The following is a 57,671-nucleotide window of genomic DNA, read 5'->3' on the forward strand; positions in this document are numbered from 1 at the left end:
CGCTGAAAAACAAACGAGGGAAGGTTCAAACATGGGTCAATTCTAAATGGAAATATCACCCCAAACCGGGTCACTTCTCAGCGGCAATCAACAGGACGCGGTACGAAAGGCAGGCGGACCCGCTGCCCTTGAAGCCATAAGGCGAGGACTGAAGGGCTACGCGAATGGCGGCGCGGTAGGAGTTCCGAGCGTTGCATCAATTAGCGCGCCCCGGATCCCCTCATTGTCAGGTATGTCGCAGACCAACAACAACACGACGAACAATGCGCCAAGCATCCATGTCAGCGTGACCGGCGCGAACGGTAACGCTGAGATTGCGGCCATGGTGCAGGAAGGCGTTGCCCGTGGCATTGAGGCTTGGCAAGGCACATCGCAATTCACGCTCGCGGTTGGTCGAGGAGCGCAGATGGCACAGCGTAAAGGTATGGTGAGAAGGCCATGACTAAGCGTATCAAATTCTCTCCAGAGGGCGTCTATGTGTCTCGACCTGGGCATGACGTGGAAACGGCCAGTTTGGAACACATGTGTATGTACCCCGGCATGGGCGTCATGGCGCAGGTGTTGGAAGGGACGGTCACGCTAGCTGGTGAAAGTAGGCAGGATTTTCCTTTCCCGAACCCATCCGCGAAAATCCCTTATGTGATCCTGAACTCGACTTCGGGTGAACACCCTGAGCGGAACACCTTCTGCGCGGAAGTGGAGCCTCCATACAACTTTGTTCGTATCCGGAACGAGAAATTTCAGCCAACGCGGACTATCCGATTTGTGGTCCTAATCGATAATACGTGAGGATGACCATGAACCGCGTCAACGAAATCCATATCGAAGGTGTCGGATCAGTCCGGCACCTCAATGGAGTGCTACTACGTCAAATTAGGCGGTAGGTCATTCGCGGATTTGCTCTCTCCGGCTTGTTTTAGCCTTCTCTACCCGTATGCTGAGCTGCATCAGAAGTGTTCCGCAGGCACCAGTATATTGCAGACGTGGTGGAAATTTCGCCCCGTCATTGACAACGTGCTGGTAGAGATTTTGACACTTGTCGCTCAGACCAGGATTATCAAGCTTAATCCCATATTGATGCGCAAATTCATTTCTGATACCGCGAACCCAGTTCAGAGATTTTGCTTCCGCGTCATTGATAAGACCAAGCAAATATGCTGCGCTAATCCGCGATGAAAAACTGCTCAAAGGGCCGTTATTCTGCAAAAAATCCTTTGTTTTTTTGGGATCATCAACCAAGAATGCCTCGATTGCTCTTCTCAGCATCTCGTCCAGCATCGAAGCCCACACGAGAACGCATCCCCGATCTGTACCCACTTCATTTTCTTTGTTTGCATCATCGAAGAATTGTTGAAGGTCAGATAAATGTTCGGGCAGAGCAACCACCAGTGAATTTTCTGAGACAATCTCTTCTGACGGCGGGGTATAAGACCCAATCGCACCGTACTTTCCGTTCACTGCGTTCCAGTATATTTCCCGTCCATGAGGCTCGGGGTCTTTGGGGGAAGCCGTAAATGGCAACTCTTCGGGATGGTGGTCAAATTTTACAACGCAATTAATAGATGTCCGGTCAGCATGCGCCCAAGTAGGCTTTTTCACACTAGAATATTTTACCCAGTTCGAAGCCATGAAACTATCCATTCCTATCCTGCAACATTAAACAACCAGCCACTTGAGGGGGCGGGTATCGCAGACCTGCACTTCTTTCAAAAACGGACCCGCCCGACAAGACAGCGCACATAAAGCGTAAGAATTTCAGTTTTTGTCGGAATAGCTAAGGCGTTTTGCATTGGCGTCATGGAACCATTCCTTTGGTGTCCGAACGCGCTTTTGGCTCATACGCAGGTATGGTTCAAATATGTTGGGCATATCATTACGGAACCTCATCACAGCATCGAGCGCAGAATTGTTTTTTGCTCTTATCTTCTCAGCTTGCGGCTGATCGTAAATTGTCATCGCAGCGTCGATATCCTCATAACTTGTGACGGCATTGTAGAAAGCGTTAATCTCGGCAAACGCTTCAGGACCAAACAGAAACTTTGACCTTAAAAATGCGCTCGTCAATTTTGGTATGACTGCCGTAGTCCCGCGATTAACTTGGAATTCTAAAGCTACCTCTTCCAAGTCAGCGTAAATATTCAAACGTCTATCAAAGAGATCGAGAACGACTTTCTGATGGGCCGTTCGCCATTGCATGAATGCCACGCCTACGGCAATCAGGGCAATAATCGGTGTAAGCAGGCCCTGAAGAACAACAATCCATGCTGGCATCTGAAACGCTCCCGGCCTCATCAATAAGCTTGTCTCATATACCGTCTGCAAATATCGAAGCCAGCACAATTCGCGACGGAGTGGCTTTATAGTCGGCAGGCCAGTACCGCAGGATTGGTCGTTCTCTCATGCGGCGCTGCTATCCTATTCATCCGCACAGCTTCAGCGTGGCCGTCGATGATGTGTCCCAGGCGATAGAAGCCTTTGCGTCTATCGGGCTTGATATAGCCTTCTGAGACCAGTTCTTTGAAAGCGATATCGCTTATGTGCAGAGCCCGCGCACCATCGTATCGGTTGATGAGCATGGAGCGGATAGGCTTGTTGAGCTTCGACATGTGCAATCCACAACTGTTCAATGAATGCGATCTATTATAGCGCATTGTTCATCAAATGTGATACATTCTGCGTAATTTCCAGTTCAGCAAACAGGCCGTTTCACCATGACGACAGCACATGAACTTTGCGCGGAATTCGATATCGAGATTATTCCAGGCACCAGCTACCCGTTACCGGGCCAGACACGCGCCGTTGCCACCATCAATCGTCTGATCGAGAAGTACGGTGAAGGCCACGCCCGTATCGTCCTGTCCACCTTGGCAGAAGCAGCGGGAAAGCAGGGACTGATCGACAAGTACAGCCTTTGGGCCGTGAGTGATCTTGTCCGCGCCTGCTCTGACTGGATCGAGACCGATCTATCAAGCTGGTATGAGGCATGGGATCAGATGCCTATGGGCTTCGCAATGTGGGAATGTAACCAGCTATCGGGCATTGTGCGTCAGCGTTCAGGGCTTGCCGGTATGCTGTACCTGATGCTTTCCATGCAAAAAAGCGCAAAGCGGGCCAACAAAGCGCCTAACTATAAAGCGCTTATGAAGGCCTACGACGAAGAGAAAGCCCTTCACCGGGCAACCTCGAAGGAAATAGAGGGGGTGGCGGCTTAGGCTACGAAAAGACCGAGATCGATGATTGCCAATTCGTCGTGAAATTTAATGCTGATAGCATTTGGAAGCTGTTGCAACAGTTGACGCTTAGGTCGTTGCAAACATCAGGTATACGACGATTAGCTCGCTGCTTGCTCGGTTTTGAAGCTTCTACGGTAACCACACAGCGTTGTGATGGCTGTGCCAGCGCATACGCAATTAAGAAGGGGTCGCGACCAATCTGAATTATCTCAGCGTCGTTTAGATCAGTTGCATATTTATTTAGTACAGACTGCACCAAAGCCGGGTCAACTTCTTCATCCAGGCGAAGACATTCATAATTATCGCCTTCGCGAAGCCATTCATCCAACGCTGAGCCGTCTGCTATCTCTTCCAGAATTTCTACAGGCATCTTCACCAGCCCAGATTGCCCCATGTGTATGAGCCAGCTCCAGAATTCTGGGAAACGGTCAAGAGAATAATATGAACTATGAGCAGTAATCAGCACGTTCGCGTCGATGAGATGCACGGCTTCTCCTTACGCAGCACTGTCAGTAAGAACATAAACGCTGCTCGGTTTAACGCCGAGGATCGCAGCAGCCTTCGATGGCGACAAAGCACCTTCCGCCAACATGCGCTTGGAAAGCTCAACTAGCCGATTTCCTAGTTTATGCCTCCGCACCGTGTAATAGTTCGGGCCTCCAGGTTTTTCTTTGGAGCGCTCCCTCTGTGAGGCACGGTTCTTTAGCCATTGAGCTCGGAAGAATGCGGTCACAGAAGACCAGGCATCGTAATCAATGATACCATGTCTATAGAGCTTATAGGCAACCATCGAATGGCTCACTTGCCTTGCTTCCGCGATAGTGGCTATGCGGCTCAAAATCTGACTTTGAGGAGCGTTCAAGAGCGAAGGCTCCTGCGCAATTTCTGCATTTGGCAAAAGGATGCGCCCGGCAACATCGTTGCAGAATATTTCTGTCTCACTGGACGAACGGCCGCCGCTCACGCCCGTTTGACCAAGCCATATGTGCGCCAGTTCGTGCAAAAGCGTGAAAGACCATGCCTGTTCGCTGTCCTGATCGTTGATCACGACGAAAGGCGCAATAGGGTCAGCAAGCGCGAACCCTCGGAATAGTTCGACGTTCAAAGCACTATGATGACTGCCAAGATTGCCGATGAGCAGGACAAAGATACCTGCAGCTTCGGCCCGACTGCGGAGATAGGCAAATCCCCTAGTGCCGTTCCCATACCTGAACGTACTCAAATCGAAATTGAGATCGGCCTGTATTCGATCAGCTAGTTTTTCCGGGCCTTGCTTTTGGTCGAATGAGCCGACAAAGCCCAATTGAACAGCCTCATCCTCGGTCTCGAGGACGGACCTGACCATTTCTTGACGGGCGCGTACCTCTCGGAGAAGGGCATCGACTAGCGCCATATCCCGTTTTGCATATTCTGCAGGGAGCGTACGGAAATCCTGACCCCGCGCCGCTACAGAAGGCGGTTCTGCGAGATAAAACGTCAACAGAGGGCGACGATACTGTGTAGCCATCTTAACCAGCTGGGGCCTAGAGGGCTCTATGTCTCCACTTTCGATCATAGCCAACCTATCTTCGCCCGCGATACCGCGAGCGGTGCCGATGCCAAGCTTGGCAGCAGCATCCTCGAGATTGAGCCCAGCGGTTTCGCGGGCCCATCGCAGGATTGATGGGTTGACCTTGGTCACGTTATTTCTCGCCCCTTCAGCGGTGTATTCATGCACATATAATCGTTACGAAACCATATAGGTAAAAATTAACGAAATCTGTACATGCAGCAAATTATCGCAACTTGGATTTATTGCGATAACCATCGGCTTCCCGCGCAGACTAAGCGGGTTCTTTCCGAATGCGGCCTTCCAAAAGCTCAAGGGTACGTTCTTGGGCTTTTCTCATTCCGTGCACGTGCTCGACAATAAGGCCGAGGCACACAATCAGCATCCCAGAAATGAATAGACCGACGCCATATGGCAATAGCAGAAAGCCGCTCGATCCGGTCAGCGTGAAGCCGAGCGCAGCAGCGACCACACCGGCGAACATTCCGAGCGTTCCGATAATCTGTGCGAAAATTCCCATACCGTCGAACCATCAAAACAATTGAAATTAATGTTTATACTTCAAATTCATATAAAACATTTGGAAAATAACTTTGGTCAAGCGCAAAACGGACACCTCGATAGGTGTCATTTGGGCCGGATAAAGGGGAATTCCTGAGCAGCATCAGTATTTCCTGTGATACTCGTATTCCCTTTAAAGCCGCCTTAGCTTCCTCAACGCCATCCATAATTCCATTGATAAAATCCAAGTTTTGTTCGTCGGTCATGGCACCAGCGGCGTCTTGCCTCACCGTACCATTACGTTGACCGAGTTCAATTCCGAGAATTCGGCCTTCCTCGTAGAAATTTGACATGTTTCCCCCTGAAATAAATGAACTCTTCGGCAACCTGTCAGAGCCTCAACTTGTCGTCAAGACACGGCTGTCTGTAGAAAGGGTCAGAGCTCGCGTTCGATCTTCTTCCAGGCGGCCATGCCTGCTTCCGTCAAAGCGTAATGAGATATCTGGTTTGTGAAAGTTGGATGATTTCGCGTTTCGATAAATTTGCGGGCGATAAGCCGCTCCTCAGTATCCGAGCCACATCCTTTGATCTCGATACACGCAACAAATACACCAACGCCGTGTAAACTAAGGACTTCGAGCGCATGTTGTTCTCGTTTGCCAATCGGCTTGCTAGGAAGGGAGGCTCGCCACTTATCTTCGGCTTTCTTATTAAAGCGCTGTGTACTCTTCGCCACCCATCGTCTTGGGATCAAAACCCAGCTTACGATAGTGTTCTGCAACAATATAATCGGGGTTATCCAAACGGGATCGAGCTGTTCTATCATCCGGTGAGGAAGCTTCGGCCCGGTCCCGATCCTTTTTCCATTTCTCAAGAGGCGAAAGCGTTTCTTCCTCCCAAACAAACGGAATGTGACTTTCGCCTTCTTTCGTCGGCCAGTTCAGCATCGCGTTTTCGACTTCGGAAACGACCCATATCTTTCGGCTGTGCCACTGTTTCGGTGGAGGCAGGAAACCTTCGGCCACCATGTTGTCGATAGTGACAACGCTGACGCCGATGGACTGTGAAAGCTCAACTCGGTTCATACCGAGGCGCGGGATATGGCGAGACGGTTTCATAGGATAGGCATATCGTCATCATAAACGACTTGTGACGACCTGAGCTTCTCTTTGAGATTATCGCCTGGCAACAGACGTATTAAAATATCGCCTATTTCAATTTCCGCGATGAAGTTAGCTTTTTGGGCACCCTTACAGATAGCGGTGATTTGGCTGGAAGTGATGAAATGAGCTTTTGACATTTTTTACGACCGATCTGCTCTGGTTTGTCGTCTTAAGCGCAAAGTGTCTGCGAGCGCCATCCTCTCACCGGGCAGTGCAGCTGCACCCTCTTCGGATTTAACCGAGACAGCATTGCGTCGTTCGTATTCCTCAACAGCAGCGGGTGTAATGCGAAGCAATTTCCCGACGCGGAACGCTTCAAGTTGGCCGGAATTAATCATGTTCCGTATCTGGCGGGATGAGCATCCCCAGAGTTTCGCCACGTCTTCGGGACGATAAGCGTATTGATGTGTCATGGCTTTAGACCTCCCTGGCAAGAGGAGGCTGGCAGCTACGTGATGGGCGGTCAAGCGGTAAGAACAATCTGCGAACAGGCTGCTACCATTTTGCTACCCAACTCGGTAGCACGATCAAATATAGACGCATACAGATGAGGAAAGAGCCTGCCACTATAGCCGACAATTCGGGATTTTTGAGGATGATTGAATATAGCGGCAGACAAGGGCGTTAGAATTTGAAGTCCGGACGCCCCACCAGGGACGCGTCTCTTCCAAATTTTAGCCGGTACTTGCGGCGTGTTCACTCTGCGTGAAATCGCCGAACAAGTCCAGCTTGCGCCGGTTTAGCCGACGCAAATCTCCGCGTCGGATCGTGACGCTGTTTCGATCAAAAAATTCAAGAATCTGGATGGCCACCTTGCGGCCACTGTCCACACGATCACGAAAGCGCGCTGCGATAAACCAGCCGCTGTCGAACTCCGCATCCATCACCGACAGTATCGCGATCATCTCGGCAATCGTGCTTCGCTGAAAAAAGTGATCCTGCGCAACTTCATGCACACGTCCCATGCGACCGCCGAGCTTGAGAATGCGACGGATTTCGGCCTCCTTTTCATCAAGCAAACCGGCAATATCGCGCACGCGCGGCGGGCGAAAGCGCGCTTCGCCGCCAAGCATCGGCGCGATCCGCTCCCACAGCGCTGTGTCGGCGTCGCTCATGGTCACCTCATGATCGCTGAGACGAAGCCATGCGCCATCAAGTTTCACCAGTTGCGCATCCATTAGCGCGGCTATTGCCGCCCGGAAGGCGCTCGCAGGCAGACGTGGCTTCAAAAGCAGGCGCAGCCTTTCCACCCCCATACCAATCAGGTCTGGGTTCTCGTCATGAAAATTGCCAAGCCGCTCCAGAATGTCACTGCGCAACGCATTCCAGCGCTCCGGCAGCAGCAGCAATTGCGACTGGCCCTGCGGCAGAACCATTGCATTGAGCGCGTGCACCAGAGAATGTGGCTCATCGGCCAAAGCCCGGTCGCGCAGGAAAGCGGTTGCATCCAGATAAAACGGGTCGACGGACAGCAGCGCCCGTGCCGCTTCTACCGGATCATCAATGGCATGAGCGTCGAGTTGTGCCATCCGCTCGGGGCTGCGGCGCTTGCGCTGCGGCGGGCGTAGATCAAGAAAGCGACCGCCTCCGATTGTTCGCTGTGCGGAAACATCGCGAATGACAAAACGATCACCTGACGCAGCTGCAATCGGGCGATCCAGCACCAGTTGCACGCGTGCTTGAGTGCCCGGCGCGAGATCATTGTCCTGCAACAGCACGATGCGCGCACCCACTTCAGCAGACGCATGGTGCAGCCGTACCGGAAACCACTGGTCTATCGACTTGCGTTCCGACGGCAGGATTGAAAGCGAGGCGTCCACGCGGTCTGTCGGCATGTGCAACTCGGGCGACAAGACCATGTCGCCACGGCTGACCGCTTCCTTGGAAATGCCTTCGCCTGCCAGATTGAGTGCACAACGGTCGCCTGCCTGTGCGGTTTCGCTTGGCCGGTTCTGCGCATGGATCGTACGCACGCGCACCTGCTTGCCCGAAGGGCTGATAGTCAGCTGATCGCCAATCCTGACAGTACCGGACAGGACGGTTCCCGTCACGACAGTTCCCGCACCCTGAATGGTGAAGGAGCGGTCCACGGCGAGCCGAAAGCGTCCATCAGCGCGGCGGTGCGGGAAGTTGTGTGTCTCACTTTCGAGGGCCACTTTAAGCCGGTCCAGCCCCTCACCCGTGATGGTGGACACCGGCAATATCGCCACATCGGCAAGCGCGGTTGAGGCCAGTACATTGCGGATATCCGTTTCCACCTCGGTCAGACGAGCAGCGTCAACGAGATCGCTTTTCGTGATCACAACGATGCCGCGATTGATCCCGAGCAGACTGACGATAGCCAGATGTTCGCGTGTTTGCGGCATGATGCCATCGTCTGCCGCGACCACCAGCAAAACGAAGTCGATGCTGGCCGCACCTGCCAGCATGGTATGCACAAACTTTTCGTGCCCCGGCACATCGACGAAGCCGAGGATTTCCTGTTCGTTGCTTGTCAGGGGCAGATAGGCAAAGCCAAGATCGATGGAAATGCCGCGTGCTTTTTCTTCCTTGAGCCGGTCGGTGTCGACTTTCGTCAGCGCACGCACGAGGGACGTCTTGCCGTGATCAATATGTCCCGCCGTGCCGATAATCATGGGCGGTGTTCCCCGGCAGCTCTTGCCTCGGCCGTCCGGCGTTCGTCATCATCCAGCTGATCGCGAGCTGCTTGCAGGAAGGAATCCGCAAGGGCGCTGCCTTCAGACCGGGCGCGCAACAAATGTTCGTAAGCCGCCAAAGCATCGCGCTGCACACCCATGCCGAGATGCAACGCTGCACCGAGCATTGCCTCGCCATCGGCATCGCCAGCGCCTGCCGCCTTCCGCCACCAGAACACGGCCTGTGCTGGATCGCGCGGCACACCGACCGCGTTATGATAGATCATACCAAGCCGCGTCATGGCGGCGGCAATGCCGCCCTCGGCTGCTTTCTGCGCCCATTCGCGTGCTTCCACCGGGTCGGCGGTAACGGCGTCGCCTTCCAGCAGCATCCAGCTCAACATGTCTTGCGCTTGCGGGTCGCCTTGTTCGGCAGCCAGACGATAAAGCCTAGCCGCTTCCGGATAATCGGGGTCAATGTCCTCGCCCTTGAAGAGAAGTGAGGCGAGATTGCGCTGGCCGGAGGCGTCGCCAGCTTTAGCTGACAAGGCCAGCCATTGATGCGCGAGATCTATGTTTCTGTCGACCCCCATGCCGCCTGCAAAACAGGCGCCGATGTTGTTCTGGGCGCGCGCATTGCCCTTGCGCGCCAGCGGTTCCCATATTGACAGAGCGGTGGCGTAGTCCCCCGATTTTGCCGCGACAAGCGCCTGTTCCAGTGATTGCGCGTCACTGTCCTGTTTGGGCTTGCGGGAGAAAAGATCAGTGAGCCGCATAGGAAGCCAGATTCCTGACGAAGCGGCTTTCATCATCGAGGCAACGCAGATCGAGAATGAAAGCACCTTTTTCAATGCGGCCGATCACCGGCAGCGGCAATTGTCGCAGCGCGGTGGCCAAAGCAGTAAGCGCGGAGCCGCTGCCGTCTTTCGGGACGACGGACAATCCGGCGCTTGGAACGGTCGATAGTGGCAAGGCACCGGAGCCGATCTGGCTGGCGCATTCGATTGCGGTCACATCAAAGGCAGCACCGAGCACTGTTTGTAACTCAGGCTGCAATCGGATGGCTTGATTGGCGATGTCGCTTTTCGATCGCGCCAGGTAGCGGAGTGTTGGCAGCTTTTCGGCCAGCCTTTCGGGGTTGCGATAGAGCTTCAGCGTTGCCTCCAGCGCTGCGAGCCGGATTTTGTCCACGCGAAGAGCGCGCTTCATCGGGTTCTTGTTGATGCGGGCGATCAGATCGCGCCGCCCGACGATGAACCCGGCTTGCGGGCCGCCCAACAGTTTGTCGCCTGAGAAGGTGATGACATCGGCCCCTTCGGCAACGGCTTCACGCACGGTCGGTTCATGCGCAAGACCCAAAGCCGTCAGGTCGGCGAGTGTGCCGGACCCAAGGTCGTTGACCAGCGGCACGCTGCGCGCCTTGGCGATTGCGCCAAGCTCCGTCGCCGATACCTCGCGGGTAAACCCTTCAATGCGATAATTGGAAGTATGGACCTTCAATATCAGCCCGGTATCCGGCCCTATGGCGCTTTCATAGTCACGCGGATGGGTGCGGTTGGTGGTGCCAATCTCCACCAGTCTGGTGCCTGCGCGGGTCATGATATCGGGCATACGGAACGCACCGCCGATTTCGATCAACTCGCCGCGTGAAACCACTGACTCCTTGCCTGCCGCAAGGCTATTCAGCACCAGCAGCACGGCAGCGGCATTGTTGTTGACGACGGTTGCGTCTTCCGCACCAGTCAGTTCGCAGACGAGTGCGCGCAGATGATCATCGCGCTCACCGCGCGCGCCGGTTGAAAGATCGAACTCCAGCGAAACGGCTTCACGCATGGCTGCCGTCGCAGCCTCGATTGCCGCTTCGGCCAGAATGGCGCGACCGAGATTGGTGTGCAGAACTGTTCCCGTCAGATTGAACAACGGGCGCAGGCTTGATTGACCAGAGGCTTCAAGCAGATCGATGGCTCGTGTGGCAATCTCGACGCTGCTGGACGGTGCAGCGCCGGATTTCACGGCTTCGCGCACGTCGGTGAGGATGGTGCGGATGGCTTCAGTCAGTGCCGGGCGACCGAAGCGTTCAAGCGTGGAGCCAAGTTCGGGCATTTGCAGAAGCGCATCGACGGAAGGCAGTTGCCGCAGGTGAGATCGGGTCTGATCCATGGCACCTCACAATCCTGCAAGCAAGGCTGCAAAGCCGCCGCGCCGATAGGGCGTTTCGCGCATCAGCATATCGAGGCCGAGGCTTGCCACATCGTCGGTCATCGGGTCTGCATCAGTGGATTGCTGCTGGTAAATGATCTTGGTCCAGCTTCCGCATTCGTCACAGGTTTCCGCCTTGATGACGCCGCCGCCGTCTTCGACCTCCTTATAACCGACCCCTTTGGTAGAGCCGCAGCAGGTGCATTTGATGCGGACATAGTGCCAAAGCGTGTTGCACACCGAGCAGGAACAAAAGCGCGCGCCATGCGCACCTTTCCAGCCAACGACGACTGAACTCGACGGCATGCTGCCGCAAGCGGGGCAGACCCCGTCTGCAACAGGCTTCACGGCTTTTGGATTAAGCGCGGATGCCAGCCGCGTGAAATGCAACTGGAGACCGGCCCAGATATAGATATGTTCGGCAATCGCATCCGGCGGCAGCATGCCGGTGAAAACCGCATTGATCATGCGGCGCCGCTCCGCAGCGCTGGCGGCGATCACACGCTCCAAAGCGTCGGCGGCATCCTGCGGTTTGGCGATATCGCGCGCGCGATCAAACAGCTTGTCGAAGATTGAATTCAGGCTGCCGTCCGATGCCGCCGCATCGCGGTCAATGCAGGGCATTTCCGGCAGCTGAGAGGTGTCCGATTGTGTCGCTGGACCTAGCTCGTTCTGAACGGCTGCTTGCGCATCGCTCAGATCGGCGACAAATTCGAGATAGGGTTTGAGCGGGCTTACCGACCCCAGCAGCCGCAGGCGCGCGGCTCTCCGGGAAAACAGGTCGTCAGGATCGGGCAATCGCACAAAGGGTGGAGACGATACCTCGCCAATCGCCGTTGGATCCGGCGCCAGATCTGTCTTGCCTGCCATTCTACTCCCTCACGAACCCGCCGGGCCACGTGGACCACTGCAATCATATTTATTCTTGGTCGCTCGCCAGATTTTTCAACCCGGCGAGCGCAAAATTATGCAGCCGGTTTACCGCTTGTCGGCTTGGCCTTTCGCTTGGCGTTCAGCTCGCGCAGCCATTTGCGATGGTGACGCCATGCCCAGCCGCCGGTCACCGTGCCGCGTGTCATGGCGCTGAATGTGCCTCTGATCCATATCGCGGCGTAGACATGCACGATCCAGACGCAGATGGCGACGACAGCGGCCATCGAGTGGACAAGCAGCGCCCAGCGCTGCTGGTTGATGCTGACGATGGAGCCGAAATATTCGTTCCAGATGGCGAGGCCCGAGACGATCAGGATGATGATCAGCAGTGACATCGACCAGAAAACCAGCTTCTGCCCGGCATTATATTTGCCGACTTCGGGCAGTTTTTCCTCATCGCCCGCGATCACGTCATTAACCTGGCCGAGCCAGCGTGTGTCTTCGCGCTTCCAAAGATTGGCGCTCCAGAAACGCACGAATAGACCAAAGAAGCTGAAGAATAGCACAACACCAATCCATGGATGGATGGTGCGTGTCCATTGCCCGCCGCCGAACAGACCGGACAGGAAAAACAGCCAGGGGTGGAACATGGCAAGCCCGGACAGCGCCAGCAGCACAAGGCTGATAGCGGTAATCCAGTGATTGATGCGTGCGCTGCCGGAATAGCGGTGCACCCGTACCGGCTTGCCCGGTTCTATGTCGTCGCTGGCGGAAACATCGTCAAAGTCGGTCTTGCTCATGAGTTTTTTTCTCCCGTGAGCTTTTCGGCTTCTTCCTCATCATGCTCGGTCACGACGTTCGGACCTTTGATAATATAGTGCAGGAAGCCAGCGGCTGCGGCCAGTCCCATGACCGCCATGCCTGCATATTTGGAGACGCCTTTCCAGACCTCGACAACCGGGCTGATGCGCGGATTGTTCGGCAGGTTGGCGTAAATTTCCGGTTTGTCGGCGTGGTGCAGCACATACATGACGTGTGTGCCGCCGACTCCCGGCGGATCGTAAAGCCCGGCGTTTTCAAAGCCGCGGGATTTCAGATCCTTAATGCGTCCATCAGCCCATTCCTTCATCTCGTCCTTGGTTCCATAGACGATGGCCTGAGTCGGGCATGCTTTTGCACAGGCCGGGCCTTGTCCAACCGCAATGCGGTCGGAGCACAGCGTGCATTTATAGGCCTTATGGGTCACTTCCGAGACACGCGGGATGTTGAACGGACAGCCCTTAATGCAATAGCCGCAACCAATGCAGTTATCGTGGATGAAATCGACGATGCCGTTGGAATATTGCACGATGGCGCCCGGCGCGGGACAGGCCTTGAGACAGCCGGGATCTTCGCAATGCATACAGCCATCCTTGCGGATCAGCCATTCCAGATTGCCGGTGTCGGGATTATCCCATTCGGTATAGCGCATCAGCGTAAAGGTGTTCGGCGTCAGATCATGTGGGTTGTCATAGACCCCCACATTGATGCCGACCTCCTCATGCGTATCGTTCCATTCGGCACAGGCCGACTGGCACGCCTTGCAGCCAATGCATTTCGACACGTCGATCAACTTGGCCACTTCGGTCTGGCGTTCGGCTGGCGGCGTCACGGATGACGCCGACCGCCGCATCAGATCATTGTCACCAAAGCGCGGAGCTTGTGGCTGGACGCTAGGATTGGGAACGGGTGGAAACATTCTTCAATCCCTTCTAAGCAACAGGCGCGCTGCTGCGCTCGATATTGACCAGAAACGCCTTGAATTCCGGCGTCTCGATATTTGCGTCGCCGACGAACGGGGTCAGCGAATTCGGACCGAAGCCCTTGCGGGCAGCGCCCATGAAGCCCCAATGCAGCGGAATGCCCACCACATGCACCGTCTTGCCGTCGCAGATCAGCGGCTTGATACGTTTGGTCACCACTGCCTTGGCCTTGACCGAGCCGCGCTTCGACCAGACGCGCACCCAGTCGCCCTTGGCGATGCCCTTTTCCTTCGCCAACTCTTCCGAAATCTCCACGAAGAATTCCGGCTGCAGCACGGCATTCACATGCACATGCTTGGTCCAGTAGTGGAAGTGTTCGGTCAGGCGATAGGAGGTCGCCGCATAAGGGAACTCCTCGGATGCGGTATCGGCGAACTGCTTGAAGTCGTTGTTGAAGACACGGGCCACCGGATTGCCCCGAATATTCGGCGCAATCACATTGGCCAGCGGTGACTCAAACGGCTCATAATGGGCCGGGAACGGACCGTCACGCATCATGCCGCGGCAGAACAGGCGTGATGTGCCTTCCGCATTCATGATGAAGGGGCCGACTTCATGCGGCTTGGCGGTCGGCGCAATGTCCGGCACGTCATAGCCTGTCCACTTCGTCCCATCCCATTCGATGAGCTTGCGGTTCGGATCCCACGCCTTGCCGTCAAGATCGGCGGAAGCGCGGTTATAGAGAATGCGCCGGTTGGCGGGCCATGCCCACGACCAGTTGAGATAGGCGCCAGTCTCGTCGGGGTCGTGATTGTCGCGACGGGCCATGTTGTTGCCCGCCTCGGTGAAGCAACCGGAATAGACCCAGCAGCCCGACGATGTGGAGCCGTCATCGCGCAGCGCGGCAAAACCGGGCAGCAGTTTCCCTGCCTCCAGAACCACCTTGCTCGGGTCTGTCGGATCCATCAGTGTGGTCAGTGCACGACCATTCAGCTCCTGCGCCAGTTCTTCGGCGGTCGGTTCTTCCGGGTCCTTGTAATCCCAGACCAGATTGAGAATTGGATCAGGGAAGGGGCCGCCTTCCTTGCTGTAAAGCGCCTTCAGCCGCATATAAATCTGCGCCATGATCCAGTTATCGGTCTTCGCTTCACCGGGCGGTGTTGCTCCCGGCCAGTGCCATTGCAGCCAGCGGCCGGAATTGGTCAGCGAGCCTTCATCCTCTGCAAAGCAGGTGGATGGCAGCTGGAACACTTCCGTCTGGATCGACGCCGTATCGACGTCGTTATATTCGCCGTGATTTTCCCAGAAGCGCGATGTTTCCGTTTCAAGCGGGTCCATCGTGACGAGGAATTTCAGCTTCGACAGGGCCGCGGTCAGCTTGTTGCGGTTCGGCACCGCCATCAGCGGATTGAAGCCCTGACAGACATAGCCGTTGACCTTGCCATTGTTCATCATGTCGAAAATGCGCAACACGTCATAATTCGGCACGTCGAGCTTTGGTAGCCAGTCATAGGCGAAGTCGTTTTCCACGGTGGCAGCATTGCCCCACATGGACTTCTGGAAGCTTACGAAGAATTTCTTGTAGTTCTGCCAGTAACTCGTCTGGTTCGGACGCAGAGGCTTGAAGCTGCGCGTCGACATATAGGTGTCGAGGTCGATCTCCTTCTCCACCGGGATGTTCATATAGCCCGGCAGAAGATTGGACATCAGGCCGATATCGGTCAGCCCCTGAATATTGGAGTGGCCGCGCAGTGCATTCATGCCGCCGCCCCGCACCCCGATATTACCGAGGATCAGCTGAAGCATCGCCATGCCGCGAATGTTTTGCGCACCCTTGGAATGTTGCGTCCAGCCAAGCGCATACATGGATGTCATGGTCTTGGTGGGCGACGAGCATTCCCCGATCATCTCGGCCACTTTCAGGAATTTCTCCTTCGGTGTGCCGCAGATGCGCTCGACCATTTCCGGCGTGTAGATGGAGGCATGCTGTTTCAGCAGGTTCCACACGCAACGCGGATGCTGCAACGTATCGTCCACGACGGCATAGCCATCGTCGCCGATCACATATTCCCAGCTCGATCGATCATAATCGCGCTTTTCCTCGTCATAGCCGGTAAACAGCCCGTCCTTATATTCAAAGCCGTCCTTGACGATGTAGCTGGCATTGGTGAAGTGCTTCACATATTCCCACTGCACGTGATCGTTCTGGATGCAATAGTTGATGATGCCGAGCAGGAAGGCGATATCCGACCCTTGACGGATCGGCGAATAATAATCCGCAACCGATGCCGTGCGCGTGAAACGCGGATCGACGACGATCAACCGGGCGCCACGGTTGGCCTTGGCCTCCGTCACCCATTTGAAGCCGCATGGATGCGCTTCCGCCGCATTGCCGCCCATGACGACGATGAGGTCAGTGTTCTTGATGTCTGTCCAGGCGTTGGTCATTGCGCCACGGCCAAATGATGGGGCGAGACTCGCCACCGTCGGGCCGTGTCAGACGCGAGCCTGATTATCGAATGCGACTATGCCTGCACTGCGCACCACCTTGTAGGTGAGAAACGCTGTTTCGTTGGTTGTTGCGGAAGCGGCGAGGAACCCCGTCGACGTCCAGCGGTTGACGGTAACGCCCGCCTCATTCTTCGCGATGAAGTTCGCATCGCGGTCATCCTTGAGATGACGCGCAATCCGATCCAGCGCATCGTCCCAGGATATGCGCTTGAACGCACCGGAGCCGGGTTCACGCACCATCGGGTATTGCAGGCGGGTATTGGCCTTGACGAAATCCTTGAGCGCCGCACCCTTCGGGCACAGCGTGCCACGATTGGTCGGGTGGTCCGTGTCGCCTTCGACATGGATCAGGTCGGCCTTCTCGCCCTTGCGCACATCGCCCTTGGAATAAAGGATGATGCCACAGGCCACCGAGCAATAGGGGCAGGTATTCCGGGTTTCGGTCGTATTGGCCAGCTTGAAGGGGCGAATCGACTCAGCATAGGCGGTTTCCACCGCACCAAAACCGAAAGAACCGAGCGCCGAAGCTGCTACCACCGCTCCCGTTCCGCCCAGAAACTGGCGGCGTGAGAGCTCCACATTCATAGCGCGATACCTCCCTGATGATCAGAACCGACGTGCCGGGATATAGTCGCAGGCACGTTGTCGGGCAGGCTTGACTTTCAAGTCATTAGTTCAACGCAATAAGTTGCAGTTGTCAACCGAAGTGAAGGTCGAAAAATGTAACAACAAAGTGCATTTATAAATAACATGACTGTCACAGTCAGGTATTAATACATGAATGTAATCTTCACGAACACTTGTCTTGTTTGTTCGTTGATTGACGGACTTCTGCAAACACGGCAGACTGCCCGTGTGACTTCTTTCGCTGCTCCCGAGTTTCGGGGCCTTAATCCTGGATCATTCCTGGCCTGCGCTGACCCTTCTGGTCATGCGCAACAGCAGCGCTTTATCCGCACAACCGCACGAAACAAAGCTCATGGCTCCAGAAGGAGCTATTTAAGGGGATCGTCATGAATCGTCGGGAACTCCTGAAATCCGGTGCAGCCTGCGTCGCCCTAAGTGCCATGCCGGGCATAACCTTGACGTCTGCCTTCGCTGCTGACGCCACCTTCGCGCCGCAGCCGTCAAACTGGCGCAGCTTCGAAATCAAGACCGTCGTCAATCCAGCCGCGTCCAAGGATGTCATCCGGGCATGGGTGCCGCTGGCCGGGTTTCAGGCGGATGACTGGAATCGGCCGGAGGGCAATCGCTGGACGACCAACGCCAAGGTCGCCCAACTCGATCGCGATCCGCACAGCGGGGTAGGGCTTCTCTATCTCGAATGGGCGCCGGGTGAGGAGGCGCCGTCTGCGGAAATCACCAGCCTCATCTCGACCCGGGACCGCGCAAGCAAGCTTGACGCATCGGCAGCTGTAGCACCGCTGACGCAGACAGAACGCGCCAGGTATCTGGCTGGAACACGGCTGGCACCGGTGGATGGCATTGTTCGGGAAACCGCCGGCAAGATTGTCGGTGATGCCGCGAGCGATCAGGACAAGGCGCGCCGCATCTATGATTGGGTTGTCGCCAACACCTATCGGCGTGCCTCCACGCGCGGCTGCGGCGATGGTGATATCGTGGCCATGTTGAAGAGCGGCGATCTTGGCGGCAAATGCGCCGATCTCAATCCGCTTTTCGTGGCGCTGGTTCGCTCTGCCGGCATTCCCGCACGCGATCTCTACGGGGTGCGGGTGGCGCCGTCAGCCTTTGGTTACAAGAGCCTTGGCGCGAAGAACGAGGTCATCACCAAGTCACAGCATTGCCGTGCTGAAATCTATCTCGACGGCGTTGGCTGGGTGGCGACCGATCCCGCCGATGTTCGGAAGGTCATGCTTGAAGAGGAGAAAGACGGACTGACCGCAGACGATCCACGTGTTGTTGCTGTTCGTCAGAAGCTTTTCGGCGCGTGGGAAGGCAACTGGATCGCCTTCAATGATGGTAGCGATGTCGATCTGCCGTCGGCGCAGGGCGGGGAGCTTGGCTTCCTGATGTATCCGCAAGCCGAAATTGCCAGCACCCGTCTTGATTGTCTCGACGCGGATGCTTTCCGTTATAGCATGACGGCACGCGAAATCTCGATCTGATACGAAATAACATGCCGGGGCGGTTTCCGTTTGCACTCGCAAAGGACCTGCCTTCGGCTCAGGAGGTATTATGGATATTGCATCGCCCATCCGTCTCAGCACTCTGGCGCATGGCGGCGGCTGTGGCTGCAAGCTGGCGCCAGCCGTGTTGCAAAGTCTGCTTGCCGATCAGCCCGCCATTCAGCCTTTCAAGCAACTGCTTGTCGGCACCGAGACCGGCGACGATGCAGCGGTCTGGCAGCTGGATGACGAAACTTGCGTGATCGCCACGACAGATTTCTTCATGCCGATGGTGGATGATCCTGTCGATTTCGGGCGCATTGCGGCTACCAATGCCATCTCCGATGTTTATGCCATGGGTGGAACGCCGATCATGGCGCTGGCGATCCTCGGTATGCCGGTGAACCAGATGCCTGCGGAAATGATCCGCGATATTCTGAAAGGCGGTTCCAGCATTTGCGCCGAAGCCGGTATTCCAGTGGCGGGCGGACATTCCATCGATGCGCCGGAGCCGATTTACGGGCTGGCGGTTATCGGTACATGCAAGCTCTCCAATCTGCGCAAGAACAGTGGAGCCAGACCGGGCGATGTGCTCATTTTGACCAAGGGGCTTGGCGTCGGCATTTATTCCGCCGCTTTCAAAAAGCAAGTGCTCGACAGCGCCGGTTACGATGAGATGATGGCCTCCGTCACTCTGCTGAACCGGGTCGGTGCTGAACTTGGAAAGGACGATGCCGTCCATGCCGTCACCGATGTAACCGGGTTTGGTATCCTTGGTCATGCGCTTGAAATGGCGCGTGGATCGAAAGTCGGTATCACACTTCGATACAGTGAACTTCCGCTTTTGGGCCAGGCTGCACGCCTTGCAGAGGAGGGCTTTGTCACCGGCGCTTCGATCCGCAACTGGGCGAGCTATGGCGACGAAGTGCATCTTGCAGATGACACGCCGCTCTGGAAGCAGCAATTGCTGACTGACCCGCAAACCTCCGGTGGTCTGCTTGTTTCCTGTGCGCCAGATGCGGCAGAGCGCATTCTCGCGACAATCCGCTCTGCCGGTTATCCGGTGGCGCGTATCATCGGAACGGTTGGCGAAACACCGGCAGTGGTAACGGTGGTCGACTAAAGCCCTGATTGATTTGCCAGCAAAATTCGAGCATTTCTTGAGCGTCGCCCAAGCCTAAGGCATAGTGTTTTCAATTATGACAGAGTCGCAACCCGCGATAGGGCGCCGCGATAAGGATTGAGCATGTATTGGGCGGATATTATTGGCATTCTGGCGGTCCTTCTTCTGGTGGCCGCCAACGGCTTCTTCGTTGCCGCTGAATTCTCACTGGTGGCTGTCCGCAAAAGCCGGGTGGCCGAACTCGTCGCCGCCAAGCGGACCAATGCTACAGCTCTTCAGCGCGCCGTGGATCATCTCGATGCCAATCTTGCGGCCACGCAGCTCGGTATCACCATTTCCTCGCTCGCGCTCGGCTGGATCGGTGAACCCGCCCTTGCGCATCTCATCGAACCGGCTTTGAGCGCGCTGCCGACGGAATGGGTGAGCTTCGGTTCGCATGCCATCGCAGTTGCGATTGCATTTATCATCATCACGGCACTGCATATCGTACTGGGCGAGCTTGCGCCCAAAAGCCTCGCCTTGCAGCGTAGCGAAGGCACCGCCCTGTTTGTGGTCCGTGCGCTCGGTGCTTTCACCTTTATCTTCTGGCCCGCCATTTCCACACTCAACGCACTGGGAAATCTGGTGCTGCGGGTGTGCGGTTTGCAACCGGGCAACGGCGAGGGATCGACCCATTCTCCAGAAGAGATCAAGCTGCTCGTCGCGGCCAGCCAGCAGGCTGGGCTGATTGAAATGACGCAGCGCGAGGTGGTGGCGCGTGCGCTGACCATCGGTGACCGCCGCGTGGGCGATATCATGACGCCACGGCGCGAGATCGACTGGGTGGACGCCGACGACACACAGGAGCAGATGCTCAAGACCGTCCGCGAATGTCGCCATGAGCAATTGCTAGTCGCGCATCAGAGCATCGACGAACCAATCGGCATGGTTCTCAAGAAAGATCTGCTCGATCAGGTGCTCGACGGTCATGCGGTTAATCCGCTGAAGGCGATCCGGGAACTCGTTGTGGTGCATGAGGCGACGCCGATTTTCCGCGTGCTTGAAATCTTCAAGAAAAGCCCGGTGCGGCTGGTCGTCGTCGTGGATGAGTATGGCATCCTCGAAGGCATCGTCACCCAGTCGGACCTGCTTGAAGCCATTGCGGGCGACATACCGGATATTGACGACGAAGAGCCGGATATCGTGACGCGCACGGATGGGTCGCTTCTGATCGACGGCTTGATGTCGGCCCATGAGGCCTTCCATCGTCTGGGTTTCACCGAAGTCCCGGAAGATCGCGGCTATCATACGATTGCCGGGTTTGCGCTGCTGCAACTGGGCGACCTGCCTTCCGTCGGCGACAGTTTCGAATATGACAATTGGCGTTTCGAAATCGTCGATATGGACGGTCGGCGCATCGACAAGATTCTCGCGCAGAAATTATAGGTATCGGTGGGGTGTCGCTCCGTCGAAAGGCGTAGCGGCTCCACCTTATACGGCGATATGCTCAACAACTCTGTTTGTGCATTCTGCATGCATGAACATAGAACCCGAACAGCAACGCCAATTCTGGAACGACTGGAACGCGCAGACCCGCGAAAAGGAGCTGCACGAAATCTCGCGTCGGCAGGCGGAGATGGTTCTCGACAGTCTGGCGCGCACGGGCAGAAGCGGGTTGAAAATCCTCGAAGTTGGCTGCGGTGCGGGGTGGCTCTGTCCAGAGCTTGCCCGGTTTGGCGACGTGGTAGGAACCGACCTTTCCGACGAAGTTTTGCAGCGGGCGCAGGCGCGCTGGCCGGAAATCAAATTCGTGTCGGGTGATTTCTTTTCCCTTTCCTTCGAACCACAATCCTTCGACGTGATTGTCAGTCTGGAAGTGCTGTCACATGTCGAGAACCAGCCCCATTTCATGGAGCGGCTGGCCGAGTTGCTGGTGCCAGGCGGCATGTTGCTGCTCGCGACGCAAAACCGTCCCGTGCTGCAAAGACATTGCAGCGTCGCTCCGCCCGGTCCGGGACAGGTTCGCCGTTGGGTCGACCGGACAGAGCTGACCGGGCTGGCGTCTCCATACTTCAAGATTGAACAGTTGCGTTCGATCACGCCCGTGGCGCAACGGGGTTACCGGCGTTTTTTGACATCGCAAAAACTCAACAATGCACTGGCGCCGGTGATGGGGCATCGCCTTCGCGACCTGCTTGAAGCCAATGACTGGGGCTGGACGCTGATGCTGAGAGCCACCAGACATCTGGCGGTGTAAGAAACGGCATCTTTTGCAATTCAGTTTGAAAGAGCTAGTGGACAGCTTTTAAGTATTGGAATCAAATATAGACCCGTAGGAAAAATATGTTCCTGCGGGTCTCTTTTTTGGCAGGAATGCGCACGACAGTATCCATTCATCGAATTATTTATATAGAAATTATAGAATAATTCGTGATGGAACACAGCCGTGAGTACAAAAAAGCAATTCATTCTCAACGGGTTCGGCATGAATGTCGTCGGCCATGTCTCGGCTGGCCTGTGGCGGCATCCGCAGGACAAGGCGCATAATTACACCAGCATCGATTACTGGGTGAACCTTGCCAAAACGCTGGACGAAGGTGGTTTCGATGCCTTGTTTCTGGCAGACGCACTTGGGCATCTCGATGTCTTCAACGGCACACCGGATTCATCGTTGCGCACAGCCGCCCAGTCGCCGGTAAATGATCCGCTTCTGCTTGTTTCGGCGATGGCGGCGGCCACCCGGCATCTGGGCTTCGGCATCACGGTTTCGACAACCTATGAACAGCCCTATCTGCTGGCACGCAAATTCACCACGCTCGACCATCTGACCAAAGGGCGCATTGCGTGGAACGTTGTAACGTCGGTTCTGGAATCTGCGGCCAAAAACCTTGGGCTTGAGCGCCAGATCGATCATGACGAGCGCTATGATCGTGCGCAGGAATTTCTCGACGTGACCTACCGTCTCTGGGAAGGTTCGTGGGAGGACGGTGCCGTGGTGCGTGATCGGGAAAAGGGGATCTATACCGACCCGTCGAAGGTCCATCCGATCAATTTCCACGGTCGCTATTTCAATGTGCCGGGCGCTCATCTTTCTCAGCCAAGCCCGCAACGGACGCCCTTGCTGTTTCAGGCAGGCACTTCGCCGCGCGGGCGCGAATTTGCGGCAAGCAATGCGGAAGTGGTGTTCCTTGGTGGTACCAATACGGCGGCCATCCGCCGCTCGACAGACGCCATCCGTGCGCAGGCTGTCGCGCTTGGCCGTTCGCCCGACGCCATCAAGTTCATCACGGCTGTGACGGTCATCACTGCCCCAACGGATGAAGAAGCGCAGGCAAAGTACAAGGATTATCTGTCCTACACCAATGTGGAAGCGGCGCTGGCGCTGTTTTCTGCCTGGACCGGTGTGGATTGGAGCCAGTATCCACTCGACCATCCGCTTGAATATATCGAAACCAACGCCGGGCGTTCGGCGCTTGCGGGCCTTACCAGCATTGATGCCGACCGTCGCTGGACGGTGGAAGGCATTGCCGAATATATCGGTGTCGGCGGTATCCATCCCAAGCTGGTCGGCTCGCCGCAGACCATTGCAGACGAGCTGGAACGTATTGCCGATGAGGGCGGTATTGATGGTTTCAATCTGGCCTATGTGATCAGCCCCGGTACGTTTGAAGATTTTGTCGAACATGTCGTGCCGGAATTGCGCAAGCGCGGGCGTATCCGCGCTCGCAGTGAAGAGCCGGTGACGATCCGTGAGCGCTTTCAGGGCGAGGGGCACCGTCTGCTGCGTGATGACCATCCGGGTGCGGTTGCGCGCGATCGCTCGCAATGGGCGTCTCCGGTTACGGAGGCGGCGCAATGAGCGGTATTCATGTGCACTGGTATCTGCCGACCAATGGCGACAGCCGGGAGATCGTTGGCTCCGGTGACGACTCGCATCTTGGCAATGGCCCGTCAGGTCTGAGCTGGCGCAAGCCAACCATTGATTATCTGGAACAGATCGCCAGAACGGCGGAGCTTCTCGGCTTCGAAGCCGTGCTGACGCCTACCGGCACATGGTGCGAAGATGCCTGGATAACCACGGCGGCACTGTCGCGTGTGACCAGCCGGTTGAAGTTTCTGGTAGCCTTTCGTCCAGGCTTTATTTCGCCAACGCTTGCCGCTCATCAAGCGGCGACATTCCAGCGCATTTCCAGCGGACGGTTATTGCTCAATGTGGTGACGGGTGGCGATCCGGTCGAGCAGAAGCGCTTTGGCGACTATCTCGATCACGATGCCCGCTATGAGAGAACAGGTGAGTTTCTGGAAATTCTGCGCGGTGTTGCCTTGCCGGCAGGTGGTGACAAGCGCTTCGATTTCGAAGGCAAGCATTATCGCATTGAGGGCGCGCAGATCGACTTCGGCGGATATGGCCTGCCGAAGATCTTTTTCGGCGGTGCAAGCGAGGCAGCGCGCGATGTCGCGGCGCAGCATGTGGATACCTATCTGGTCTGGGGCGAGAATCCGGAATTCGAGGCAGAGCGTATCCGCACTCTCAAAGCACAGGCGGCGGCGCTTGGGCGCAAATTGTCCTTCGGTATCCGGCTGCATGTGATCAGTCGTGATACGGAGTCGCAAGCCTGGGCGGAAGCCGATACCTTGCTGGCGAAGCTTTCACCAGAACGTATTCAGCGCGCACAGGCCATTCTTGCCCGCACGCAATCGGTCGGCCAGACGCGAATGAACGCGCTGCACAAGGACAAAAGCGAGCAGGCTTTCGCGCTGCGTAGCGCGCGTGATCTCGAAATTTATCCGCACCTTTGGGCGGGTTATGGGCTGGTTCGTGGCGGGGCGGGAACGGCCATTGTCGGCAGCCACGAGCAGGTAGCAGAGCTGATCGCGCAATATCACGAAGTCGGGTTTGACCACTTCATCCTCTCCGGCCAGCCGCATATCGAGGAAGCTTATTATTTCGCCGAAGGCGCATTGTCAGTGCTTCGCTCCCGACAATTGCTTGCGGCGGCGTAAGGAAATCCGCAGCAAAGCGAGACCTGAACGGGATATTCCCCGGTCGCTATTTTAAGGCCACACCGCCCATTCGACTTTTGCAGTGTGCCGCGAATACTTTATTGCCCACAACAAATGATCGGGCTAGCATGGTCCCCATTACAACAACGGCAGGACAAACCTGTCGAAACAAATGGGGAAATAAGATTATGAAAATGGCACGCCTTGCCTTCGCCGGTGCACTTCTCGCAACTGTCACCGGTTTTCATGTTGCGCCTGCTGCGGCGCGCGATCTGACAGTTGTCTCCTGGGGCGGTAACTATCAGGATGCGCAACGCGAAATCTATTTCAAACCGTTTTCGGAAAAGACCGGAAAGCCGCTGCTTGATGAATCCTGGGACGGCGGCTACGGCGTCATTCAGGCCAAGGTGAAGGCTGGCAAACCCAATTGGGACGTGGTGCAGGTGGAAGCCGAAGAACTGGCGCTTGGCTGTGCGGACGGTCTCTATGAAAAGATCGACTGGGCCAAGCTTGGCGGCAAGGACAAGTTTCTCGACAGCGCGGTCAATGATTGCGGCGTCGGCGCCATCGTCTGGTCCACGGCCATCGCCTATAATGGCGACAAGTTTAAGGACGGTCCCAAGTCCTGGGCGGATTTCTGGGATGTGAAGAAGTTCCCCGGCAAACGCTCGTTGCGCAAGGGTGCAAAATACACGCTTGAATTCGCGCTGCTCGCAGACGGCGTCAAGAAGGACGAAGTCTATGACGTGCTGGGCACGCCGGAAGGCGTTGACCGCGCATTCAAGAAGCTCGATGAGCTGAAGCCGAATATCGTTTGGTGGGAAGCTGGTGCGCAGCCGCTTCAACTGCTGGCATCCGACGAAGTTGTGATGGCCTCGGCCTATAATGGGCGTATCACCGGCATCAATCGCGCTGAGGGCAAGAATTTCAAGGTGGTTTGGCCGGGCAGCATCTATGCCGTCGATAGCTGGGTTGTCCTGAAGGACGCCGAGAACAAGGACGCGGGCATGGATTTTATCGCTTTCACAAGCGAGCCTGAAAACCAGGTCAAGCTACCGAAATTTGTTGCCTACGGTCTTCCGAACAAGGAAGCCGCCAGCAAAGTTCCGGCGGAATTTGCAAGCGATCTGCCAACAGCGGAAGCCAACATGACGGATGCCATTCCGCTCAATGTCGATTTCTGGATCGACAATTCGGAAGAGCTGACGAAGCGTTTCAACGCCTGGCTGGCGCAGTAAGAGGGTAGCCTGAAAAACGCCTATCGCCGTCCCGTCTGCCGTTAAAACAACTAGCTGGAGCGTTTCGTTAAAACCGGAACCGCTCTGGCGGGTGGACGGGATATTCCGATTGCCGGCAAATGGAGTGATTCATTGACGGACTATCGAATTCGATTTGAGAATATCAGTAAATCCTACGCCGATTTCAAAGTCATAGACGGGCTTAACCTCGATATCGCACGCGGTGAGTTTGTCAGTCTGCTGGGGCCGTCGGGCTCGGGCAAGACCACGCTTCTCATGATGCTCGCAGGCTTTGAAAGTCCGAGCGGTGGCAAGCTCATTGTCGATGGCAAGCCCATCAATGATGTGCCGTCCTATAAGCGCAATATGGGGGTGGTCTTCCAGAACTATGCGCTGTTTCCGCATATGAGTGTCGGCGAGAATGTGGCGTTTCCACTACAGATGCGCGGGCTTGGCAAAGCGGAAATTTCCGACAAGGTCGGAAAAGTGCTGGATATGGTGCAGCTTTCCACCATGCGCGAGCGCAAGCCATCGCAGCTCTCCGGCGGGCAGCAGCAGCGTGTGGCTCTGGCCCGTGCGCTGGTTTTCGAACCGGGCGTGGTGCTGATGGACGAACCGCTCGGTGCGCTCGACAAGCAGTTGCGCGAACAGATGCAGCTCGATATCCGCGCTCTGCATAGCCGCCTCGGTTTGACGATCGTTTTCGTGACGCATGACCAGAGCGAAGCTCTTACCATGTCGGACCGCATCGCTGTGTTCAACAAAGGTCAGATTGAACAGATCGGCTCGCCGCGCGAAATCTATGACGAACCAAAGACCCGTTTCGTGGCCGAATTTATCGGCGAAACCAATCTCGCCGAAGGCAAGGTGGAGCGCATCGACGGAACCAATACGTTGATACGCCTCAACAACGGCGCCGAGCTGAATGCCTCTTCATCCGGCGCGCTGACGCCGGGACAGAACGTGTTGCTTTCAATCCGCCCGGAGCGGATAGAACTGGGCGGCGAGGGCAAAGCGGACAACAGTCTCAGCACGCGTGTTACCGACAGTGTCTATCAGGGCGACCATTTGCGCATCAAGCTGGATGACAAGGCGCATAATTTCATTGTCCGTCTTGATCGCAAGGCGCGCGAATGGAAGCCGGGGGTCGATGTGGTGGCGCATTTCAATGCCGCTGATTGCTGGACCATTGTCGCATGACGGTACTTTCCGCCAAGAGCACGCGCTCCGTTTTGCTCATCGCCCCGCTTTTGATCTTCATTGCGCTGTTCTTCCTGTGGCCGCTCGGCGTGATGATGAAACAGGCAATTTCTGACACGGCGGTGTTGCGTGTTTTGCCGCAAACGGCAGAAGCGGTCGGCGCATGGGACGGTCAATCCGGCCCGACATCGGAGATGAAACAGGCGCTGGTTGCCGATCTCAAGACCTCTACCGATCAGCAGGCGGTTGGCGATATGGTGCGGCGCTTGAACAGCGCCCAGTCGGGCTTTCGCACGCTGATGAGCAAGACGATCTCGGCCATTGAGAAGGGCGATCCCGCGCTTGATCTGGAGGCGGTAGATAAACGCTGGAGCCAGCCTCAATATTGGCGCGCAATTGCCAATGCCCTGTCCCCCACCACGGATCGCAATCTATTGGCCGCTGTGGATATGGAACGCGACAGTTCCGGCGAGATTGTTTCCATGGCGCCGGGCACATCGGCCAATCGCGCCATCATGCTGCGCACCTTCTGGATCGCCGCGCTGGTCACATTAGCCTGCGCCGCTATCGGCTATCCTTATGCGGTGTTGCTGGCTTCCGCCACGGGCTGGGTGAAAAGCGCCTTGTTTGCAGCCGTGCTGCTTCCGCTCTGGACATCGCTTCTGGTGCGCACGGCGGCTTGGTTCATTCTGTTGCAGGATAAGGGGTTGATCAACGACACGTTGACCTGGCTCGGGCTTACGAACGGGCCGTTGCCGCTGATCTTCAACCGGACCGGCGTGATCATCGCCATGACGCATGTGCTTTTGCCGTTCATGGTTCTGCCGATTTACAGCGTGCTGGTGTCCATCCCGAATAATCTGATGCCTGCCGCCGCTTCGCTGGGCGCGCCGCCATGGCGCGCATTCCTGCGGGTTCTGCTGCCGCTCAGTATGCGTGGAATTCTGTCCGGCATGTTGCTCGTCTTCATGAGTGCGATTGGTTATTACATCACACCGGCGCTGATCGGCGGTCCGAGCGACCAGATGATCAGCTCGATCATCGCCTATTATGCAACCGGCTCGGCCAATTGGGGCATGGCGGGCGCATTGGGCATGGTGCTGCTGGTCGTGTGTCTGGTGCTTTACGCGGTCTATGGTCGCCTGACCAACGAAAAGCCGGGGAGGGCATGACCATGGGGCGCTCTGTCAAAATCATCTTCGGCGTTGCCGCGGTCATTTTTCTTGTCGCGCCGTTGTTTGCCATCCTGCCGCTGGCATTCACCTCAAGCGTGTTTCTCACCTATCCCGTGCCCAGCTGGTCGATGCGCTGGTTCGAAGAGCTGGCAACGGCTGATGCCTGGCGACGCGCCATCGTCAACAGCCTGATCATCGGCACGGGCACGATGGCGCTGGCGACGGTGCTCGGAACCATGGCGGCGCTTGGCCTGCGCAATCGGGCGCTGTTTCTGTCGGGTCCGATCCGCACGCTGTTTCTGCTGCCGATGGTCGTGCCTGCGGTGGTGATGGGCGTCGGCATGCAGTTGCTGTTTGTGCGGCTGGGGATTGCGAATTCCTATTTCGGGGTCATCGTCGCGCATACGGTGGTGTCGATCCCCTTTGTGATGGTGAGCGTCACCGGCGCGCTGGCAGGCATTGACCGGCGGGTGGAGCTGGCGGCGGAAAGCCTTGGCGCATCGCCGCTGACGGTGTTTCGCCGGGTGACCTTGCCGCTTGCCATGCCGGGCGTGGTTTCAGGTGCGGTGCTGGCTTTCGCCACGTCGCTGGACGAGGTGGTGCTGACGCTGTTCGTCGCCGGGCCAAACCAGCGAACGCTGGCGCGACAGATGTTTTCCACGATCCGCGAAAACATCAGCCCGGCAATTGCCGCCGCAGCCTTTCTGTTTATCGCGGGAACCCTGATCCTCGGTCTGGCGGCCGTGCTGTTCAAAAGGAAAACACCGCGCACGGCTTGAACGAAATTTTCCAGCCGTGCTTTTGTGGAATGCATGAAATAGGGAACCTTTCATTGTGTGAGGGGTTTGAAATTCATGCACTCTTCCAAAGCAGCTTCAGAAAGCCCCTCGCTTGCGGCGCTATCGACGGATAGTGCCGGATATGCGCTTTTCTTCGATATCGACGGAACCTTGCTGGATCTGGCGCCGACGCCTGACAGTGTCGTGGTCGATCCAGCGCTTGTTGATGCTCTGGAAAAACTGCGCAAGCATTTGTACGGAGCCGTGGCGCTCGTGACTGGACGCCCGTTGGAATTTGTGGCGGAGCGCTTCCCTTCTTATTCCGGCGCTGTCGCGGCATTGCACGGAACCGAATTCCGCCTTCCATCGGGGCATGTCGAGATGCTCGAACCGGGCGCGCAATTCGAGCGCGCCAAGGACTTCATTCGCCAGACGCAGGCGGGCATTGCCGGTCTTCTGGTCGAGGATAAGGGCAATGCTATTGCCGTCCATTTCAGGGCAGCACCCGAGAAGGAAGATATCGCTCGTGAGTTGATCGACGCGGCGGAAAAACTGGCCGGTCCCGACTGGCGTGTGCAGGCGGGTAAATTCGTTTTCGAATTGCGATCACGCCACGGCGATAAGGGCGCCGCCTTGCGCCGTCTGATGCGGAGCGGGGCCTTTGCCGGTCGTCGTCCGATCGCTTTCGGCGACGATCTGACGGATGTGCCGATGCTGCGCGCTGCGATGGATATGGGCGGGTTGGGCGTTGCGGTCGGCGACGCGATCCGCGACCTGCCCGGGGAGACAATATCCTCTCCGGCGGCTGTTCGGGCATGGATCATCGCCATTGCAGGAAATAGCTAGAGCGGTTCCGGTGAAAACGGAATCGTGGAGCCGCTCTAGCTATTTGTTATTACGCATTATCCTACGCAAAACCGCTACGCACTTTTGCTGGAAATGCTCTAACTTTGAGAGGAGAGTGGAGTGGGACGCCTTGTCGTGGTTTCCAACCGGGTGCCCTTGCCGGACAAGCAGGGGAAAGCACCGGCGGGAGGATTGGCCGTCGCCTTGCAGGCGGCTTTGAATGTGCGCGGCGGGGTCTGGTTTGGCTGGTCGGGTGAAACACTATCCGGCAGGCAGACACACCAGCTCGAAACAAAGCAGGTCGGGCCAATCAGCTATGCGCTGTTGAGCCTGCAAAAGAAAGATATCGACGAATATTACGCTGGCTTCGCCAACCGAATGTTGTGGCCGCTTTGTCATTACCGGCTGGACCTGATCGATTATACCCGCAAGGACATGGCGGGATATTTCCGCGTCAACCGGCTGTTCGCGCAGCAATTGCTGCCGCTGCTTGAGCCGGATGACATCATCTGGGTGCATGATTATCACCTGATCCCGCTGGCCGAAGAGTTGCGGCGCTGCGGTGTGGAAAATCGCATTGGCTTTTTCATGCATATCCCTTGGCCGCCGGCTGATCTGCTTTTGACCTTGCCGGTGCATGAGGCGATCATTCGCGGCTTGACGGCCTATGATCTTGTCGGGTTCCAGACGGAAAACGACGTCGAGAATTTCATCGGCGGGTTGCGGCGCGAAAGGATCGGCAAGCAGATCGAACCCCGCCACTTCGAAGCATTCGGGCGCAGTTTCAGCGTGGACAGTTTCGGCATCGGTATCGAAACGGAGATGTTTGCCGAGATCGCCAGCAAGACCCAGAACAGCCCATCCGTAAAACGCATGCGCGCCAGCATGAGCGGGCGCGATCTGATCATCGGCGTCGACAGGCTGGACTATTCCAAGGGGATTACCAATCGGCTCGAAGCTTTCGAGCATTTCATGAAAATAGATCCGGTCAATCGCGGCAATGTCACCTTTTTGCAGGTAACGCCGAAGTCGCGCACCGAGGTACCGGAATATAAGGCGATGCAGCGGGAGGTAGCGGAAATGGCCGGGCGCATCAATGGCTCCAATGCGACCTTCGACTGGACGCCGATCCGCTATATCAACCGGTCTCTCAACCGCGATGTTCTGGCCGGGCTTTATCGCCTGTCAAAGGTGGGGCTGGTCACGCCGCTGCGTGATGGCATGAACCTCGTGGCGAAGGAATATGTCGCGGCGCAAGACCCGGATGATCCGGGTGTGCTTGTGCTCTCACGCTTTGCAGGTGCTGCGCAGGAACTGGACGGCGCGGTGCTGGTCAATCCCTATGACACGGAAGCGGTGGCCTATGCGATAGCGCGTGCGCTCTCTATGCCGCTGGAGGAGCGGCAGGAGCGCTTTAACGGCATGATGGATTTTCTGAAAACCCACGACGTCACACGATGGTGCGACGATTTTCTGGCGCGGCTTGCGCCCGAAACAGGCGCAAGCTGTCCTTGAAATTTAGGCTACAGCCTTGCCGTAAGTACGCACAACATTGCGGACGGCTTCCACCATCAGGGCGTGTGGTGTCGGTTCAACGTCACCGGAGGCAATCGCCGGATAAAGCGTGCCCAGATACTGGCTAATCAGCGTTTCCGGTATCTTGCGGCCTTCCAGACGCTTCAAAAGTGCGTCCACGGCAGCGGTTGCCACCGGGTGCGGCCAGTAATAGCGGATGCGGTCGCTATAGGAGAAATGGCGTTGCAAACGCAGTTCTTCCGCATCGCCATGGTAGTATTTTTCCCAGTTCTTCGGCTCGGCCAGAAGCAGTGCTTCCATCTTGCCGCGCAGGGTTTCTTCTTCCGGCAGCTTGTCGAGGAAAGCCGCAATCTGGTCGAGACCGTAAAGCGCCTCGCGCAGGGCAAAAGTCAGGCCGGGGCCGACTTTCAGAATGGCGAAGCCGTCGTGAACGAGATCGGAAAGCGCTTCCACCGGCTGATAATCGGTCGAGTGCGCTTCAAAGACGAATTGCGGCATTTCGCTGAGAACACCGCTCAGCGCCGTCGCCTTTTCGCTGTTGTAGAAGACCACATTCTCGTTGCCGAATTCGACGCCCGGCTGCACCACAACGCCGATGGCGCGGGCAAAGGCGTCTTCCAGTCCGAGTGCCGCGAAAGCCTTGCGGTGAATGGCGACGGTTTCAACCGCCGCGCCCGGCTTGGTCAGTTCCAGCTCTTCGATTTCTTCCATCGCACCGCCGGGAATCGGTACTTCGGTGCCGATAATATAGACCGGCAGGTCGTATCCGGCTTCACGGGCCGCTGCTTCGGAAACCTTGGCCAGACGCGCGGCGCGCTCGGCGGTCACGGCATCAGGCAGTGCAACCGGTTCGCCAGCGCAACCCATCGACGTGTCGAGATGGATCTTGGTGAAGCCTGCGCGCACGAAGGCATCGATCATGACATCCGATTTCAGCAGGGCTTCTTCGGCAGGCAGATGCTTCCACGGGTTCGGACCGAGATGGTCGCCACCCAGAATGAGCCGCTTGGTGTCGAAGCCGACGCGAGCCGCGATGTCTTCCACAAAGCGGCGGAAGTCGGCAGGCGTCATGCCCGTATAGCCGCCGTCCTGATTGACCTGATTGCAGGTGGCCTCGATCAGCACGTCCGTGCTGGTCGCGATGCCTTCAAGAAGGGCGGCCTCAATCACCAGCGGATGCGCAGAGCAGATCGACGTGATGCCGCCGCGAGTTCCGCTGGCGTAACGGGCGGGAAGTGCGCTCAGAACGTTCGTGCTGCTCATGCTGAAACTCCGTTTTTCTGAAGGAAGGCTTCAATTTCGGCCATGGTCGAGGTGCCCTCCATCGGACCTTTGACACCAACGGCCCGTGCGCCGGTGGCATTGGCGATGACAAGAGCTTCCTTCGGGGCCATGTCGCGCAGCCAGCAGGTGACGAATGCCGCGCCAAAACTGTCGCCTGCTCCGGTCGGGTCGATTTCATCGACCTTGAAAGCAGGTGCGAAAACTTCGCCGGACTGGTCGAAATAGCTGGCGCCGTCAGCGCCGCGCTTGACCACTACGGCCTTGATACCGCGTGCTAGCAGTTCTTCCACAGCAGCCTTTTCCTCGGTCGCCTTGGTGAAGAGGAAGATTTCCGGGCCGCTTGGCATGAAAAGGTCGGTGTTTTCCAGCGCATGGGCCAGTGCCTGACGCATACCCGGCAACTCCAGCATTTCCTTGCGGATATTCGGGTCGAAGGACACTGTGCCGCCCTTCGCCTTGATGCGAATTGTTGCCTCGTGGATTGCCGAAACAATACCATCGGAGAACAGGGCCGAACCCATGATATGCAGGTGATCGGCGGTCTCGATCAGCTTTTCGGCTTCTGGTGTCAGGCCGATGGCGCTGCATGCGCTGTGCTTGATATTGAAGATGAAATCGCGATTGCCATCCGGGCGATAACGCACGAAGGCGCTGCCGGTGGCGGCTGTCGGATGTACGCCAATGGCCGAAACATCCACGCCGTCTTTTTGCAGGCGCTCGACATTGAGTGCGCCGAAATCGTCATTGCCGACTGCACTGACCATGCCGCAAGGCTGACCCATTTTGGCCGCCTGATCGATGAAGATCGCAGGCGCGCCGGAAGCGAACGGGCCGATCAACGGGATGGCAGACTTGAAACCGTTGCCGGTTTCCACGGCCATGATCTCGACGACGATTTCGCCGATGGTGATGATCTTTTTCATAAGCTGCACCGCGATTACGTACGAACGGATTTCGAGCGCACATCGAGCCAGACCGCGACCAGAATGACCACGCCCTTGACGATGAGCTGATAGAAGTAAGGCACCGACAGCATGTTCATGCCGTTATTGATGACACCGATGATAAGCGCGCCGAGAATGGTGCCGACCATGGTGCCGACGCCGCCAGCAAGCGAGGTGCCGCCCAGCACGACCGCCGCAATGGCGTCGAGTTCGTAGCCCATGCCCGCATTGGTCTGTGCCGAGGACAGACGCGACGACAGGAGAATGCCGCTGATCGCAGCCATGACGCCTGAAAGCATGAAGACGATGATCTTGATGCGGTCGACACGGATGCCCGAATAGATCGCCGCTTCCTTATTGCCGCCCGACAGATAGATGCGGCGGCCAAAAACGGTCTTCGACAGCAGGATATAGTTGAAGATGAACAGGACACCGACAATCCAGATGATGATGGGCAGTCCGAGCCAGTTTTCCGAACCAATGGCGAGCCATGTGTCGTTTTCGATGATTTCAGGTGCGCCATTGGTCGGCAGGCTGACCATGCCGCGATAGATGCCCATCGTTGCAACGGTCACGATGAAGGATGGCAGCATCAGCTTTGCCGAAAGCACACCATTCAGCCCACCCATGATGGCGCCCGCCGCGAGCGTAAAAACGACAGTCGGCACGAAGCCGAAGCCCATGGCAAAGGCTTGCGCCGCCACCATGCCGGAAACCGCAATGATCGAACCGATAGACAGGTCGATTTCGCCGAGCAGGATCACATAGGTCATGCCATAGGCGGCAACGGCAATCACCGCCACCTGCTGCATGATGTTCATGAAGTTGTTGAAGGCGAGAAAGCGCGGGTTCAACACCGCGAAGACCACGCAGAGCACGGCCAGCGAGATGATGATGCCGCCATATTGGCGGATCAGCGGGGAGCTGAAAAGCGAACGGCGGACTTCCGCGTCCACGGCTTTCTTCTGGAGATTTTGTACGTTGCTCATATGTGCATTCCTGCTGCGTAGCTCATGACGGTTTCGGGCGTGAGGCCATCGGCATCGACAATGGCGACGACATGCTTGTTATGCATGACGGCCACACGGTCGCTGAGACCCAGCACTTCCGGCAATTCGGAGGAAACCATCAGGATCGCCGCGCCATTGGCGGCAAGTTCACGGATGATGCGATAGATTTCAAATTTCGCGCCAACGTCGACGCCGCGCGTCGGCTCGTCGAGAATGAGAATGCGCGGCTTTGTTTGCAGCCACTTTGCCAGCACGATCTTCTGCTGGTTGCCGCCGCTGAGCGATCCGGCAACCGTGTCAATGGATGCTGTCTTGATGGCAAGGCGCAGCACTTCCGCCCTGGCGGCGGAGCGCTCCGCGCTGGAACGCATCAGGCCGAAAGGCCCGGCCAGCTGTCCAAGCCCAACCATGTTGATGTTGCGCTCAACGCTATGCGGAAGAACAAGACCTTCTTCCTTGCGGTTCTCGGTCACGAAAGCAATGCCGTTGCGAATGGCATCGGTCGGTGAGGAAAGGGTGATGACCTCGCCATCGAGCCGGATTTCGCCCGTTGGACGCAGCATCCCGAACAGCGCCTTCATCACATCCGAACGGCCAGAACCGACCAACCCGAACAGCCCGAGAACTTCGCCCGGCTTCACATCGATGGTGACGTCATGGAATTTGCCCGGCACGGAGAGGTTCTTCGTCGCCAGAATCGGCGGAACATTTTCCGAGGGACGCGGCGCTTCACGTGGCGGGTAGATATCGTTCATCTCGCGACCGACCATCAGCGCGATCAGACGGTCGATGCTGGTTTCCCTCTTTTCGGCGGTCGTGACATATTCGCCATCGCGGACAACCGTAATGTCGTCGGAAAGCCGCATGATTTCTTCCATGCGGTGCGAAATATAGATGACGGCAGTGCCCTTCGCTTTCAGCCGCTCGATGATCGAAAACAGGATTTCCGCTTCGCTGTCGGACAGCGACGAGGTCGGCTCATCCAGAATGACGACGTCAGCAGGCTGGCTCAATCCCTTGGCGATTTCGACGAGCTGGCGCTGGGCAATCGAAAGATCGCCGACCTTGGCGCGCGGATCGACCGGAAGTCCGAGATCGGCAACAAGTCTGGTCGCTTCCGCGTTCAGCTCGCGCTCGCGGATGAAGCCGAAGCGGCTTGGCTCGTGGTTCGCAAAAATATTCTCGGCAACAGTCAGGTTGCGGGAGAGGCTCAATTCCTGAAAAACGATGGCGATGCCGCTGGCGCGCGCGTCGCGCGGGTTCTTCGGCGCATAGGTCGCGCCCTTGAGCAGAATGGTGCCGGAGGTTGGCTTGAACACGCCGGCCAGAATCTTCATCAGCGTGGACTTGCCGGCTCCGTTTTCGCCGAGCAGCGTATGCACGCGACCACGACGCACGGTCAGGTTCATGCGCTTCAGCGCGATGACCGGGCCGAAAGACTTCGCGACATCGCGAATTTCCAGAACCGTATCTGCTGCCGTCTTCTGTTCGGATTTGGTGGCTGTCACAGGATCTGTCACTTTTGAGGCCTCCACGCTCCGTTTGCTACAGTCCGTCACGAACCGGATGTTACCGGGTTCGCACAGTGCTGCTGTCTAAAGGGATGCGGTGGCGGCTCGGAAAGGGGAGGCTTTCCTGGCCGCCACACGCTGAAAGGAAACAGCGACTGGGAGGAGTGTCGCTGCTTCACGCGGTCTTACTTGGTTTCGCCGTCCTTGGTGACGACGCCCGGAACGATCGGCTGCTTGGCCGGAACGCTCTCGCCCTTGATGACCTTGGCGGCGGTTTCAACCGCAACCTTGCCCATCTGGTCCGGATACTGCGCGATAACGCCGACCATGATCGGGTCGTTCTTCACGGCATTACGGGCTTCTTCCATGCCGTCGAAGCCGATCACCTTGACCTGATTTTCGAGCTTGGCGGCCTTCACAGCCGATGCGGCAGCAAGTGCAGCATCGTCGCCGAAGCCGAAGATGCCGACGATATCCGGATTGGCCTGCAGGATGTTCTGCGCGGTGGCCAGAGCTTCCGGACGGGTGATGCCCGGCTGGATCGCCACGATCTTGATGTCCGGGTACTTGGCGATGCCCTTCTTGAAGCCTTCAATGCGGTCAACGACCGACTGAACCGTCGGGTAGTCGATGACGGCGACATTGCCCTTTTCGCCGATGGTCTTTGCCATCAGCTCGGCAGCGCGTTCGCCACCGGCAAAGTTGTCGGTGCCGACGAAGGACGTCACATCCACATTGATTGCAGGTACGTCGACGGTAATGACCTTGATGCCAGCCTTTTCAGCCTTGTTGATGGCCGAGCGGACGCCCTTGCTGTCAACCGGCGAAATGATGATGACATCGACGCCCTTGGTGATGAAATCTTCCACATCGGCGAGCTGCTTGCTCAGATCCTGATTGGCGATGGAGATTTCGAGCGGCACGTTTTCTGCCTGCGCTTCCTTCTTCATCGCATCAGCGAGCGAGATGTAGAACGGATGCTGCTGGGTGAGAAGCGATGCGCCAACACCTTCGGCAGAGGCAGCGCCTGCCATCATGGCCAGGGCGACGCCGGAAAAGAGAATGCGGCCGAGAGAATTGCGAAACATGATTTCCTCCGAATGAACCGGCGTCTGCCGGGCTGTCCTTCTAACAGGGACATGAATGATGACTTACCTGCTGGTTCATCGGACCGTTGCATTTTGCGTCAGTCTTCAAACCTCCCGGAAGGGCAGGTGCCTTCAGCTCATTATCGAGCTTCTCTAGACATGATGGAGCTTGTTCAACGTGTCAATATATAATTTTCCACGTGTAAAATTTATAACGATTTAAATTCGCCTATAGAGTATCAAATTCCGGTCGACCAGCGGGGCCTATCAGATTTTGTCGACAGATTGGGCGTCTCTGTCGATGAAATTCAAGTTGCTTCTGTGAAGAAAAAAATTTACGCATGAAAAAATATTGAGGCGTGGAGTGAGCGTCTCGGCACCCGATCGGGAATAGCCCGAGGAAAGCGGAGCATGGCTGAAAACAAGATCAGGACGATGGAGGAGTTCGCTGTGGCGAGCGGTTTGTCACGTCCTACGGTCTCGAAATATTTCGATAATCCAGAAAGCGTAAAGCCTTCGACGCGGGCGCGTATCGAGAAGGCGCTGAAGGATCATAACTATCAGCCCAATATTTTTGCCGTCAGTCTCAACCGGAAGAAGCCGAAAAATATCGGCGTCATCGTTCCGCATATTTCAGATCCGTTCTATGCTGAAATTATTCGCCAGATCGAATTGCGATGCCTCGCCGAAGGCTACTGGACTATCGTTCTGTCGTCGCATGGCGAGCGCAAGCTTGAAGCACGCGCCATGCGCTCGCTGATGTCGCTCAAGATCGCCGGTGTCCTGATGGCGCCGCTCGGTTTCGAAACCGACACCAAGCTTCTGACCAGCCTTTCCGATTCGATGCCCGTGGTTTTTCTGGACAGCCGTATCGGCGAGGACCAGCCCTTTGTCGGCACCGACAACCGGGTCAGCATTGGCAACATCACGGAATATCTGTGCCGGACCGGCGAGCATCCCTGTTTTCTGGAAATGCCTGCCGTCAACCAGAACGCGCTTGAGCGCCGCGCGGCCTATATCGCCACGATGGAACGGCTCGGTATCGAGCCCATCATTTTGCCGATGACGCCAAAAAACTGGAGTTTTGAAGAGCTTGGCTATCAGGAGGCTGGCCGTATCCTCGACCGCGGCGGTTTCCCGACGCGGACGGTTCTCTGCGCCAATGATCGTCTGGCCTTCGGTGTGATTTCAGCCGCCTTTGAGCGCAGGCGTCATGTCGGGCGGGAAGAAGGCAGCGATCTGCGGGTCGCCGGACACGATGATCATCCGCTCAGCCGCTTCACCTGCCCGCCCTTGACGACGGTTGCCCAGGATTACCGCCAGATCGCGCAGCTTGGGCTGGATATGCTGTTTTCGCGCATCAATGAACAGGACAGCAGCGCTGCAACCGGCGAAGATATCCGTTATCTCGACAGCCATCTGATCATGCGTAGTTCTGCCTGACAGATTCTTTCCCGTTGCATTATCCGACGCAAAGCCGCTTCGCACTTTTGCTGGAAATGCTTAAGCTGACATTCTCAGCTTGATCTCCGCATTCAGCAGGATGCGGTTGTTTTCAGGCAGTTCGAGCCGGTCTTCGGAATCTTCGCCCAAGGTGCGGAAAAGAAGCTCAATCGCCAGCCTGCCGATTTCGTTGTAATCCTGCGCGACAGTGGTGAGCGGCGGGCAGGTATATTCCGACAGCGGATTGTTGTCGTGACCGGCAACGCGGATATCGCAATCTTTGAGTCTTCCGATTTTCAGTCCCGCCTGCCAGAGAGCACCCGTGACGCCAAAGGCGATGCGGTCGTTGGAGCAGAGCACCGTCGAGGTCGGAAAACTAGCCTTCTCGCGCATGATGCGCGCCGTCTGCTCGAAGGCATATTGTTCGAAATCCCAGCTACGGCTCGGTTCCAGTTCGATGATACGTGGCTCGTGGCCGAGCTTTTCCATCGCCGTCGTATAGGCTTCGCGCCGTTTTATCGCGTTGTTGTTCACAATCGGCATCGAGAAATAGCAGGGCTCGCTGCCTGAACGGCAGAGATAATCCACGATCAGGTGGAAGGATTTCTGGTTGTCGGTGCCGACAAAGGGCGAGGTGCTGTCGAGTGGCGAGTCGACATAGACGATGGGGACGTCATCGGCGAGACGCGCCAGCGCGGAATGCTGCGACTGTTCGCCAAGCGGGGCAATAATGGCACCTGCGACGTTGAGCGAGCGCAGCGTTTCAATCGCGCGCTTTTCCAGCTCCGGCTTGCCGTCCGACGACAGGACCACGGTCAGATAGCCGCGTTGCTCGGCCAGCGTTTGCAGCCTGCGCGTCATCGCCATGTAGAAATGATCGAGCTGGTTCGGGATGATGATTCCCAAAATTGTCGTGCGACGACGATTAAGGTTCACCGCGAAAAGATTGGGACGAAAGCCGGACTGCTTGACAGCCGCTTCTATGATCTCGCGGGTCTTCGGGCGGACGGATGTTGGGTCGTTGAAATATTTGGAAACCGTGGGGCGAGACAGCCCGACGAATTCCGAAAAGTCTTCCATGGTGCGTATGGTTTTGCGCACGGTTCTCTGTCCTGTCCGTCAGCTGCCCGCAGCAATTTCTTGCCATGGCAGTGCAAATTCTCCTGCTATCGGTTGGGTCAAGATGAGCTGACCCATAGATGCATGACACGTGGTCTGCAGCTTGTTTCCCAATAATTTCAGGATGTTCCTCCAACCAGACCCGCTTCGAAATTTTTCAAGGCAAGGCCAAGTCAAACTGTCAAAGGCTGAAGCAAAGGTCAAGCGGACAATATCAAACACTTGGACCGATGCAGTGCATATCTGAATGTGCTAAGATAATTTCGGGGTCAAGTCGCGCGGTGGAAAATCCGTTATTTCCGCCGCGAAAGCAATCGAATTGGCAGTCTTTGTGTCGCGCAAATCAAAATCAAAAACCGTGCTTGACAAGCTACGGATAGCCGCGCCATAAATTTTACATATGTAAGAATTTTGCTATGCATTCGTAAAGGAGGAGACGAAATGCGGACCAAAACTTATGTGACAGGGCTTATTGCGTCTGCCGCTGGCGTCGCGATGCTGGCCGGTTCGGCGTGGGCGGAGGAGCTCACGATCGCAACGGTCAACAATGCCGATATGATCATCATGCAGAAGCTTTCGCCGGAATGGGAAAAGGCCACCGGCAACAAGCTCAACTGGGTGGTGCTGGAAGAAAACGTGCTGCGCCAGCGTGTCACCACCGACATCGCAACCAAGAGCGGCCAGTTCGACATCATGACCATCGGCGGTTATGAAACCCCGATCTGGGGCAAGGCCGGATGGCTTCTTGCGGTCGATGATCTCGGCGATGATTACGACTATGACGATCTCATCAAGCCGGTGCGCGCCGGTCTGACCGTCGATGGCAAGCTGTATGCCGTGCCGTTCTATGCGGAAAGCTCGTTCACCCTTTATCGCAAGGATCTGTTCGAAGCCGCTGGCCTGAAAATGCCGGATGCGCCGACCTATGCCGAGATCAAGGAATTCGCGACCAAACTCACCGACAAATCGAAAGAACAGTACGGTCTCTGCCTGCGCGGCAAGCCGGGCTGGGGCGAAAACATGGCCTATCTTTCGACGCTGGTGAACACGTTTGGCGGTAGCTGGTTCGATGAGAGCTGGAAGCCGCAGATGAGCTCCGATACCTGGAAGAAAGCCATCAATTACTATGTCGATCTGATGAAGGAAGCAGGCCCTCCCGGAATCACCTCGAACGGCTTCAATGAAAATCAGGCGCTGTTCTCCACCGGCCATTGCGCCATGTGGATCGACGCCACCTCGGCTGCGGGCCGCATCTACGATCCGAAGCAGAGCCAGGTTGCCGACAAGGTCGCCTTCACCAAGGCGCCCGTCGAAGTGACGCCGAACGGCTCTTCATGGGCCTGGTCGTGGAATCTCGCCATCCCGGCATCGACCAAGAAGGCGGAAGCCGCAAAGTCGTTCCTGAAATGGGCGACCTCGAAGGGCTATGTCGAACTGGTCGGCAAGTCGGAAGGCTGGGTTGCCGTTCCGCCAGGTACGCGTCAGTCGACCTATGCCAACGAAGAGTACAAGAAGGCCGCACCTTTCGCCGAGACGGTTCTCAAGGCGATTGAATCGGCCGATCCAACCAAGCCGACCAAGGACCCGGTCCCTTATACCGGTATCCAGTTCGTGGCGATCCCTGAATTCCAGGCGATTGGTACGATTGTCGGTCAGGCTATCTCTTCGGCTGTCGCCGGTCAGCAAAGCGTCGATGCGGCGCTTGATGGCGCACAGAAACAAGCCGAACAGATCATGACGCAGGCCGGTTACATCAAGTAATCCGGTTACCATCAGCCTGCCGCCGCATGGTCGCTTCTACGCATTTCCAGCAAAGTCGCTTCGCACTCTTGCTGGAAATGCCTGAAGCAACAGGGCGGCAGGCTCGATTTTCGCGCGATCTGCTGCACCTTTATCGGGCGCAGCAGATGTCAAAGCGGGAAGGGGAGGAACGTCAGACATGTCAGCAAACCCGGCCTTGGCCACAGGCACCAAATCGCGCTTTGCCGCAAAATCGCGCCGCAGCGTCCGCACCGGACCTCTGCTTGCACCCGCCGTCATCCTGCTGTTGCTATGGATGATCGTTCCACTGGCGATGACGCTCTGGTTCTCGTTTCAGTATTACAATCTCATCAATCCCTTCGTGACCGGTTTTGCCGGTTTCTCGAACTACAAGTTCCTGTTGTCCGATCCGGGGCTCTGGTCGGCCATCATGAAGACGCTCATTTTGTTGGGCTCGGTTCTGGCCATTTCGGTGGTGTTTGGCGTTCTGTTCGCCGTGATTTTCGATCAGGATTTCTGGGGCAAGAACATTGCGCGGCTTCTGGTCATTGCGCCGTTCTTCGTCATGCCGACTGTGTCGGCGCTGATCTGGAAAAACCTTTTAATGCACCCGGTCAACGGGTTGTTCGCCTTTATCTCGCGCAGTCTCGGACTGCCGGTCATAGACTGGTTCGGACAGTTTCCGATGGCGTCGATCATCATGATCGTATCCTGGCAGTGGGTGCCTTTCGCGACGCTGATCCTGATGACCGCTATGCAATCGCTCGACCGTGAGCAGATGGAAGCAGCGCGGCTTGACGGCGCCAAAGGGCCGGTGATGTTCTTTTATATCGTCCTGCCGCATCTGTTGCGCCCGATCTCGGTCGTCATCATGATCGAGACGATCTTCCTTCTGTCGGTCTTCGCAGAAATTCTGGTCACCACGTCCGGTGGGCCGGGTATCGCCACGACGACATTGACCTATTTCATCTATCTGAAGGCGCTCCTTCAGTGGGATATCGGTGGCGCTTCGGCTGCCGGTGTCATCGCCATCATCCTCGCCAATATCGTTGCCGCGTTCCTGATCCGAACCGTGGCGCGCAATCTGGACAATTAGGGGGAGACGAATGATGGCTGCAAAACGCAAGTTCAACAAAGCTGCACTCTCCGCCGGGATTATTGGCTGGATCGTGGCACTCCTGATGTTCTTCCCGATCCTCTGGATGCTGCTTGCGGCATTCAAGACGGAGATCGACGCGGTCGCCCCGCCGAAGCTGTTCTTCCAGCCGACGCTGGAAAACTTCGCGGCGGTGAATCAGCGCGCCGACTATTTCCGCTACGCCATGAACAGCGTGATCGAGAGCCTTGGCGCGACGATCCTGTCTCTGCTGATCGCCGTTCCGGCGGCTTATGCGGCGGCATTCTTTCCGGGCAAGCGCACCAAGGATCTGCTGTTGTGGATGCTCTCCACCAAGATGCTGCCTGCGGTGGGTGTTCTGGTGCCAATCTATCTTTTGGCGCGCGATACGGGGCTTCTCGATACGCGCACCGGGCTGATCATTATCTTCACCCTTTCCAACCTGCCGATTGTGGTCTGGATGCTCTATTCCTTCTTCAAGGAAGTGCCGCATGAAATCCTTGAGGCGAGCCGTATGGACGGGGCCAAGGTCGGCCAGCAGATACGCTATCTGCTCTTGCCACTAAGCCTGCCCGGCATTGCATCGACGGCGCTTCTTTCCATCATCCTGTGCTGGAACGAAGCCTTCTGGAGCCTCAATCTCACGGCTTCGCAGGCCGGGCCTCTCACCGCATTCATCGCGTCCTTCTCGTCACCGGAAGGGCTTTTCTGGGCAAAACTCTCGGCAGCGTCCACGCTTGCCATCGCGCCGATCCTCGTCTTCGGTTGGGTTACGCAGCGCCAGCTGGTGCGCGGTCTCACCTTCGGCGCCGTGAAATAAAGGGAACCCCATGGCTACGCTTTCTTTTCATAACGCCACCAAGTCCTTCGGCAATATCGACGTCATCAAGGGTGTGGACCTTAATATCGAAGACCGCGAATTCGTGGTCTTCGTCGGGCCGTCTGGTTCGGGCAAATCCACGCTTCTGCGAATGATTGCGGGGCTGGAGGAAATCACCAGCGGTGATCTGCTGATTGACGGGCAGCAATGCAATGATACGCCGCCGGATGAGCGCGGGCTTGCGATGGTGTTCCAGACCTATGCACTCTATCCGCATATGAATGTGCGCGACAATATGGGTTTCGCGCTCAAGCTCGCAGGGATTGCCAAAGCTGAGCGCGACCGCAAGGTGGAAGACGTCGCGAAGACATTGCAGCTCGACAAATTGCTGGATCGCAAACCGAAACAGCTTTCGGGTGGTCAGCGCCAGCGTGTCGCCATCGGGCGCGCCATGGTTCGGGAACCGAAGATTTTCCTGTTCGACGAGCCGCTTTCCAATCTCGATGCGGCGCTGCGCGTGCAGATGCGTATCGAGTTGGCGCGCCTGCATGACCGGCTCAATGCGACGATGATCTATGTCACGCATGATCAGGTTGAAGCCATGACGCTGGCCGACAAGATCGTCGTGCTGCGTGATGGCAAGCTGGAACAGGTCGGTTCGCCGCTGGAGCTTTATCACCACCCGGTCAATCGGTTCGTGGCGGGCTTCATAGGATCGCCGACCATGAACTTCATCGAGGTCAAGGCGAGCGCGGTCGATAGTGACGGCGTGACGGTGCAGCTTGCCAATGGGCGTTCGGTCAAGGTGCCGGTCGCAGTAGAGGGCGTCAGCGCCGGTGCGCCGCTGGTGCTGGGCGTTCGCCCGGAACATCTGCATCCGGCGGATGACGGCATTCTCGAAGGCGAGATTATGGTGGTCGAGCGTCTTGGCGGCGAGACCTATCTTTATGTGCAAAACGATGCCCCTTCCGGCCTGATCGTGGCGGAAGCTGGCGGCAACAGCACGGCGCGCGTGCATGAAATGGCCAAGCTCGGCTTCGATGCCGCCGACGCTCATCTCTTCACGCCCGATGGTCTGGCGCTTCAGCGCCGTGACCGCCATCCGATGATCCTGTCTGGAAAGAAAACGCACCTTTAGGGAAGCATTTCCAGCAAAAGTGCGAAGCGGTTTTGCGTCGGATAATGCGAAAAATAATTACATCACTGGAGAAAGTCCATGAGACTGAAAGATAAGGTTGCCCTCATCACCGGCGCTGCGCGCGGCATCGGGCTTGGCTTTGCGGCTGCCTATGCGCAAGAGGGTGCAAAGGTCATCATCGCTGATATCAACATTGAGCGGGCGGAAGAAGCAGCACGCGGTATCGGCCCGTCTGTGAAGGCGGTGAAGCTGGATGTGACGGATCTGGGCGCAATCGACAAGGTGGTGGCCGCCATCGATGCCGAATATGGCGGTATCGATATTCTGGTCAATAATGCGGCGATCTTCGACATGGCGCCGATCAATGAGCTGACCGCAGAGAGCTATGAGCGCGTGCTCGGCATCAATCTCAAGGGCCCGCTTTTCATGATGAAGGCGGTTTCAAATGTGATGATCAAGCGTGGTCGCGGCGGCAAGATCATCAATATGGCGAGCCAGGCCGGTCGTCGCGGCGAGGCGCTGGTAACGCTCTATTGTGCATCCAAGGCGGCGATGATTTCCGCTACGCAGTCGGCGGCTCTCGCTCTGGTCAAGCATGGCATCAACGTCAATGCGATTGCGCCGGGTGTGGTCGATGGCGAACATTGGGACGTGGTGGATGCGAGTTTCGCCAAATGGGAAGGCTTGAAGCCGGGCGAGAAAAAAGCCGCTGTGGCAAAGTCGGTGCCGATCGGTCGCTTCGCGACGCCAGAAGATATTACCGGCATGGCGGTGTTCCTCGCTTCGTCGGACAGCGACTATATCCTTGCCCAGACCTTTGGTGTCGACGGCGGCAACTGGATGGCGTGAGACGAGGCCGGGACAGACAATGAAAGCGATCTATTTTACCGGCCATGGCGAAGCAGGCATGGCCGATCTGCCGGAACCGGCATTGCTGCCGGGACACGCGCTGATCGACGTCAAGGCATCGGGTCTTTGTCACACCGATATCGATGTGCTGCATGGTCGCTACGGCTCCAGTGCTTTTCCGCTGGTGCCGGGGCATGAATATGCTGGCACTGTCGTGGCGGTGGCCGAAGACGTGACCAATGTGAAGGTGGGCGACCGCGTTGCGGTCGATCCGAATATTCCCTGCGGTCATTGCCGCGCCTGCCTCAAGGGTCTGACCAATCTCTGCTCCGATCTGAAAGCCTATGGCGTGACCCATAATGGCGGCTTTGCGGGCATGAGCCTCGTCAATGCCAGCCACCTCCATTCCATTGGCGATCTGCCTTATGATGTGGCGGCCCTTGCCGAACCGTTGGCCTGTGTGCTGAACGGGCTTGGTGCGGCAGAGTTGAAAACCGGCCCGCATGGCACTGAAAACGCGCTGGTGTTAGGGGCAGGCCCCATCGGCCTGTTGCTGGCTTTGTCGCTGAAGGCGCAGGGCGTGCCGCAGGTCGCCGTCGCCGATATCAACGAGCACCGACTGGCCTTCGTTGAAAGCCTTGGGCTTGAGCCGGTCGTGTCCGGTTCGCAAGCGTTGGACAAGCGCCAGCGCAGCTTCGATTTCGTCGCCGACGCCACCGGCATAGCCAAGGTGGCGGAAAGCATGGTCGGTTTCACTGCCGATGGCGGAACCGTTCTTGTGTTCGGCGTTTGTGCACCCGACGCACGGATTTCTGTGGCACCCTTCGAGATTTTCCGCCGCCAGATCAGGATTGCCGGTTCGCATTCGCTGAACCGTAATATTCCGCAGGCATTGGATATATTGAAACAGGACTTTTCCGGCGCAAATGGCGGCTCGATGGCGCGACTCGTTTCTCACCGGCTACCGCTGGAGGAAATGCTACCATTCTTCACCAAGCATGGTGGCGATCCCGCGACCATGAAAGTCCAGTTCGTACCCGCTTGAATAAAGGATACCGTCATGACCAAGCTATCGCGCGCAACGCTTCAAAGCTTCGATAAGGTGCATAAGCCCGGCTACGATCCAGCCGCGCTGAAGCCGGGTATCGTGCATTTTGGCGTGGGTAATTTTCACCGCGCGCATCAGGCTGTCTATCTGGACGATCTGTTTGCGACCGGCGAGGGGCATGACTGGGCGTTGGTGGGTGCGGGCGTGCGCACGAGCGACGATGCCATGCGCGATACGCTCAAGGCGCAGGACTGGCTGACGACTGTTGTCGAGCAGGAAGCAGATCATGCGGGCGCGCGCATTACCGCATCGATGGTCGATTATGTCACCATTTCGACCGAGGAAGGGCGCAAGGCCCTGATGGCCTATCTGACGTCAGCAGACACACGTATCGTTGCGATGACCATCACCGAGGGCGGTTACTATATCGATCCGGCCAGCCAGACTTTCGATCCCGCCCATCCGGACATCGTGGCGGATGCGGCGCATCCTGATCACCCGAAAACCGTCTTCGGCCTGATCGTTCAGGCGCTGAAACTGCGCAAGGCAGCAGGCGTCCAGCCTTTCACGGTCATGTCCTGTGATAACATTCCGGGCAACGGCCATGTGACGGAAGATGCTGTGACGGGGCTCGCCAAGCTGAGCGACCCGACCTTTGCCGACTGGATTTCGGCCAATGTCGCGTTCCCGAATTCGATGGTGGATCGCATCACGCCAGCCACCGGTGCGCGCGAACGCGAGATTGCCACGAAGGATTTCGGCGTCGATGATGGCTGGCCGGTGTTCTGCGAAGTTTTCAAACAATGGGTGATGGAGGATAATTTCCCGACCGGACGCCCGGCTCTGGAAAAAGTCGGCGTTACCTTCACCGATCAGGTCGCCGCTTATGAGTTGATGAAAATCCGTATCCTGAATGGCGGCCACGCGGCCATCGCCTATCCGGGCGGCTTGCTTGACATTCATTTCGTGCATGAGGCCATGGAGCATCCGCTGATCCGGCGCTATCTTGAAAAGCTGACGAAGGATGAAATCATCCCGGAAATACCACCCGTACCGGATACCGATCTGGAAGCCTATCGCGTCCTGATCGACAAGCGCTTCGCCAATCCAAGCATTGGCGACACCATCCGCCGCCTGTGTCTGGATGGCTCCAACCGCCAGCCGAAATTCATACTGCCTACAGCTGCCGACCGCGTGGCGAAGGGCCATTCCGTGACCGGGCTTGCGCTGGTCTCGGCATTCTGGTGCCGCTATTGCTATGGCACGACGGACAGCGGTGCAGTGATCGAGCCGAATGATCCGTCATGGGATCGCCTGACCAAGCAGGCAGCGCTCGCCAAGGCTGACCCGGCTGCGTGGCTTTCCATGGATGATATTTTCGGCGCGCTTGCCGCCAATCCTGCCTATGTCGCTGCATTCAGTTCGGCGCTGAAAGCAATCTGGCAGGACGGCACGACCAGGACACTGGAACGCTACCTTGCAGGCCAGCCGCTCTGATCAGAGAGGAGCGGCAATCAGATGCCCGGTTGCGGCGTGGCGCATGACTTCCATCGGCACGCCGTAAATCTCTTGCAGCCGCTTGGGCTCCATCACACCTTCAGGCGTCGATTGGGCGATCAGGCGGCCACTGTGCAGCGCGAAAATGGAATCGCAAAAGCGCGCGGCCATGTTCACATCGTGCAGCACGATGAAAACACTCAGTTCCTTTTCCTGTGACAGCTTGCGCACCAGCGACAGAACTTCCAGCTGATGGGCAATGTCGAGCGCCGATGTCGGCTCATCGAGAAGCAGGCATTGCGCATCCTGCGCCACGAGCATGGCCAGCCAGACGCGCTGGCGTTCGCCACCGGAAAGCGTATCAACAAGCCGGTCGGCAAAAGGTGCGATGCCGGTCAGCTCGATGGCTTCTTCCACTTTGGCCCGGTCGGTATCGCCAAAGCGGCCCAATGCGCCGTGCCACGGATAGCGACCCAGCGCGACCAGTTCCTTGACCAGCATTCCCGAAGCAGATGCCGTCTGCTGCGGCAGATAGGCAAGCTTGCGCGCAAACTCGCGGTCGCCCCACTGGTCAAGGCGCTTGCCCGCAAGATGGATTGTGCCGCCCGAAGCGGGTTGCTGTCGGGCCAGGATTTTGAGCAGCGTCGACTTGCCGGAACCGTTATGTCCGATCAAAGCCGTCACGCTTCCTGCCGGTATCGACATGGTCAAAGGCTGCAACAAGGTGCGCCCGGCAACCGAAAAGCTGACATTCTCAAGTTCGAACAAATTGGAAGTCATCAATCTCTGTCCTTCTGGCAGATGGAAGCCATGCAATAACGCAGCTTTTCGAAAGTTGCCACAAAAACATGAGTAAGTTATACCTCTTTTAGATTGAGATTTCAGGAAAACGGATTTGGGTTTCCATCCGCATATGAAAAGCCGGATAGAAGACGTCACTTTACTTGACGATCTTCATTATCGCGTCTGGAACGGCGCGATTGCAGACGTGTGGTCTGTCGAATGCGGTCCCGGCGCGCGCGGCGAATATGTTTCACAAGCGCCGCGCCTGTTTCTCGTCTGCGAAAGTCAGGGCGCACTGGATATCCGTCCCGGCAGCAAAGGGCGTGCGGTCGCGCAAGGCGCGAACCCGTCGCGCCTCTGTTATATTCCGGCGGGCATGACGATCTGGAGCGAGAGTGCGAGGCCGGGCAAGCTCAAGCATCTCGATTTGCATCTGGACACCAACACGCTTCAGCAGCGCTTTGGCGGCGCGCTCGACAGAGCTGCGATTGAGCGTCCGCGCCTGTTGTTTTCCAATACCAAAATCGAACAGATCGGCGGGCTTCTGGCGGAAGAGTGCCTGTCCAATGCGCCGTTGCACGATCTCTATGGCGAAGGCCTGATTAACGCGCTGGTCGCGGAATTGTTCGGGGCGGAAGCGCAGCCACGGGCGGGCGCCAGCAAACTTTCGCCATGGCGTCTGCGGCGCGTGACTGATTTCATCGAAGATAATTACGCGCGCATCATCCGCTTGCAGGAACTGGCCGATCTGGCGGGCCTGTCGGAAACCTATTTCTGTAGCGCCTTCAAGGCATCGACGGGCGTGTCGCCGCATAGCTGGCAGATGGAGCGGCGCATTGCACGGGCACAAATGTTGCTGCTTCAGGCACACACGCCACTGCCGCATATTGCGGCGCTGGTCGGGTTCTCCGATCAGGCCCATTTCACCCGTGTTTTCAAGAAGCAGACTGGCACCACACCGGCAGCATGGCTGAAGCAGCAATTGTAATATCGCAACAGTCTCGATTGCTTTTTTACCGCGCGCTGAGATGAGCTGAAAATCGTTCAATTTGGCGGAAGAACGAACAATCCCGCTGTATAATCTTGATATAAGCACTCATATTAACGAGCCCGTCTACGGGGTCGCGGGAGCCTGTGAAGGTTCGCGTTTTTTATCCTTTGAGGGGTCACATCATATGCCGTCGATGAAGCACAATCTTCTCGTCCTGCTGGCAAGCGGTACCGCGCTTGCCGCCATTCCTGCATTTGCGCAGGAAGCCAATAAACCCCTCGAGCTGAACACGGTTGTCATCCAGTCGGATGGCAATGGCGGCACCACGCGCGCCGAAGGTCTTGGACCGGTCAAGGGTTTTGTCCCGCGCGCCACGACCACAGGTTCGAAAGACAGTGTTGCAATCGACAAGATCCCGCAATCCGTATCGGTTGTCGGACGCGATCAGATGGATGCGCTCGGCGCGCAGAAGATCGACGAAGCCTTGCGTTATACGCCCGGCGTACTGGCGCAGCCTTTCGGCGTCGATAATGATACGAACTGGCTTTATATTCGCGGCTTCGACGCGACGGCCAACGGCACCTATCTCGATGGGTTGCAGAATTTCAGCTACGGCTTCGGCGGTTACTTCATCGACAGTTTCGGGATCGAGCGTATCGACGTTCTGCGCGGCCCGGCATCCGCTCTTTACGGCGGTGCCAATCCGGGTGGTATCGTCAACTATATCAGCAAGCGTCCGACGGGTGAGCGTCTGCGCTATCTCGAAGCGGGCATCAACAGCTACGGCAATGGCTATCTGGGCTTCGATGTTGGCGACAAGGCAACGGAGACGGTCAATTACCGCGTCAACGGCAAGATTCAGGGCGGCAATAACTACACGGATTTCTCCAAGGAGTTTCGTGGCGTCATCTCGTCGAGCATCGAATACAAGCCGGATGAATCGACCAGCCTGACCATTCTGGCCAATTATACCCATCTCGACCTGACGCATGATGGCGGCTTTCTGCCTTACTATGGCACGGTGGTGCCGACCGAGTTCGGCAAGATTTCGCGCAAGGCCAATTTCACTGAGCCGGATGTCGATTCCTATGACCGCGAGCAGCTGTCGATCGGCTATGAGTTCGAACACACATTCGACAGTGACTGGACGATCCGTCAGAATGTTCGCTACGGCTTTGCACATGTGAAGGAGCACAGCCTCTATCCATATGGATATGACGGTTTCCTTGCTCAGCCCACGGCGGGCAATCCTTATCTGTCTCGCATCAACTTCAAGCATGATACGACGGTCAACACCTTCCAGGCCGATAATCAGCTTGAAGGCAAGGTGACGACCGGAGCCATCGACCACAATCTGCTGTTCGGCGCGGAGTACCGGTATTTCCGCATCGACCAGATGCAGCAGACCGGCGGCGCGACGATCATCGACGCCTATAACCCGGTTTATGGTGAGGCTCAGGGACCGATGTGGGATCCCTATATCGATCAGAATCTGCGGCGCAATCAGCTCGGTGTCTATGCGCAGGACCGCATGGAATTCGGCGATGGCTGGATACTGACGCTGAACGGTCGCTATGATCACGTCTGGACCGAAGCTTCGGGACTGCCGAGCTTCGAATATGACACGGGTCGCTTTTCGGGTCGTGCAGGTCTTGGCTACGAATTTGAAAACGGCATTACGCCTTATGTCAGCGCCGCAACCTTCTTCAATCCGATCATCGAGACCCTGTATGACGGCAGCTATGCCAAGCCGGAAACCGGCGTTCAGTACGAAGCGGGCGTCAAATATCGTCCGGAATTCTTTGATGGTCTGATCACCGCATCCTTCTTCGATTTGACCAAGGAAAACTCGCTGACCGGCTCGAGCTTTGCCCGCGAACAGCTTGGCAAGGTCAATTCGCGCGGCTTCGAACTTGAAGTTCAGGCCAATATTGCTGATGACTGGAAGGTCACGGCGAGCGTGACCGCCTATGATCTGAAGGTCAAGGAAAACGCCTCGGATGAATCGCTGGTTGGCAAGCGTCCTTATCTTCTGCCGGAACAGCAGGCTTCGCTCTTCGTCGAATACAAGGTGCCGGAAGGCGCGCTTAAGGGCGTGACGCTCGGCGGCGGCGTGCGTTATGTCGGTTCGTCCTATGCCGACGAGCAGAACACGCTCAAGGTGCCTGCGGTTGCGCTTGCCGATTTGAAACTCGGTTATGAAAAGGATAATTGGGGCATCGATCTCAACGTGACCAATCTGTTCGACAAGAATTATGTCGCTGGATGTCAGGGCGTCTATGTCTGCGGTTATGGCGAAGGCAGGAAGGCTTTGCTCAAGGTGCACACCAAGTGGTGATGCGCCGGTTCTGGCCGCGCGTTCTGTCATGAAAGTTACCCGTCGCACGGTTCTCGGATTTGCAGGCGCCCTTTTCGTGGCGCCTGCACTGCGTTCGGCCTATGCGGCATCGACGCGTTTCGCCGTGATCGACTGGGCCATGCTGGAGACCGCGCTGGCTATCGGCGCGGTGCCGGCGGCAGCGTCAGAACTGCGCCAGTACCGACAGATGCAGCTTGAACCGGCCGTGCCGGAAAGTGTCGCCGATCTCGGTCTGCGCGGTGCGCCCAATCTTGAGCTGCTGCGCATGATCGAGCCGGATCTGATTGTTGCCTCCAACTTCTATGAATATCAGCGTGCAGCCCTTGAACGCGTTGCGCCGGTTTTCGCACCGACTGTCTACAGTGCGGGTCAACCGCCCTACGCAATGCTGGAAGAGGCGACGTCAGGTCTTGGCGAAAAGCTCGGTCTGGCTGCGGAAGCCCGCGCCTATGTTGCGACGGTCGCGCGCGAGATTGCCGAGGCGCGCCAGCATTTCGCATCGGCTTCCGGGCATAAGGTCTTCGTCATCAGTCTGGGCGATGCCCGCCATTTTCGCGCATTTGGTCGCGATAGTCTGTTTGGCGATGTGCTGGTGCGGCTTGGTTTCGAGAATGCATGGACGCAGGACACCAGCTATTCAGCCGCAGCGCCGGTGGGGCTGGAACAATTGGCTGAAGCGCCGGACGCATCCATCGTGGTCATCGGCCCGACCGATCCAGAAACCCTTTATCGCCTGCCGCAGAATTCGCTGTGGAATGCGCTGCCTGCCATCCGTGAAAAACGCGTTCTGTTCCTGCCGCCGCTTGATCATTTCGGCGGATTGCCAGCGGCGCGCCGCTTTGCCCAGCTTCTTCTCCAGAATTGGGGAGAGAATGGGGAGGCTCGCCTATGACGCAAGCGGTCGAGGCCAGAGTTGCAGGCATAAGGCCGTTCCTGTTCTGGGGGCTGCTCGCCCTTGTCGCAGCTCTTATGGCCGCTTTCGAGTTTACGCGGGCACTGAATGCCCCTGCAAGTTCGCCTGAATTACTGGCGCTGCATCGGGTCATCGCATTCGACACCGTTCTGCCACGCAATGCCATGGCGCTGATCTGCGGCGCAGGTCTTGGGCTTTCGGGTTTGCTGTTGCAGCAGGTGTTGCGCAATCCCCTTGCTGAACCTTCGACGTTGGGCATTGCCGCCGGGGCGCAGCTCGCCATGACGGCGGGTATGCTCTATCTGCCCGCGGCGCTGATCTTCCGCGAATGGCTGGCACTGGCTGGCGGTCTGGCGGCGGTCAGTCTCGTGCTGGCGCTCAACTGGAAGCGCTCACTGGAACCGGCTTCTGTTATTCTCTGCGGCATGATCGTGTCGCTAACCGCAACGGCGGCAAGCACGGCGCTCATTCTGGCCAATGGCGAGTATGTCTTTTCACTGTTCGTCTGGGGTGGCGGCTCGCTGGAACAGCAGAGCTGGGGACCGGGCATTTCGCTTGGCTTCCGGGTTTTGATCGGCGGCGGCCTTGCCTTCTTCCTGCTACGCCCGCTGACCCTGCTGGCGCTCGACAATGCCAATGCGCGCAGTCTCGGCCTGTCGCTGGCGGCAAGCCGCCTGCTGGTGATTGCCATTGCCGTCTGGCTGGCGGCGAGCATCACTGCCGAGGTTGGCATTTTGGGCTTTGTCGGTCTGGTCGCCCCCACGCTGGCGCAATTGTCTGGCGCGCGGCGTCTCAAGACGAAGCTGATCGTTGCACCCGCTATTGGGGCGGTTTTGCTCTGGTTAACTGATGGCTGCGTGAGCCTGTTGCAGACTGTCACTGGCGACCGCCTGCCGGTGGGCGCTGCGACCGCACTGCTCGGTGGCCCCTTGCTGCTGTGGATGCTGCCGCGCCTCCGCATGTTTGAATGGCCGTCGGGCAAGAGCGAGGAAAGCGCGGTTCGCCTGAAGCGCGCGGGGCTTTTCTTCGCCGTTCTGCTGTTGCTTGTTCTGCTCGCTGCTGCCATCACGCTCACTCTCGGTCGGGGTGAAGACGGCTTCGTCCTTGCCCGTGGTGAATTGTTCGACGCACTTTTCGACTGGCGCTTGCAAAGGCTTGCTCTCGCGGGGTTGTCGGGCGGCATGCTGGCTCTGGCCGGGGCCATTCTCCAGCGCATGACCGGCAATCCGCTCGCCAGCCCTGAAATTCTGGGCGTCGGCCTTGGTGCGGGAGGCGGTCTGGCGGTGGTTCTGCTGCTGCCGGTTGCGGGCCTGTCCATGCAATGGCTCGGCGCGACCATCGGCTCGGTTCTGGCGCTGATCTTCATTCTGGCCGTTGCAGCGCGCAGTGGCTTCGGTGCTGAAAAGCTGCTTCTGGCTGGTGTCGGCCTTGGCGCGATGGTCAGCTCCATTCTGACTGCCATCATTGCAACCGGCTCCCCGCAGGCCTTTGTTCTGCTTGGCTGGTTAAGCGGCACCGGCGCACAGGCAATGCCCATGCAACTTTGGTTGGCGGCAATCGCATTGGCGGCGGGGTTTGCCCTTCTGCTCGCCCTGTCGCGCTGGCTCGACATTCTGCCGCTCGGCTCGGTGACAATGCGGAGTCTTGGTCTTTCGCTCATCCTGCCGCGTCTTGTCATCGTGCTGATTGCAGCGCTTTTGACGGCCATCGCGTCCATGATGGTTGGGCCGCTTTCGTTTGTCGGGCTGATTGCTCCACATCTGGCGCGCAATTTCGGCCTGCATACGCCGAAGCGCTTCCTGACGGCATCCATGCTGATCGGTGCTTTGATGATGGTCAGCGCAGACTGGCTCGCGCGGATGGTGGCTTTTCCCTACAACCTGCCGCTCGGCCTGTTCGCCTCGCTTCTGGGCGGAGCCTGCTTCATCGCGCTTATGTCGCGCCGTAGCTCCCTATAAAATGTGATATTTTTGATACATGCGCTTTGGAAAGCTTGGCTGCCCAGCCCCTGTTCGCAGCCTGATGGAGCGCTGGCTTATCAGTGGAAGCCTATGTTTTGTTTGTAAAAACATGACTATTCAACACATGATTTTGTCGCGCTGGCTGGAATTCTTCTAAATCACTGTGATTGCATGAGATTTTCCGAATCGCTATTGCCGATGCAGAGCAATATGTCTGCGGGGACCGCGATAGAATGACCTCACGGCTGTGGGATCTGACTGAACTTTACGAGAGCGAGCAGGTTGGTCTGCGCGCTTTCGTGCGGCGTATCGTCGGCAACACGGCGACCGCAGAAGATGTCGTCCAGCAGGCCTTTCTCAACATGCTGTCGCGGCCAGACAATGGCCCTCCCGATGCCGCGCCGGGCGCGGCCTATGTCAAACGCGCCGCGCGCAATCTGGCACTCAATCACCTGCGCGATGCGCGCCGCCGCTCCGATGTGGAGATTGAGGACGACGCGCCGGAACGTTACGCCGACAGCACGCCTTCACCGGAAATCACTGCACTTTATCGCAGCGAGCTGCGCCGTCTTTTGCAGGCCATTGCAGACTTGCCGCCACGTCGCCGTGAGGCTTTTGTCCTCAACAGGATCGAAGGCCTGACTTACGATGAAGTGGCCGTGCGTATGGGAATTTCGCGCAATACGGTTATAACCCAGATTGTGGCGGCTCTGGCCGAACTCGACAAACGGCTTTCCGCATAGGAAGAGCCAAGGCAGTTGTGGGCAGGCATGAAGGATTTCGAGACCGACCCGGTTTTCATGAAGGCGCTGGAATGGTTCGTGCTTTTGCAGGATACCGCCGTCAGCGCCGATGACCGGCGTGCATTCTCGGCCTGGATGGCATCTGATCCGGCGCACCGTGTTGCTTATGAGCGTGCGCAAGCCCTGTGGCAGCGTTTCGATGCGGTAAAACCCGAATATGACAGGTACAAGGGCTCGAACCGCGTCAGCAGGCGCGGTGTCATTCTGGGCGGGCTTGCGGCGCTGGTGCTGGCGCCGGGCGTCTATATGCTGTCGCGCCCCGGCCTGTTTGCAACCTACAAGACCGATGTTGGCGAGCGCCGCAGCTTTACCCTTGCCGATGGCAGCACGGTGGAGCTTGGTAGCTATTCCGCGCTATCGGTCGATTTTTCCGACAAACGCCGCGATCTGGTGCTGCATCAGGGGCAGGGCTTCTTTCAGGTCGCCGCCGATGCGGCGCGTCCTTTTGTGGTTTCCGCCAAAGGCGGCACCATCACCGCGCTTGGCACAGCCTTCGATGTCAAGCTGGACGAAGATGCAGTTACGGTTTCCGTGGTGGAACACGCCGTGTCGGTGGCCTTTGGCGATGCCGCACCAGTGCGGCTCGACGAAGGCTGGCAACTGACGTTCGGTGGTGATGCGATTGCCGCGCCGCACCGCTCCGACAGTCAGATCGTCGAAGCATGGCGCAATGATCGCGTGATCTTCGAAGATGTGCCGCTGCGCCGTGTGTTGACGGAACTCGAACGTTATCGTCGGGGCAGAATTTTCCTGACCGACGCCGAAATAGGCAATATGCCGGTGACGGCGATCTTCGACACGCGCGACGCAGAGGCGGCGCTTGCCACCATTGCGGAAACCCTTCCCGTCAAGGTTATGAACGCTTCCGGCTGGGTAACAGTCGTCACGCGACGCTAACTTGACAAAAATTATCAAAAATATTTTCCAGACCGATCATTAGTTCGCGCTTCCGAGGTGTCTAACCATCTGAGGGGCTGCTTGGCGGCCGCCATGAAACAGAGTTTCCCGCCCGTCGGCGGGGGTGTCAGACATTGGGGATTGCAGCATGCGCGTGGATAAGACGAGCGGAATTCAGACAGGGATTGGCCAGGGACGCGCAGCTCTTCTTCTCAAATCGAAGCTCTCCTTGCATCTTCTGGCAGCAAGCGCATTGGTTGCCGTCGCTTCGTTTGCGGCAAGCCCGGTCTGGGCACAGGCGGCAGGTGCCGGGCAGCAGGTGCAGCGCATTTCCTTCGATATTGCCGCACAGCCTTTGTCCAAGGCTCTGGTGCAATATTCCAACAACACCGGCGTCCAGCTTTTCTATGATGCCAATATCGTGCGCGGCAAAAACTCCTCTGGTGCGAAAGGCTCGCTCACCCGTTCGGAAGCCCTGAACAGTATTCTGTCCGGCTCGGGCCTCTCCTACCGCATTCGCGGCAACACGGTGACCATTTCCGCCCAGCAGGCAGGCGACGCAGCAGCCGTGGCTGCGGACGGTTCGCTGCTTCTCGACACGATCACCCTGCAAGGCGCAGTGGCAGGCGACACATCGGGCAGCGTCGTGGTCGAAAATTCCAGAGGCGCAACCAAGACCGATACGCCATTGATTGAAGTGCCGCAGTCGGTTTCAGTGGTCAGCCGCAAGCAGATCGAAACCCAGAATGCGCAGAGCGTGACGGAAATCCTGCGCTATGTGCCGGGCGTGACGATTGAAACCTACGGTCCGGACCCGAAGGGTTATGACTGGATCCTGATGCGCGGTTTCAACGCCCAGTCCACCAGTTCCTATCAGGATGGCCTGCGCCAGCTTTCCAACAGCTACACCTTTTTCCGCACC

54 protein-coding genes (1 of these 54 running past the window's edge) are annotated in these 57,671 nt (G+C 57.3%); 30 read left to right on the forward strand and 24 right to left on the reverse strand.

Features of this window, described 5'->3' with window-relative positions:
* The first annotated feature begins 223 nt into the window (after positions 1-223).
* Positions 224-442, forward strand: coding sequence for a hypothetical protein (locus tag FGI60_RS26350; RefSeq protein WP_171058831.1), 219 nt, complete (start codon positions 224-226; stop codon positions 440-442).
* A complete protein-coding gene (locus FGI60_RS21855; protein WP_138786976.1) occupies positions 439-789 on the forward strand; it encodes a hypothetical protein in 351 nt (116 codons plus the stop codon). The genes FGI60_RS26350 and FGI60_RS21855 overlap by 4 nt, the downstream gene beginning before the upstream one ends.
* Before the next feature lie 96 nt (positions 790-885).
* Here FGI60_RS21855 and FGI60_RS21860 read toward each other — a convergent pair whose 3' ends face one another.
* The 3 genes from FGI60_RS21860 to FGI60_RS21870 all read right to left on the reverse strand — a co-directional run bounded on the left by FGI60_RS21860 (position 886) and on the right by FGI60_RS21870 (position 2,606).
* Positions 886-1,629, reverse strand: a complete 744-nt coding sequence (locus FGI60_RS21860; RefSeq protein ID WP_171058832.1) for a hypothetical protein — start codon at positions 1,627-1,629, stop codon at positions 886-888.
* Between the two features lie 126 nt (positions 1,630-1,755).
* Positions 1,756-2,271: a hypothetical protein gene (locus tag FGI60_RS21865; protein WP_138786978.1), complete on the reverse strand. Its 516-nt coding sequence runs from the start codon at positions 2,269-2,271 to the stop codon at positions 1,756-1,758.
* Between the two features lie 86 nt (positions 2,272-2,357).
* The gene (locus FGI60_RS21870) at positions 2,358-2,606 is read right to left on the reverse strand and encodes a hypothetical protein (RefSeq protein WP_138786979.1); all 249 of its coding nucleotides are present in this window, start codon (positions 2,604-2,606) and stop codon (positions 2,358-2,360) included.
* 105 nt (positions 2,607-2,711) lie between these two features.
* Here FGI60_RS21870 and FGI60_RS21875 point away from each other — a divergent pair, with 105 nt between their 5' ends.
* Positions 2,712-3,212 carry a hypothetical protein gene (locus FGI60_RS21875; RefSeq protein ID WP_138786980.1) on the forward strand — a complete coding sequence of 167 codons (501 nt, stop codon included), beginning with the start codon at positions 2,712-2,714 and terminating at the stop codon, positions 3,210-3,212.
* Between the two features lies 1 nt (position 3,213).
* Here FGI60_RS21875 and FGI60_RS21880 read toward each other — a convergent pair whose 3' ends face one another.
* The 14 genes from FGI60_RS21880 to fdnG all read right to left on the reverse strand — a co-directional run bounded on the left by FGI60_RS21880 (position 3,214) and on the right by fdnG (position 16,992).
* Complete coding sequence (locus FGI60_RS21880; RefSeq protein WP_138786981.1) at positions 3,214-3,720, reverse strand: DUF4411 family protein; 507 nt, start codon at positions 3,718-3,720, stop codon at positions 3,214-3,216.
* Positions 3,721-3,729: 9 nt separating this feature from the next.
* A complete protein-coding gene (locus FGI60_RS21885) occupies positions 3,730-4,914 on the reverse strand; it encodes an ImmA/IrrE family metallo-endopeptidase (protein WP_138786982.1) in 1,185 nt (394 codons plus the stop codon).
* Positions 4,915-5,056: 142 nt separating this feature from the next.
* On the reverse strand, positions 5,057-5,302 hold the full coding sequence (locus FGI60_RS21890) for a hypothetical protein (protein WP_138786983.1): 246 nt from the start codon (positions 5,300-5,302) through the stop codon (positions 5,057-5,059).
* A 34-nt stretch (positions 5,303-5,336) separates the two neighbouring features.
* On the reverse strand, positions 5,337-5,636 hold the full coding sequence (locus FGI60_RS21895; RefSeq protein ID WP_138786984.1) for a hypothetical protein: 300 nt from the start codon (positions 5,634-5,636) through the stop codon (positions 5,337-5,339).
* 83 nt (positions 5,637-5,719) lie between these two features.
* On the reverse strand, positions 5,720-6,019 hold the full coding sequence (locus FGI60_RS21900; RefSeq protein WP_138786985.1) for a hypothetical protein: 300 nt from the start codon (positions 6,017-6,019) through the stop codon (positions 5,720-5,722).
* The gene (locus FGI60_RS21905; protein ID WP_138786986.1) at positions 5,994-6,401 is read right to left on the reverse strand and encodes a hypothetical protein; all 408 of its coding nucleotides are present in this window, start codon (positions 6,399-6,401) and stop codon (positions 5,994-5,996) included. Before FGI60_RS21905 ends, FGI60_RS21900 begins: the two co-directional genes overlap by 26 nt.
* Positions 6,402-6,586: 185 nt before the next feature.
* Positions 6,587-6,859 (reverse strand): helix-turn-helix domain-containing protein, encoded by a 273-nt coding sequence (locus FGI60_RS26835; protein WP_138786987.1) that lies wholly within the window; start codon positions 6,857-6,859, stop codon positions 6,587-6,589.
* Between the two features lie 261 nt (positions 6,860-7,120).
* On the reverse strand, positions 7,121-9,082 hold the full coding sequence (gene selB / locus FGI60_RS21915; protein ID WP_138786988.1) for a selenocysteine-specific translation elongation factor: 1,962 nt from the start codon (positions 9,080-9,082) through the stop codon (positions 7,121-7,123).
* Positions 9,079-9,858 carry a tetratricopeptide repeat protein gene (locus FGI60_RS21920; protein WP_138786989.1) on the reverse strand — a complete coding sequence of 260 codons (780 nt, stop codon included), beginning with the start codon at positions 9,856-9,858 and terminating at the stop codon, positions 9,079-9,081. Before FGI60_RS21920 ends, selB begins: the two co-directional genes overlap by 4 nt.
* Entirely contained in the window at positions 9,845-11,242 is a 1,398-nt protein-coding gene (gene selA / locus FGI60_RS21925; RefSeq protein ID WP_138786990.1) for an L-seryl-tRNA(Sec) selenium transferase, read from the reverse strand. The genes FGI60_RS21920 and selA overlap by 14 nt, the downstream gene beginning before the upstream one ends.
* A 6-nt stretch (positions 11,243-11,248) precedes the next feature.
* The gene (fdhE, locus tag FGI60_RS21930; RefSeq protein WP_138786991.1) at positions 11,249-12,151 is read right to left on the reverse strand and encodes a formate dehydrogenase accessory protein FdhE; all 903 of its coding nucleotides are present in this window, start codon (positions 12,149-12,151) and stop codon (positions 11,249-11,251) included.
* Between the two features lie 95 nt (positions 12,152-12,246).
* On the reverse strand, positions 12,247-12,954 hold the full coding sequence (locus FGI60_RS21935; RefSeq protein ID WP_138786992.1) for a formate dehydrogenase subunit gamma: 708 nt from the start codon (positions 12,952-12,954) through the stop codon (positions 12,247-12,249).
* Positions 12,951-13,892 carry a formate dehydrogenase subunit beta gene (gene fdxH / locus FGI60_RS21940; RefSeq protein ID WP_138786993.1) on the reverse strand — a complete coding sequence of 314 codons (942 nt, stop codon included), beginning with the start codon at positions 13,890-13,892 and terminating at the stop codon, positions 12,951-12,953. The genes FGI60_RS21935 and fdxH overlap by 4 nt, the downstream gene beginning before the upstream one ends.
* A gap of 13 nt (positions 13,893-13,905) precedes the next feature.
* Entirely contained in the window at positions 13,906-16,992 is a 3,087-nt protein-coding gene (gene fdnG / locus FGI60_RS21945; protein ID WP_138786994.1) for a formate dehydrogenase-N subunit alpha, read from the reverse strand.
* A 428-nt stretch (positions 16,993-17,420) separates the two neighbouring features.
* Between fdnG and FGI60_RS21950 the strand changes: the two genes are divergently transcribed.
* The 12 genes from FGI60_RS21950 to otsA all read left to right on the forward strand — a co-directional run bounded on the left by FGI60_RS21950 (position 17,421) and on the right by otsA (position 31,392).
* Complete coding sequence (locus FGI60_RS21950) at positions 17,421-18,533, forward strand: transglutaminase-like domain-containing protein (RefSeq protein WP_138786995.1); 1,113 nt, start codon at positions 17,421-17,423, stop codon at positions 18,531-18,533.
* Between the two features lie 70 nt (positions 18,534-18,603).
* Positions 18,604-19,656: a selenide, water dikinase SelD gene (selD, locus tag FGI60_RS21955; protein ID WP_138786996.1), complete on the forward strand. Its 1,053-nt coding sequence runs from the start codon at positions 18,604-18,606 to the stop codon at positions 19,654-19,656.
* A 123-nt stretch (positions 19,657-19,779) separates the two neighbouring features.
* Positions 19,780-21,081 carry a hemolysin family protein gene (locus tag FGI60_RS21960; protein ID WP_078338337.1) on the forward strand — a complete coding sequence of 434 codons (1,302 nt, stop codon included), beginning with the start codon at positions 19,780-19,782 and terminating at the stop codon, positions 21,079-21,081.
* Between the two features lie 91 nt (positions 21,082-21,172).
* Positions 21,173-21,892: a class I SAM-dependent methyltransferase gene (locus FGI60_RS21965; RefSeq protein WP_138786997.1), complete on the forward strand. Its 720-nt coding sequence runs from the start codon at positions 21,173-21,175 to the stop codon at positions 21,890-21,892.
* Between the two features lie 228 nt (positions 21,893-22,120).
* Positions 22,121-23,494, forward strand: a complete 1,374-nt coding sequence (locus FGI60_RS21970) for an LLM class flavin-dependent oxidoreductase (RefSeq protein ID WP_138787073.1) — start codon at positions 22,121-22,123, stop codon at positions 23,492-23,494.
* Positions 23,491-24,639: an LLM class flavin-dependent oxidoreductase gene (locus tag FGI60_RS21975; protein WP_138786998.1), complete on the forward strand. Its 1,149-nt coding sequence runs from the start codon at positions 23,491-23,493 to the stop codon at positions 24,637-24,639. The genes FGI60_RS21970 and FGI60_RS21975 overlap by 4 nt, the downstream gene beginning before the upstream one ends.
* A 188-nt stretch (positions 24,640-24,827) precedes the next feature.
* Positions 24,828-25,877: an ABC transporter substrate-binding protein gene (locus FGI60_RS21980; RefSeq protein ID WP_171058833.1), complete on the forward strand. Its 1,050-nt coding sequence runs from the start codon at positions 24,828-24,830 to the stop codon at positions 25,875-25,877.
* Between the two features lie 132 nt (positions 25,878-26,009).
* Positions 26,010-27,077 carry an ABC transporter ATP-binding protein gene (locus FGI60_RS21985; protein ID WP_138786999.1) on the forward strand — a complete coding sequence of 356 codons (1,068 nt, stop codon included), beginning with the start codon at positions 26,010-26,012 and terminating at the stop codon, positions 27,075-27,077.
* A complete protein-coding gene (locus FGI60_RS21990) occupies positions 27,074-28,249 on the forward strand; it encodes an ABC transporter permease (RefSeq protein ID WP_138787000.1) in 1,176 nt (391 codons plus the stop codon). The genes FGI60_RS21985 and FGI60_RS21990 overlap by 4 nt, the downstream gene beginning before the upstream one ends.
* A gap of 2 nt (positions 28,250-28,251) precedes the next feature.
* Entirely contained in the window at positions 28,252-29,031 is a 780-nt protein-coding gene (locus FGI60_RS21995; protein WP_138787001.1) for an ABC transporter permease, read from the forward strand.
* A gap of 75 nt (positions 29,032-29,106) precedes the next feature.
* Positions 29,107-29,877 carry a trehalose-phosphatase gene (gene otsB, locus FGI60_RS22000; RefSeq protein ID WP_138787002.1) on the forward strand — a complete coding sequence of 257 codons (771 nt, stop codon included), beginning with the start codon at positions 29,107-29,109 and terminating at the stop codon, positions 29,875-29,877.
* A 120-nt stretch (positions 29,878-29,997) separates the two neighbouring features.
* Positions 29,998-31,392, forward strand: a complete 1,395-nt coding sequence (otsA, locus tag FGI60_RS22005; protein ID WP_138787003.1) for an alpha,alpha-trehalose-phosphate synthase (UDP-forming) — start codon at positions 29,998-30,000, stop codon at positions 31,390-31,392.
* Between the two features lie 3 nt (positions 31,393-31,395).
* Here otsA and FGI60_RS22010 read toward each other — a convergent pair whose 3' ends face one another.
* The 5 genes from FGI60_RS22010 to FGI60_RS22030 all read right to left on the reverse strand — a co-directional run bounded on the left by FGI60_RS22010 (position 31,396) and on the right by FGI60_RS22030 (position 37,250).
* Entirely contained in the window at positions 31,396-32,676 is a 1,281-nt protein-coding gene (locus FGI60_RS22010) for a D-tagatose-bisphosphate aldolase, class II, non-catalytic subunit (protein ID WP_138787004.1), read from the reverse strand.
* Complete coding sequence (locus tag FGI60_RS22015; RefSeq protein ID WP_138787005.1) at positions 32,673-33,620, reverse strand: tagatose kinase; 948 nt, start codon at positions 33,618-33,620, stop codon at positions 32,673-32,675. The genes FGI60_RS22010 and FGI60_RS22015 overlap by 4 nt, the downstream gene beginning before the upstream one ends.
* 14 nt (positions 33,621-33,634) lie before the next feature.
* Positions 33,635-34,630 (reverse strand): ABC transporter permease, encoded by a 996-nt coding sequence (locus tag FGI60_RS22020; RefSeq protein WP_235889896.1) that lies wholly within the window; start codon positions 34,628-34,630, stop codon positions 33,635-33,637.
* Positions 34,627-36,171, reverse strand: coding sequence for a sugar ABC transporter ATP-binding protein (locus FGI60_RS22025; protein ID WP_138787006.1), 1,545 nt, complete (start codon positions 36,169-36,171; stop codon positions 34,627-34,629). Before FGI60_RS22025 ends, FGI60_RS22020 begins: the two co-directional genes overlap by 4 nt.
* Positions 36,172-36,347: 176 nt before the next feature.
* A complete protein-coding gene (locus FGI60_RS22030; protein WP_138787007.1) occupies positions 36,348-37,250 on the reverse strand; it encodes a substrate-binding domain-containing protein in 903 nt (300 codons plus the stop codon).
* Between the two features lie 411 nt (positions 37,251-37,661).
* Between FGI60_RS22030 and FGI60_RS22035 the strand changes: the two genes are divergently transcribed.
* Positions 37,662-38,693 carry a LacI family DNA-binding transcriptional regulator gene (locus FGI60_RS22035; protein WP_138787008.1) on the forward strand — a complete coding sequence of 344 codons (1,032 nt, stop codon included), beginning with the start codon at positions 37,662-37,664 and terminating at the stop codon, positions 38,691-38,693.
* Between the two features lie 60 nt (positions 38,694-38,753).
* Here the strand turns inward: FGI60_RS22035 and FGI60_RS22040 are convergent, their stop codons facing one another.
* Positions 38,754-39,773 carry a LacI family DNA-binding transcriptional regulator gene (locus FGI60_RS22040; RefSeq protein ID WP_138787075.1) on the reverse strand — a complete coding sequence of 340 codons (1,020 nt, stop codon included), beginning with the start codon at positions 39,771-39,773 and terminating at the stop codon, positions 38,754-38,756.
* A 480-nt stretch (positions 39,774-40,253) separates the two neighbouring features.
* On the opposite strand from FGI60_RS22040, the gene FGI60_RS22045 reads away from it, so the two are divergent.
* From FGI60_RS22045 to FGI60_RS22075, 7 genes are all read left to right on the forward strand, one after another.
* Entirely contained in the window at positions 40,254-41,573 is a 1,320-nt protein-coding gene (locus tag FGI60_RS22045) for an ABC transporter substrate-binding protein (RefSeq protein ID WP_171058835.1), read from the forward strand.
* 178 nt (positions 41,574-41,751) lie between these two features.
* The gene (locus tag FGI60_RS22050) at positions 41,752-42,669 is read left to right on the forward strand and encodes a carbohydrate ABC transporter permease (protein WP_138787009.1); all 918 of its coding nucleotides are present in this window, start codon (positions 41,752-41,754) and stop codon (positions 42,667-42,669) included.
* 13 nt (positions 42,670-42,682) lie between these two features.
* Positions 42,683-43,510: a carbohydrate ABC transporter permease gene (locus FGI60_RS22055; protein ID WP_138787077.1), complete on the forward strand. Its 828-nt coding sequence runs from the start codon at positions 42,683-42,685 to the stop codon at positions 43,508-43,510.
* A gap of 10 nt (positions 43,511-43,520) precedes the next feature.
* Positions 43,521-44,648 carry an ABC transporter ATP-binding protein gene (locus FGI60_RS22060; RefSeq protein ID WP_138787010.1) on the forward strand — a complete coding sequence of 376 codons (1,128 nt, stop codon included), beginning with the start codon at positions 43,521-43,523 and terminating at the stop codon, positions 44,646-44,648.
* 78 nt (positions 44,649-44,726) lie between these two features.
* Positions 44,727-45,497 carry an L-iditol 2-dehydrogenase gene (locus FGI60_RS22065; protein WP_138787011.1) on the forward strand — a complete coding sequence of 257 codons (771 nt, stop codon included), beginning with the start codon at positions 44,727-44,729 and terminating at the stop codon, positions 45,495-45,497.
* 19 nt (positions 45,498-45,516) lie between these two features.
* On the forward strand, positions 45,517-46,542 hold the full coding sequence (locus tag FGI60_RS22070) for a zinc-dependent alcohol dehydrogenase family protein (protein WP_138787012.1): 1,026 nt from the start codon (positions 45,517-45,519) through the stop codon (positions 46,540-46,542).
* 15 nt (positions 46,543-46,557) lie between these two features.
* Positions 46,558-48,042: a mannitol dehydrogenase family protein gene (locus tag FGI60_RS22075; protein WP_138787013.1), complete on the forward strand. Its 1,485-nt coding sequence runs from the start codon at positions 46,558-46,560 to the stop codon at positions 48,040-48,042.
* On the opposite strand, the gene FGI60_RS22080 is transcribed toward FGI60_RS22075, so the two are convergent.
* A complete protein-coding gene (locus tag FGI60_RS22080) occupies positions 48,043-48,822 on the reverse strand; it encodes an ATP-binding cassette domain-containing protein (RefSeq protein ID WP_138787014.1) in 780 nt (259 codons plus the stop codon).
* A 115-nt stretch (positions 48,823-48,937) separates the two neighbouring features.
* On the opposite strand from FGI60_RS22080, the gene FGI60_RS22085 reads away from it, so the two are divergent.
* From FGI60_RS22085 to FGI60_RS22115, 7 genes are all read left to right on the forward strand, one after another.
* Positions 48,938-49,813, forward strand: coding sequence for a helix-turn-helix transcriptional regulator (locus FGI60_RS22085; protein WP_138787015.1), 876 nt, complete (start codon positions 48,938-48,940; stop codon positions 49,811-49,813).
* A gap of 187 nt (positions 49,814-50,000) precedes the next feature.
* Positions 50,001-52,154, forward strand: coding sequence for a TonB-dependent siderophore receptor (locus FGI60_RS22090; protein WP_138787016.1), 2,154 nt, complete (start codon positions 50,001-50,003; stop codon positions 52,152-52,154).
* 28 nt (positions 52,155-52,182) lie between these two features.
* Positions 52,183-53,067 (forward strand): ABC transporter substrate-binding protein, encoded by an 885-nt coding sequence (locus FGI60_RS22095; protein ID WP_138787017.1) that lies wholly within the window; start codon positions 52,183-52,185, stop codon positions 53,065-53,067.
* On the forward strand, positions 53,064-55,046 hold the full coding sequence (gene fhuB / locus FGI60_RS22100; protein ID WP_138787018.1) for a Fe(3+)-hydroxamate ABC transporter permease FhuB: 1,983 nt from the start codon (positions 53,064-53,066) through the stop codon (positions 55,044-55,046). Before FGI60_RS22095 ends, fhuB begins: the two co-directional genes overlap by 4 nt.
* Before the next feature lie 236 nt (positions 55,047-55,282).
* Complete coding sequence (locus FGI60_RS22105; protein WP_138787019.1) at positions 55,283-55,792, forward strand: RNA polymerase sigma factor; 510 nt, start codon at positions 55,283-55,285, stop codon at positions 55,790-55,792.
* Between the two features lie 27 nt (positions 55,793-55,819).
* Positions 55,820-56,749 carry a FecR family protein gene (locus tag FGI60_RS22110; protein ID WP_138787020.1) on the forward strand — a complete coding sequence of 310 codons (930 nt, stop codon included), beginning with the start codon at positions 55,820-55,822 and terminating at the stop codon, positions 56,747-56,749.
* A gap of 148 nt (positions 56,750-56,897) precedes the next feature.
* Positions 56,898-57,671, forward strand: partial view of a TonB-dependent siderophore receptor gene (locus tag FGI60_RS22115; RefSeq protein WP_138787021.1) — the start only. Its footprint extends 1,686 nt past the window's final position; the window shows 774 of its 2,460 coding nt (coding positions 1-774); it begins with the start codon at positions 56,898-56,900; its stop codon lies beyond the right edge, outside the window.

This window comes from Brucella haematophila (assembly GCF_005938105.1).
Lineage (GTDB): Bacteria > Pseudomonadota > Alphaproteobacteria > Rhizobiales > Rhizobiaceae > Brucella > Brucella haematophila.

Excerpts from the sequence above, each read along its gene's own strand:
- FGI60_RS22035 (WP_138787008.1), top strand. The coding sequence starts at position 37,662 with ATGGCTGAAAACAAGATCAGGACGATGGAGGAGTTCGCTGTGGCGAGC.
- fdhE (WP_138786991.1), bottom strand. The coding sequence starts at position 12,151 with ATGGCAGGCAAGACAGATCTGGCGCCGGATCCAACGGCGATTGGCGAG.
- FGI60_RS22105 (WP_138787019.1), top strand. The coding sequence starts at position 55,283 with ATGACCTCACGGCTGTGGGATCTGACTGAACTTTACGAGAGCGAGCAG.
- fdxH (WP_138786993.1), bottom strand. The coding sequence starts at position 13,892 with ATGTTTCCACCCGTTCCCAATCCTAGCGTCCAGCCACAAGCTCCGCGC.
- selB (WP_138786988.1), bottom strand. The coding sequence starts at position 9,082 with ATGATTATCGGCACGGCGGGACATATTGATCACGGCAAGACGTCCCTC.
- FGI60_RS21865 (WP_138786978.1), bottom strand. The coding sequence starts at position 2,271 with ATGCCAGCATGGATTGTTGTTCTTCAGGGCCTGCTTACACCGATTATT.
- FGI60_RS22080 (WP_138787014.1), bottom strand. The coding sequence starts at position 48,822 with ATGACTTCCAATTTGTTCGAACTTGAGAATGTCAGCTTTTCGGTTGCC.
- FGI60_RS22110 (WP_138787020.1), top strand. The coding sequence starts at position 55,820 with ATGAAGGATTTCGAGACCGACCCGGTTTTCATGAAGGCGCTGGAATGG.
- FGI60_RS21950 (WP_138786995.1), top strand. The coding sequence starts at position 17,421 with ATGAATCGTCGGGAACTCCTGAAATCCGGTGCAGCCTGCGTCGCCCTA.
- fhuB (WP_138787018.1), top strand. The coding sequence starts at position 53,064 with ATGACGCAAGCGGTCGAGGCCAGAGTTGCAGGCATAAGGCCGTTCCTG.
- FGI60_RS22095 (WP_138787017.1), top strand. The coding sequence starts at position 52,183 with ATGAAAGTTACCCGTCGCACGGTTCTCGGATTTGCAGGCGCCCTTTTC.
- selD (WP_138786996.1), top strand. The coding sequence starts at position 18,604 with ATGGATATTGCATCGCCCATCCGTCTCAGCACTCTGGCGCATGGCGGC.
- FGI60_RS21890 (WP_138786983.1), bottom strand. The coding sequence starts at position 5,302 with ATGGGAATTTTCGCACAGATTATCGGAACGCTCGGAATGTTCGCCGGT.
- FGI60_RS22040 (WP_138787075.1), bottom strand. The coding sequence starts at position 39,773 with ATGGAAGACTTTTCGGAATTCGTCGGGCTGTCTCGCCCCACGGTTTCC.
- FGI60_RS21905 (WP_138786986.1), bottom strand. The coding sequence starts at position 6,401 with ATGAAACCGTCTCGCCATATCCCGCGCCTCGGTATGAACCGAGTTGAG.
- FGI60_RS22015 (WP_138787005.1), bottom strand. The coding sequence starts at position 33,620 with ATGAAAAAGATCATCACCATCGGCGAAATCGTCGTCGAGATCATGGCC.
- FGI60_RS21895 (WP_138786984.1), bottom strand. The coding sequence starts at position 5,636 with ATGTCAAATTTCTACGAGGAAGGCCGAATTCTCGGAATTGAACTCGGT.
- FGI60_RS22030 (WP_138787007.1), bottom strand. The coding sequence starts at position 37,250 with ATGTTTCGCAATTCTCTCGGCCGCATTCTCTTTTCCGGCGTCGCCCTG.
- FGI60_RS21870 (WP_138786979.1), bottom strand. The coding sequence starts at position 2,606 with ATGTCGAAGCTCAACAAGCCTATCCGCTCCATGCTCATCAACCGATAC.
- FGI60_RS21975 (WP_138786998.1), top strand. The coding sequence starts at position 23,491 with ATGAGCGGTATTCATGTGCACTGGTATCTGCCGACCAATGGCGACAGC.
- FGI60_RS22090 (WP_138787016.1), top strand. The coding sequence starts at position 50,001 with ATGCCGTCGATGAAGCACAATCTTCTCGTCCTGCTGGCAAGCGGTACC.
- otsB (WP_138787002.1), top strand. The coding sequence starts at position 29,107 with ATGCACTCTTCCAAAGCAGCTTCAGAAAGCCCCTCGCTTGCGGCGCTA.
- FGI60_RS26835 (WP_138786987.1), bottom strand. The coding sequence starts at position 6,859 with ATGACACATCAATACGCTTATCGTCCCGAAGACGTGGCGAAACTCTGG.
- FGI60_RS21990 (WP_138787000.1), top strand. The coding sequence starts at position 27,074 with ATGACGGTACTTTCCGCCAAGAGCACGCGCTCCGTTTTGCTCATCGCC.
- FGI60_RS21980 (WP_171058833.1), top strand. The coding sequence starts at position 24,828 with ATGAAAATGGCACGCCTTGCCTTCGCCGGTGCACTTCTCGCAACTGTC.
- FGI60_RS21860 (WP_171058832.1), bottom strand. The coding sequence starts at position 1,629 with ATGGCTTCGAACTGGGTAAAATATTCTAGTGTGAAAAAGCCTACTTGG.
- selA (WP_138786990.1), bottom strand. The coding sequence starts at position 11,242 with ATGGATCAGACCCGATCTCACCTGCGGCAACTGCCTTCCGTCGATGCG.
- FGI60_RS22045 (WP_171058835.1), top strand. The coding sequence starts at position 40,254 with ATGCGGACCAAAACTTATGTGACAGGGCTTATTGCGTCTGCCGCTGGC.
- FGI60_RS22020 (WP_235889896.1), bottom strand. The coding sequence starts at position 34,630 with ATGAGCAACGTACAAAATCTCCAGAAGAAAGCCGTGGACGCGGAAGTC.
- FGI60_RS22055 (WP_138787077.1), top strand. The coding sequence starts at position 42,683 with ATGGCTGCAAAACGCAAGTTCAACAAAGCTGCACTCTCCGCCGGGATT.
- FGI60_RS22075 (WP_138787013.1), top strand. The coding sequence starts at position 46,558 with ATGACCAAGCTATCGCGCGCAACGCTTCAAAGCTTCGATAAGGTGCAT.
- FGI60_RS22065 (WP_138787011.1), top strand. The coding sequence starts at position 44,727 with ATGAGACTGAAAGATAAGGTTGCCCTCATCACCGGCGCTGCGCGCGGC.
- FGI60_RS21960 (WP_078338337.1), top strand. The coding sequence starts at position 19,780 with ATGTATTGGGCGGATATTATTGGCATTCTGGCGGTCCTTCTTCTGGTG.
- FGI60_RS22050 (WP_138787009.1), top strand. The coding sequence starts at position 41,752 with ATGTCAGCAAACCCGGCCTTGGCCACAGGCACCAAATCGCGCTTTGCC.
- FGI60_RS21855 (WP_138786976.1), top strand. The coding sequence starts at position 439 with ATGACTAAGCGTATCAAATTCTCTCCAGAGGGCGTCTATGTGTCTCGA.
- FGI60_RS22070 (WP_138787012.1), top strand. The coding sequence starts at position 45,517 with ATGAAAGCGATCTATTTTACCGGCCATGGCGAAGCAGGCATGGCCGAT.
- FGI60_RS21965 (WP_138786997.1), top strand. The coding sequence starts at position 21,173 with ATGAACATAGAACCCGAACAGCAACGCCAATTCTGGAACGACTGGAAC.
- FGI60_RS21935 (WP_138786992.1), bottom strand. The coding sequence starts at position 12,954 with ATGAGCAAGACCGACTTTGACGATGTTTCCGCCAGCGACGACATAGAA.
- FGI60_RS22060 (WP_138787010.1), top strand. The coding sequence starts at position 43,521 with ATGGCTACGCTTTCTTTTCATAACGCCACCAAGTCCTTCGGCAATATC.
- FGI60_RS21920 (WP_138786989.1), bottom strand. The coding sequence starts at position 9,858 with ATGCGGCTCACTGATCTTTTCTCCCGCAAGCCCAAACAGGACAGTGAC.
- FGI60_RS22010 (WP_138787004.1), bottom strand. The coding sequence starts at position 32,676 with ATGAGCAGCACGAACGTTCTGAGCGCACTTCCCGCCCGTTACGCCAGC.
- FGI60_RS21995 (WP_138787001.1), top strand. The coding sequence starts at position 28,252 with ATGGGGCGCTCTGTCAAAATCATCTTCGGCGTTGCCGCGGTCATTTTT.
- FGI60_RS21875 (WP_138786980.1), top strand. The coding sequence starts at position 2,712 with ATGACGACAGCACATGAACTTTGCGCGGAATTCGATATCGAGATTATT.
- FGI60_RS21970 (WP_138787073.1), top strand. The coding sequence starts at position 22,121 with ATGAATGTCGTCGGCCATGTCTCGGCTGGCCTGTGGCGGCATCCGCAG.